Below are 55,565 nucleotides of genomic sequence, written 5' to 3'. Positions count from 1 at the left end.
TGCCACGATGTCGGCGCCTGCCATCACGCAGGCGCGCGCATGACGCAGCGTGGGCGTGATGTAGACGCCCTCGTGGCCTTCCTTCCAGATGCCGATGACAGGCACCTCAGTGCGGCCTTTGATGGCCGCGATATCGGACAGGCCCTGGCAGCGGATGCCGCCAGCGCCGCCCAGCTCGCACGCACGGGCCATCTGCGCCATGGTCTCGGGGTGGCGCAGCGGCTCGCCCATATACGCTTGGCAGCTGGCGATGACCTTGCCGCGCAATTGCTCGATAATGGGATCCATTTCCCCATCCTTTCACGATCTTAAACAAGCGGCGCCCGTAGCCGCGAATCCACGGCGTCGGGCGCTGCGATTTACCGAGGGAACTACTCCTGCGGATCTTCCATATCCAGGTGCTCCTGGGGGTTATGCAACTCGTCAGACGCTTCGATGTCCTCGACGTCGTCAAACTCGTCGAGCTCCTGCTGAGCCTCGACATCCTCCAAGTAGTCAAGCAGATCCTCTGCCGCGCCGATAAGCGGAGCGTGCCCGCCCAGCTCGGCAGCAAGGATAGGCAGACTACGCTGCGCCAGCGGGATTTGACGCTCGAAGCCCTCCTGCACCGCCGCACGCCACTTCGTGCCCGCCTTGGGCACCGAGCCGCCGATAACCACCATATCGGGATCGAGCAGGTTCGTGATGCCCGCGATGGCCTCGCCCAGGGCGATGCCCGCCGTCATGATCACCTTGTGCGCCGCAGGCTCGCCTTCAGCTGCACGGCGGGAGATCTCGGCGCCATCGATATGGTTGCCCGTGATCTCGGCATAGCGAGCCTCTATGCCGCTTCCCGACGCCACCAGCTCCAAATGACCGGCACCGCCGCACACGCACGGGATACCCACAGCCTGCGAGCAGGCGATATGCCCGATTTCTCCGGCGAAACCGTGGTTGCCGCGCACCAAGCGCCCATGGGCGATCACGGCGCCGCCGATGCCCGTGCCGGCGGCGATCATCATGCAGGTATCAGCCCCGCTGGCAGCGCCCCAGCGAGCCTCGCCGAGCGCATGGGCCTGCACGTCGTTAAGCACCGACACCGGCAGCTCGCAGGACTCCTGCAAGCGCTCCTTGATGGGCTGGCCGGTCCATCCGGGCATAATCTCGTTGGCATACGCGATACCGCCCGTGACCGCATCCACGCGCCCGGCGGTGGACACGCCGATGCCGAGCACCCGCTCTCGGCGCGAGCGCGCCTCGGCAAGCACCGTGTTCGCCACATCGCACACGGTGACGAGCACGGGGCCGCCCCCGCGCTGCGCCTGCGTGGGCACCTGAGTTTCAAACACGACTTCAGGGGCAGCGTCGATCTGCTCGTATCGCAGCAGCGCGCCGGCGATCTTCGTGCCGCCGATATCAAGCGCCGCAACGTATGCGGGATATTCCATGCACCCCACCCTTCCCTTTTCGAAAAGCACCTTATCACCTGGTGCCAACCATGGTACCGCAAACAAAAAAGCCGGCGCGGGTGGAACCTGCGCCGGCTTGCAAAAGCGAAGAAAAGCTACTTGCGGATGGGAGCGTCCGCGTCCATGAGGCCGGCCTTCTTGATGACCTCGACGATGGCCGCGACATCCTCGCCCTCGAGCGCCTGGACGGGCTCGCGCATCTGGTTCGTGTTGAACACGCCCATCTGCCACAAAGCCGTCTTGAACGCGCCCACACCGGCGCCGAAGCCGACGGTGGCCTTGACCACACGGGTCAGGAACATCAGGCGGGCAAGGTGATCCTGGATCTCCTTGACGCGGTTCCAGTCGCCGGCCTGAGCGGCCTTCCACTGCTCCACGTAGCTGTGCGGGTCGAGGTTGGCCAGGCCCGGCACGCTGCCGTCGGCGCCTGCCAGGTACGCGCCGTCGACGCACACCTCATGGCCGGTGAGCAGCTGCAGCGGATGACCGGCGTCCTCGTTTTCGAGCACCAGCCAGCGGAAGCTGACGTCGTCGCCGGAGGAGTCCTTCACACCCTGCAGCACGCCGTCCTTGCCCAGACGCACCAGCATGGTGGGGTCGAGCTTGGTGTGCACGCACACGGGCAGGTCGTAGGCGAACAGCGGCAGGTCGGTATGCTCGCGGATGGCGCGGAAGTGACGCTCAGTCTCCTTCGGGCCGCCCAGGGCGTAGAACGGGGCGGTAGCGACCAGCGCGTCGACGCCGAAGCCCTTGGCGCGCTTGGCCTGATCGACCACGCGCAGGGTTTCCATGTCGATGACGCCGGCAAGCACGGGCACGCGATGGTTCACGATGGCCACGGCCTCCTGCAGCACATGGTAACGCTGGGCGTCGGTGAGGAACGCAACCTCGCCCGAGGAGCCCAGGAAGAATAAGCCGTCGACGCCGGCGTCGATCATACGGTTGATGGAGCGCTCGAAGGCCTCCAGGTCAAGCTGCTTCTTCTCGGTCAGCGGGATGACCACCGGGGGGATTACGCCGTGGAACGGGGAATCGGTCATGATGAGTACCTTGCCTCTTTCTTTTTGTTGAGCAAACTTCAATGAGCATAGTATCGGGGTTCGCCGTTCGTCAACGCGCTGGCCAACGTTTCACAAACAAAGGATGGAATCCGCCTTACGGCGCGAACAGGCACCCGAACGGCGCAAAGCGCATCGCATCGGCGCAACCGGTCGACCTATCGCTACGCGATGGCCTTCCCTCGAAGCACCACGTGCTTGATGTTCAGGTCGCGGTCGAGCACCACGGCATCGGCCTGATAACCCGGGGCGATGGCGCCGAGCTTGCCGTCAAGGCCCAAGGCGCGGGCCGGATTGACCGTTGCAGCCTTCACGGCGCTGGTCAGCGGGATGCCCATGGTGCGCACCGCCGTGCGCATGCACGCCATCACGTCGGAAACGCTGCCGGCAAGGCTGCCGTTGGCGATGGTGGCGCGATTGCCCTTGACGAAGAACTGCTGGCCGCCCAGCTCGTATTCGCCATCACCGAGCCCGCAGGCGCGCAGGCTGTCGCTGATCAAGATCATGCGATCGTCGCCGAACAGAGCGAACGCCAGGCGCACCATAGCGGGATGGATATGCACGCCGTCGGCGATGATCTCGGCCGTTACGTCGTTACGCTCCGCACCGGCGGCAATAGGGCCGGGCTCTCGATGATGCAATGCGGGCATGGCATTGAACAGGTGCGTCATATGGCGCGCGCCGGCATCGAAGGCCGCGCACGCGTCATCATAGCTTGTGCACGTATGGGCTACGGAGACGCGCACGTCATGGGACATCTGGCGGATGAACTCCAGGTTGCCCGGCTGCTCGGGAGCCACGTCCACCAGCTTGATGAGGCCCATAGCCTGCTGCTGCAGGCGGCCGAACTCTTCGATGGAGGCGCTGCGTACGTACGCAGGATTCTGCGCGCCCACCTTGTCGGGGGCGATATAGGGACCTTCCATGTTGATGCCCACGATTCCGGCCTCCCCCGCTGCTGCTTCATGCGCGGCCACGCTGGCCACGATGGGAGCCAGGCGCTCTTCAGGAAGCGTCATGGTAGTCGGGCAGATGGAGGTCACGCCACGGCTTGCCTCGTATGCCGCGATGGCGGAGATGCCCTCATCGGACGCATCGCAGAAATCGTGGCCCATGGCACCGTGGAAGTGCACATCTATCAGGCCTGGAATCACATAGCATCCCGAAGCGTCCAGCGTATCGGCGGCGCCACCCGCGCCGCACGCTACGTCTCCCGATGCCTCGATGCTGGAGAAGGTCTGCCCCTCCACTACCACATCGCGTTCGCGGAAGCATTGACCGTCGAACACCTTGCCGTTTGCAATGCGCATACCCGCATGCTCCTTTCAAATATGGAAGGGCCTTCCGCATGCGCGGAAAGCCCTTCGAATGTGTTATCGATTATGGCACCGGTTCGCCTTACAGCAGCGAGCCGGCCTCGGCGTCCACCACGACGGTGACGTTAGGGTGCAGCTGCAGCACGGACGCGGGAACCTGCGGCGTGACGGGGCCGAAGAACGCGTCGCGCACAATCTGCGCCTTATCGACGCCACTGGCCACCACCAGGATGGCACGCGCCTTCATGATGGTGCCGATGCCCATGGTGTAGGCCTCGCGGGGAACCTGGTCGATGGACTCGAACAGACGGCTGTTGGCGTTGATGGTGCTCTCCGTCAGCTCGACCACATGGGTGCGCACGGGGAACTCGTCGCAGGGCTCGTTGAAGCCGATGTGACCGTTGTGGCCCAGACCCAGCAGCTGCAGGTCGATGCCGCCGGCTTCGCTGATGGCCTGCTCGTAAGACTCGCAAGCGGCCTGTGCATCAGGATTGGCGCCGTCGGGGACGCTCGTTGCCTCGGGGTCGATGTCGACATGGTCGAAGAGGTTCTTCTGCATGAAGTAGCGATAGCTCTGGTCATGCTCGGGGGACAGGCCACGGTACTCGTCCAGGTTGAACGTGGTGACCTGCTCGAAGCTGATACGGTCGGCCCGGAAGTCCTCCACCAGGTCCGCGTACAGCCCGATAGGCGTGGAGCCGGTTGCCAAGCCCAGCGTGGAAGCCGGGTCCACGATCAGCTGCGCGGCGATCAGATCAGCCGCGCGACGGCTCATATCCTCGTAGGTCTCCTCGATGAACAGTTGCATGTGATGCCCTTTCTTTCGCCGTTGAAATCGGTCGGGGTTGACAATAGAAGCTAGCGCGTGCGAAGGCCACCCACCGCACGCCGCCGCCTAGGTCCAGAACAGCACCGTCTCGATGATGTCCTGATACGACCAGGGGTAGATATCGGAGAACCATCCGGTTTCCGGGACGAAGCAGATAAGCGAGATATACAGCACCGAGATGCAGACGAGCGCCAGCAGCCCCTTCATGAGCAGCACCTGGGCCGTCGACCCGGGTCTAAGGTTCTCGTTGACGATAAACGCCAGAAGCACCGATGCCGCCAGGAACATGAAGCTGAAGTCCGCATAGTAGCGCTGCAGGATGCCCGCCATCTGCGCATCCATGAGCGCAACCACCACGCCGCCGAACAGCAAGGCGATGATGACGCCGGCGATAGTGCGCGTCGAGCGCTGCATGAAACGCAAGGCCAAGATACGGCGCGAGAACGGCAGGATCCACAGGATGGGAAGGCATGCCAACACGCCGCCGAACGTGACCTCCTTGATGGTCTGCCCCAAATACGTGGTCTCGAACGGAGCAGGCTGCAGGAACGGGAACACGCCGGTCATAGATGGCGGCTGCAGGAAGTACGCGAACAACGCCGGAGCCAGACGCCCGATGTTCCAACCGCGCTTGGTCATGTCATTGACCGTCAGGTTGTAGTTCGCGCCGAAATCGGTAAAGCTGCCGAAGCGCGCATGATTGTACAGCATCAACCCCACCGCCACCACAATGTACGGCGCCATCAAGCAAGCGAACTCGATCGCACCCTTGCGCGTGAGGATGGTTCGCTTCGTGATGTACTTGCGCCAGAACAGCGGGAATGCCACCAGCGACAGCACGATAAGCTGCGGACGGCATCCGACAACCAGGGCCATGCACAGGCTTCCGCCCAGATACCAACCGCAAGGACGCTTCGCCGCACGGCCGCGCATCCACAGATACAAGCCCCAAACCGAAAACGCCAGACCCATGGAAATGGGAAGCGAGTAGAACGTGGGGAACTTCAGCAGATACAAGATGCCGCAGCACATAACCAGCGGAATCTGCAGCAACAGGTACAAGCCAAGGCTGACGCGCTTGAAGTGATAGCGCGCGAACCTGTCGAGCAGAGCCGAGCAGCCCAGCACGAACATGATGACGGCTATGAGCACGCCGATGGCCGTCGGGAAATTCGACCCGGTCAGCAAATAGAACGGCAAGTAGAACACGAGCACGGGAACCACGCCGAAGTACACATAGTAATGCCCGTCGTGGTAGGCAACGTCGAAAAGGTACTCCTCGCCCGTTTCCTTCTGCAGCTCATCGCGGGCGCCCTTGTCGTAAGGGTCGTCCATTTCCTGAAGCCATTGCGGAGGGGTTTCCTCCAGGTACAACTGGCCATGGGCCATGGATTTGGCAAGCTCGGCGTACTGCTGAGCATTCTCACCGCCAACTTTAAATGTGTTGGCGATGCCGGTGCCATCCCAGGAGCCGGAATTGTACGTGCTGGTAGCGACGCCTACCAAGTTCGAGCCCATGAACAAATAGGAACTGAGCAGCACGATCTCGATTGCCACGGCGGTGATAAGCGCGGCTTTCGACTTACGGGGATTGCGAACGATGCCGATGCGGTAAATAGCAGACTTCGGACGGAAGATGAACGCAAGCGACAGAATGCCCAACGTTAGCAAGAAGCGCGTCTGGTTGAACAGGAACGGCTCTCGCGCGTTGATGGACACGTCCGAGAGCTTCACCGGGTAGTTGATATCCTCGCCGGTGATAGTGATCTTGAGATTGGACACCAACCCCGTGGTGTTCAGATTGATGTACTCGCTTTGATCGCACAGCGTATTGACGTCCACCTCGGGCACGCCAACTGTGTACTCAGTAGAATCGAAATACGTGCTATGAGCCTCGTCGGTGAACTGAATCTTCACCTTCAGCTGCTGGGCAGGTTGCCGGTAATCGAAGTTCAACCACACGTTGTGAACCTCAGAGTTGAGGTTCTTGAACTCGATGACGTGATTAACCTCGGTAACTCGATACTGGTTGTCAAGCGTCTTCGTAAGCGCCAAGCGATTGTTCAGGTTAGTAGTGTGGTACCCCGCCGTACGAAAGTAATTGAAGTTGAACACGAACGTTTCCAGCACCAAGGCCGCAAGCACCAACAACACGACGCTTTTCAAGACGTGCTTTACCGTAGCGCCATGCTTAAGCATAAGCTGCTGGTGCCAGTAGGATATGTTCTGTTTCATGGTAGGCATACGGCGAACCATTATACGGGATAAGCAAAGGGAGGGGTAGTTTCACCCCTCCCCTCTCAAGCAATATGCACGTTTTACGGCAGATGTTACAGACCAAGAGTCTGCTTCACATCAGCATACACAACGTCGACGTCGCGGTCGCCGTCGATGGACACGAGCAGGTCGCAGCCGCGATAGTAGTCGATCAGCGGAGCCGTGGACTTCTCGTAGACGTCGAGGCGGTTACGAACCGTGGCCTCGTTGTCGTCGTCGCGCTGATACATCTCACCACCGCATGCGGGGCATGCAGCGTCAGCGACGGAGCCGATGTGGCCGCATTCCTTGCACATACGACGAGAGGTCAGACGCTTGACGATAACCTCGAAGTCGACGTCGATGAGCAGAGCGGCATTCAGCGGGCGCTCCAGCTCGGCGAGCATGGTATCAAGAGCCACAGCCTGCGTGGTGGTACGCGGGAAACCGTCCAGGATGACGCCCTTCTCGGTGTCAGGCTGCTCGATGCGCTCCTTCATCAGATCGATGATCAGATCATCGGGAACCAGCTCGCCGGCGTCCATGAAGCCCTTGGCCTTAACGCCCAGGGGAGTCTGATTCTTAACGGCAGCGCGAAGGATGTCGCCCGTGGAGATATGGCACAGGCCGCAATCCTCGACCAGCTTGGCAGCCTGCGTGCCCTTACCGGCGCCCGGGGCGCCCAGCAACACGATGTTCATGGTGAAGCAATCCTTTCGAGATATGCAGATAATGCTTCTCCATCATAACAAAAAGGGAGGGCCCTAAGGCCCTCCCTATCGGTAACTGCAAGGTTTCCTTACTTGAAGAACCCCTCGTAGTTATGCATCTTCAACTGGCTTTCAACCTTGCTCATGGTATCGAGCGCAACGCCGATCATGATGAGGATGGAAGTACCGCCGAACGCCTGGATAAGCGTGTTGCCGGTGAAGTAGAAGATAATGGTCGGCACGACCGCGATGACCGCGATGAAGATGCCGCCCGGAAGCGTGACGCGATGCAGCACGTTCTTGATGTAAGTCACGGTAGCGGAACCGGGACGCACACCAGGAATGAAGCCGCCTTGCTTGCGCAGGTTGTCCGCCGTCTCCTCGGGATTGAACACCATGGAGGTGTAGAAATACGCAAAGAAGACGATGAGCGCGATGGTGAGGATCCAGTTCACCCAACCCGTGGAGATGGCATCGGCGAACGCCGTCAACCAACCCACATTGAACAGAGCAGCAAGCTGAGCCGGGAAGTAGATCAGGCAGCTTGCGAAGATAATCGGGATGACGCCCGCCGCATTCACCTTCAAGGGAATGTAGGTGGACTGACCGCCCATCATCTTACGACCCTGCACGCGCTTGGCGTAGTTCACCGGGATGCGACGCTGCGCACGCTCCACGAAGATGATCGCGGGAATGCACACGAGCACCACTGCCAGGATGAGCACCGTAATGGCAATGCCCATGCCGGTATCGGTGGTCAGGTTCACCGAAGAGAAGATGGCCGAAGGCACACGGCTGACGATGCTCACGAAGATGATGAGCGACATGCCGTTGCCGACACCGCGCTGCGTGATGAGCTCGCCCATCCACATGATGAACGCGGTTCCGGCCACCAACGTGAACACCACCAGGATGTCGGTGACGATCTCGGGGACCTCGGAAGAGAACACCACGCCGTACTGCGGGGACTTGAACAGCAGCAGGTAGCCGATGGCGTTGATCAGGCCAAGCGCCAGCGTCAGGTAACGCGTGACTTGGGTGATGCGACGCCTGCCGGTCTCGCCTTCCTTCGCCCAACGGCCCACCGCCGGGATAACGCCCTGCATCAGCTGCATGATGATGGATGCGGTGATGTAGGGCATGATGCCCAACGAAAATACCGAGAAGTTCGAAAGCGCGCCGCCGGTGAACAGGTCCAGCATGGTCATGGACACGCCCGAATCCTGGAACGAGTCAGCGAACTCGCGGAACGGGATGCCCGGAACCGGCACGTAGGAACCGAATCGATAGAGCGCAAGGATGCCCAGCGTGAACAAGATCTTCTTGCGCAGCTCGGGAACCTTGAACGCGTCGATGATAGAGCTTAGCAAGGCTCTTCGACCTTTCCGCCAGCTGCCTCGATCTTCGCCTTGGCGGAGGCAGAAACCTTATCGACCTTGACGGTCAGGGCCTTGGTGATGTCGCCATCGCCGAGAACCTTCACCAGGGCGTCCTCATGCTTGATGATGCCCTTGGCCTTCAGAGAAGCGCCATCGACGACGTCGCCGGCCTCGAACTTCTCCTCGAGACGGGAGACGTTCACGGGCAGGTACTCGACACGGTTGATGTTGCGGAAGCCGGGCAGCTTCGGCAGACGACGTGCCAGCGGGGTCTGGCCGCCCTCGAAGCCGGCGCCCTTGCCGCCACCGGAGCGGGACTTCTGGCCGTTCATACCGCGGCCGGCGGTCTTGCCCTGACCGGCAGCGTGGCCGCGGCCGACGCGCTTGCGGTTCTTACGAGAGCCCTCTGCGGGCTTGAGGTCCTTGAGTTCCATTCTTTTCTCCTTGCAGATAGCTTACCGGGCTCCCGCCCGGTGCTGGCAGCTCGCCGCCAGCAAACTTCCAATACAGCCGATTGGCGCGCCGGAAGCCGACACGCCAATCAATAATTATACCCTAGACGGGTAAGTATGCCAAGGTGGCGATTGGGAACTTTACAGCTCCTCCACCTTGATGAGATGCTTCACCTTGAAGATCATGCCACGGATGTTGGCATTGTCGACCTGATCGATGGAGCGGCCAATCTTGCCGAGACCCAGGGCCTTCAGCGTTGCAGCCTGATCCTTCTTGTAACCGATGGAGCTCTTCACCTGCGTAAGACGCAGCGTCTTCTTAGCGTCGGACATGGGTTACTCCTTCCAGCCGTAGATCTTGGCAACGGAAATGCCACGACGCTCGGCAACGGACTCGGGGGACTGCATTTCCTTCAGACCCTCGGCCGTGGCCTTGACGACGTTCATGACGTTGTCGGTGCCCAGAGACTTGCACAGGACGTTCTCCACACCGGACAGCTCCAGGACGGCACGAGCAGCGCCGCCGGCGATAACGCCGGTACCGGGAACAGCAGGCTTGATGAGGACGCGACCGGCACCGAACTCGCCGATGATCTCATGCGGCAGCGTCTTCTCGTCGGTCAGCGGCACGGAGAACATGTTCTTCTTTGCGTCCTCCACGCCCTTCTTGATGGCCGTAGGCACTTCCTGGGACTTGCCCATGCCGATGCCGACATGGCCGTTGCGGTCGCCCACGACCACCAGCGCGGTCAGACCGAAGCGGCGACCACCCTTGACGACCTTGGACACGCGGTTGATGTAAACGACGCGCTCTTCGAGCTCGGGAGCTGCGGCGTTCTCTTGCTTGTTGCGAGCCATAGACTAAACCCCTTCTAGAATTTCAGACCGGCTTCACGAGCAGCGTCGGCCAGAGCCTTGACGCGCCCATGGTACAGGTTGCCACCACGATCGAAAACGACTTCCGTGATGCCGCATTCCTGAGCCTTCTTGCCTGCGATCTCACCGAGAGCGGTAGCGCCCTCGACGTTAGCGCCATTCTTGCCCGTGGCCTTGAAATCAGGGCCCAGGGTGGAAACGCCGCACAGGGTCTTGCCCGCAACGTCGTCGACGAACTGCACGTAGATGTTGTTGTTGCTGCGCGTCACGCAAAGACGGGGACGCTCCGGCGTGCCGGAGATCTTACCGCGCACGCGACGATGGCGACGGGCCAGCGCAGCTTGCTTTTTCTGAAGCTTATTCATGGTAATCCCTTCGTTCAGTTACGCTTGCGCGCTTAGTCCTTGCCAGCCTTGCCGACCTTGCGGCGGACATGCTCGCCCTCATAGCGGATGCCCTTGCCCTTGTAAGGCTCAGGCTTGCGCCATGCGCGGACGTTAGCGGCCACCTGGCCGACCTGCTCCTTGCTGATGCCGGAGACGACGATCTCGGTCTGGCTGGGAACCTCGAACGTGATGTTCTCAGGGCACTCCATGAGCACGGGGTGCGAGAAGCCCAGCTGCATCTCCAGGTCCTTGCCCTTCAGCGCGGCACGATAGCCGACGCCGACCAGCTGCAGCTTCTTCTGGTAGCCGTTGGAAACGCCCTCGACCATGTTGTGGATGAGGGTGCGGGTAAGGCCGTGCAGGCTCCTGGCCTCACGGGAATCGTCGGGACGGGAGACGATGATCTCCTCGCCTTCCTGGCTGATGGTCATCATGGGGTTGAACTCGCGGGTGAGCTCGCCCTTGGGGCCCTTGACCGTCACGATGTGGCCGTCGATCTTCACGTCGACGCCGGCAGGAACGGTAACGGGCTGCTTGCCGATACGAGACATAAACCTATCCCTTCCTTTCCTACCAGATGTACGCGATAACCTCGCCGCCGATGCCCTTCTTGCGGGCGTCGCGGTCGGTCATCACGCCGTTGGACGTGGAGACGATTGCAGTGCCGAGGCCGCCCAGAACGCGGGGCAGCTCGTCCTTGCCGGCGTAGATGCGCAGACCCGGCTTGGAGATGCGGCGGATGCCGCGGATGGTCTTGGCCTTCTTCTCGCCGTACTTCAGCGTGATTTCGAGCGTGGCACGAGGCTCGCCTTCGACAACCTCGTAGCCGGCCACATAGCCCTCTTCCTGCATGATGCGGGCGATCTCGACCAGCTTCTTGCTGGAGGGCATGGAGACCGTAGCCTTGCCGGCAGAGTTAGCGTTACGCACGCGCGTAAGCATATCTGCGATAGGGTCAGTCATGGTCATAGTAAGTTTCTCCTTTGGTTCGTGATGAGCCGATCGGTTCGGTTCGGATAAGCGCCCTTAGCACCCCCGCCTGAACCGTGGCACACCCGTACGTACCTTGTGTTGGGGCCTACCAGGAAGCCTTGGTCACGCCGGGCAGCTCGCCTTTGTTGGCCAGCTCGCGCAGGCACACGCGGCACAGGCCGAACTTACGGTAGTAAGCGCGCGGACGCCCGCAACGCGTGCAGCGATTGTGCTGGCGCGTGGAGAACTTCGGCTCGCGCTCGCTCTTGGCGATCATCGATTTCTTTGCCATGCAAATCCTTCTTTCTTGTTTCCAAGCCCGCCTGGAAAGCGGGCTTTAAACTGCCTGCAGGATGGCCTGACCGGCCATCCTTACGGTCAAACAAAAGGGTTAGTCGCGGTCCTTGAACGGGAAGCCGAGCGCGGACAGCAGCGCGAAGGCGTTCTCGTTGTTGCCGGCGGTGGTGACGAACGTGATGTCCATACCACGGGTGCGGTCGACCTTATCGTACTCGATCTCGGGGAAGATCAGCTGCTCGGTGATGCCGAGCGTGTAGTTGCCGCGACCGTCGAAGCTGGTCGGGGAGATGCCGCGGAAGTCGCGGACGCGCGGCAGAGCAGCGGCCAGCAGACGATCCAGGAACTCCCACATGCGGTCGCCGCGCAGGGTGACCTTGCAGCCGATTGCCTGACCCTCGCGCACATGGAAGCCTGCGATGGACTTCTTGGCGCGGGTGATGCAAGGCTGCTGGCCGGTGATGATGCGCATGTCGTTCATGGCGGCATCAAGCAGCTTGTGGTCGGAGGCGGCGGCGCCGACACCCATGTTCACAACGATCTTCTCCAGACGCGGAACGTCGTTGATGTTGGCGATCTCCAGCTGGCTTTCCAGCTTAGCGACGATCTCGTTCTTGTACTTCTCTTTGAGACGAGGAGCAGTCATGCGATTTCCTTTCGATGAATTAAACGCAGGATTTCCGACCCTGCGTCCCTGGTCTTATATGGCCAGGGTCATATTCTAAACGCGGCCCGCGCAAAGGCGGGCCGCCTTCAACAAAACTATTTATCGATGTCCTTGCCGCACTTCTTGCAAACGCGGACCTTCTTGCCGGCCTCGTTCACGCGGTGGGACACGCGGGTGGGCTGCTTGCACTCGGGGCAGATGACCATGACGTTGGAGACATGGATGGGAGCCTCGACGGACATGATGCCGCCCTGCGGGTTCTGCTGAGTGGGGCGCATGGCCTTCTTGACCATGTTCACCTTCTCGACGACCACGCGCTGCTTGCTGGGGAGAGAACAAACGACCTGGCCCTCCTTGCCCTTGTCCTTGCCGGACAGAACGCGGACGGTGTCGCCCTTCTTGATGTTCATGCTGTTCATTGCGAATAACCCCCTTTACAGCGTCTCAGGTGCCAAGGACACGATCTTCATGTACTTCTTCTCGCGCAGCTCGCGGGCGACGGGCCCGAAGATACGCGTGCCGCGCGGCGCACCGTTGGCGTCGATCAGGACGGCGGCGTTCTGGTCGAACTTGATGTAGCTGCCGTCAGCGCGACGAACTTCCTTCTTCACGCGCACAACGACGCAGCGCACGACGTCACCCTTTTTGACAGCACCGTTGGGCATAGCCTCTTTGACGCTGCAGATGATCACGTCGCCCAGGCCCGCGTAACGGCGCTTGGAGCCGCCCAGGACCTTGATGCACTGCACCTTGCGAGCGCCGGAGTTGTCGGCGACCGCGAGCATGGTTTGCATCTGAATCATTGCTTCAACCTATCTTTCAATCGGTAATCTGATGGGATAAGAGGAAAGGGCTATTTCGCCTTTTCGTTGATCTCCACCAGACGCCAGCGCTTCATCTTGGACAGCGGACGGGTCTCCATGATGGTGACGGTATCGCCGACGCCAGCCTCGTTGTTCTCGTCATGCGCGTGGAACTTCTTGGTGGTCGTCATCATCTTCTTGTACACCGGATGCGGCTTGCGCTCGGCGACGGAGACGACGATCGTCTTGTCGTTAGCGGCGCTGACCACGACGCCCTGGCGGACCTTACGCGTATTACGCTCTTCGCTCATGTTATCAAACCTTCCTTTATGCGCTCAGCTCACGGGCGCGCATCTCGGTCTGGATGCGAGCGATGTCCTTCTTGACCTGCTTCACGCGTGCGGTGTTGTCAAGCTGGCTCGTTGCCATCTGGAAGCGCAGGTTGAAAAGCTCAGCGCGTGCTTCCTTGAGTTTGGCCTGCAGATCGTCGGCAGACAGCTCACGAATCTCTGCTGCTTTCATTTACTCCTGCCCTTCCGTTTCCTTGGTCACAATCTTGCACTTGATGGGCAACTTGTTGATTGCAAGGCGGAGCGCCTCTTTGGCCGTGGCCTCGTCGACGCCGTCGATCTCGAACATGATGCGACCGGGCTTGACGACCGCGACCCAGGCCTCGGGGTTGCCCTTACCGGAACCCATGCGGGTCTCAGCCGGCTTCTTGGTGATCGGCTTGTCCGGGAAGATGGTGATCCAGACCTTACCGCCACGCTTCATGCAACGGGTCATGGCGATACGAGCGGCCTCGATCTGACGGTTGGTGATCCAGTGGGCTTCCAGGGCCTGAATGCCCCAGGTGCCGTGGTTCAGACGGGTACCACCCTTTGCACGGCCCTTCATGGAACCGCGCTGCACCTTACGGTGCTTAACACGCTTAGGTACGAGCATTACTTGCGCCCCCTATCATTACGGTCGTTGCGGCGGGAACGGTTCGGGCGAGAGCTGCCCTCGAGCTGAGGCTGCGGAGCCTTCTGGCCCGGCAGGACCTCGCCGTGGTACACCCACACCTGAACGCCGATGGCGCCCATCTGCGTGCGGGCGGTGCAGAAACCGTAGTCAACCTTGGCACGCAGCGTGTGCAGCGGCACGCGACCCTCGCGGTACCACTCGCGGCGGCTCATCTCGGCACCGCCGAGACGACCGGCGCACTGGATGCGGATGCCCTTGGCACCGGACTTGCGGGCGGACTGCACGGCCTTGCGCATGGCGCGACGGAATGCGACGCGGCCCTCGAGCTGCTCGGCAACGGACTGGGCGATGAGGTTGGCGTCCAGCTCGGGGCGCTTGACCTCGACGACCTCGATGTTGACCGGGCCGTTGGCGACCTTCTCGAGCTTCTTGCGCAGAGCGTCGATCTCGGCGCCCTTCTTGCCGATCACGACACCCGGGCGAGCCGTGGTGACGATGACCTTGATCTTGTCGCCTGCGCGCTCGATCTCGACCTTGGAGACGGCGGCACGGGCCAGCTGCTTGTCCAGGAACTTCCTAATGGCCAAGTCGTTTGCCAGGTTCTGGGCGTAATCCTTGTCGGCGTACCAACGGCTGCGCCACTCTTCGGTGATACCGAGGCGGAACCCGGTAGGGCTTACCTTCTGACCCATAGACTTTATGCCTCCTCTCGCGGAGCGACGATGATGGTGATGTGGCAGGTGCGCTTGCGGATGCGCGAAGCGGAACCCTTAGCGCGGGGACGGATGCGCTTGAGCGTGGGGCCCTCATCGACGAAGGCGGTCTTCACGACCAGCGTCTCCGGACGCACATGATGCTGGTACTCAGCGTTTGCCACAGCGGAGTTCAGCGTCTTCTCGACAACCTCGGCGGCTGCGCGATTGGTGAACATCAAGATCTCACGGGCAGCCGGAACGGACTTGCCGCGGATCAGGTCGACGACGATGCGTGCCTTGCGGGGCGACATGCGCACGGTGCGTGCGATTGCTTTAGCTTCCATGATTCACCCCTTCTTATCGCTTCTTCTTGTCGGCTGCGTGACCCTTGAAGGTACGCGTGGGGGCGAACTCGCCCAGCTTGTGACCGACCATGGACTCGGTAACGTAAACCGGCACGTGCTTGCGACCGTCGTGCACCGCGATGGTGTGGCCCACCATTTCGGGGAAGATGGTGCTGGCACGGGACCAGGTCTTGATGACGTTCTTTTCGCCGGCCGCGTTCATCTTCTCGATGCGATCAAGAAGGCGAGGCTCAACGAAAGGACCCTTCTTCAAACTTCTGCTCACTATTACTCCTTAACGCTTAGCGCTACTTCTTGCGACGGCGAATGATCAGGCGGCTAGAGGCCTTCTTCGGGTTGCGCGTACGATGACCCTTGGTCGGAACGCCCCAGGGGCTGACAGGGTGACGGCCAGAAGTCTTGTTCTTGCCTTCGCCACCGCCGTGGGGATGGTCCACAGGGTTCATGACGGTACCGCGAACCGTCGGGCGGATGCCACGCCAACGATTACGGCCGGCCTTGCCGATCGTAATGTTGGAGTGCTCGGCGTTACCGACCTCGCCGATGGTGGCGCGGCAGGTGAGCAGCACGCGGCGCATTTCGGAGGAGGGCATGCGCAGGATGGCGTACTTGCCTTCCTTGCCCATCAGCTGGATGCTCGTGCCGGCGGAGCGGGCAAGCGCGGCGCCACGGCCGGGCTGCAGCTCGACAGCGTGGATGAGCGTACCGACGGGGATGCAGGACAGCGGCATGGCGTTGCCGGGCTTGATGTCCACATCGGTGCCGCTAACGATCATGTCGCCGACCTTCAGGCCCTTCGGGTGAAGGATGTAGCGCTTCTCGCCGTCAACGTAGTGCAGCAGAGCGATACGAGCGGAGCGGTTCGGGTCGTACTCGATGGTAGCGACCTTTGCAGGCACGCCGTCCTTGTTGCGCTTGAAGTCGATGATGCGGTAACGACGCTTCACGCCGCCGCCCTGGTGACGGACGGTGATGTGACCGTGGTTGTTGCGACCCGCCTTCTTGTTCAGCGGCGCAAGCAGGGACTTTTCCGGCTTGTCGCAGGTGATTTCGGCCTTGTCCGAAACCGTCTGGAAGCGACGACCGGGGCTAGTCGGCCTGTACTGTTTGACTCCCATTTCAAACCTTTCGATCTGGATTTCCGCTCGCATGCCTCACCATGCACCGGAGATCCTTCCTACAGATGTGGATATGGCGATTGCCCAAGCACGCTCGTTTGAGGCCGAACGCACCGACTCCGTCAATCCACGCGCCCGGGTGTATCCATAAGTCACCAGACGCAACTGGATATTATACGAGCCTGAATGTGCGGTTTCAAGAAAAACCTGCCTGAACGATTCGCGCCCACAACCTGCACACAAGCCAGGTTGCGGGCGCTTACCTATTGATATGGAGAGGGTCTTGCGGGCTTCCCTCTATCACGATTTCCGCGATGCTGCCGAGGCGTGCGCTAATCCAGATGGAACGCGCACGGCAGGTCGACGCTTACCGGCGAGTTATCGGCGTTGGTCTCCATGACGCTGGCCATGAAATCCCACCACTTCCGGCAGATCTCGGTCTCGGCCGATTCCGCGTAACGCTCGGGATCGTCGAGCTCGATGTAGCCGAAAAGGATGTTGGTCTCCTCATCGATGAAGATGCTGTAGTTGTGCCCGCCGTACTCGTGGAGCATGTCGGCCATCTCGGGCCACAGCTCGTTGTGGCGGCGTTCGTACTCCTCGGCAAACCCGGGATACAGCTTCATCTTGAAGCCGCTGATGGTGCGGCCTTCTGCGGTTTTACGTACGGTCATCGCCTTTTCCTTTCGTTATCGTTGCGGATATGGGCGCGCAGTCGCGCACGGACCCGGGATTGCCCGCCCCTTGTGCGCACCGTACGTACGTGCTGCGAAACGCAGTATGCCGGAGTTTGCGGCAGCGCCGGGATGGACGGAAGGCTTCGGGCCCTTCCCTGCCGATGCGTACGTGCTGCGAAACGCGCATGCCCGGGCGGCGCGCCCGGGCATGCAGCGAAAACGTTACTGCAGCTTGCCGTAACGCTCTTCCGTGATCTGGTCGAGCGTCTTGCCCTGCGTGTCCGGGCACCACACCACGCCGACCACGAGGGACACCACCAGCACCGCGCACATGATGAGCGCAGCCGGGAAGAACCCGGCGGGGTTGGTGGAGATGTCGCCCATGATGGCGCCGACGCCTACGAGCGACCAGATGCCGAGCGCCGCGCGCACCAGGAAGAACATGATGCCCTGCGCGCCGCCGCGATAGCGCGTCGGGAACAGCTCGGTTCCCCACAGCGCGTAAAAGCACTGCGCCGAGAAGCCCGCCGAAACGCCCCACAGGATGACGTAAGCCCACAGGCACCAGCCCATGGAATCGGTGGCGCCGTTGTTGAGCGCCGCGCCGAAGATGGCGATGCACACCCACGAGGCCAGCGCCAGCAGCGCCGAGACGCCGAACAGCACGCGATGCGGCACCTTATCGCCCAGCTTGGAGAACACCGCCAGCGAGCAGACGGCCACAAGCACCCATTGCACCACGCCGAGCAGGCTCTGCCCCACCGAATCCAGGTTGCCGGCAGCGGCATACAGATACGGCATGAACTGGCCGTTGGTGCCAGCCGCCAGGTTCCACGTCAGGTACACGGCCACCAGGAACACGATGGTCTTGACGTTGACGGGGTTCTTCAGCGCGTTGGCCATCATGCGGCCGAACGACTCGTGCTCGGTCGCGTCGCTCTGCTTCTCCGCCCAATCCTTGGACTCCTGCAGCTGGCGCTGCAGATTCCATGCGACAAGGGCCACCACGAGCAGCACCAGGAACAGGATGCGCGTGGACAGCAGGCCGTCGAAGGGACCGTAAGTTCCAGCGGGCAGCAACGTTTTACCGTCGGCCGCGAAACCAGGGAGCGCAAACGACAAGGCCAAGGACAGCAGGAAGATGATGGCCGGGCCGCAGCTCCATGCAAACTGGCTGATGCCGATGTTCGCGGCGCGCTTGGTCGAGGTGGACGTTTCGGAGATGTAGCTCCACGAAGCAGGGACGCCCGCTCCCACCGACAGGCCGGAGAGCACCACGCCCACCACCACCATGGGCAGGTTCATGGCGCACATGGCGATTGCCACGCCGATGGCGTATACCAGCAGGTTGTAGCGGTAGATGATGGTGCGGCCGTACTTGTCGGTCAGAAATCCGCCGATAAGCGCGCCGATAGCGGCGCCGAACGCGTTCGCGCCGATAGCGCCCAGAATAGAGGTCCACATCGAGCCGAAACCGAATGCGGCGGCCCACGCCGTCAGCGCCACCGACGACGCCACGATGCACCCGGAATCCAGGAAGTTCGTCAACGACACCGCGATGGTGCCCTTGCGCTCCTGAGACATTGCCATGATCGATTCGCCTTTCACTTGTTCCTATGGCCGGCAGCTGCGCTAGTCCAGGAAGCTTTCGTTGATGTCGAGTTTGAAATCGCGGGCGATGGCGCGCAGGCCGTCGTCGGTGATGGTGTTGCGGAACTCGTCGCTGCCGCCGTTGAGCATACGGGCCTCGGCGTAGATGGCCGCGGCCTTCTCGATGGTATGCATAAGGCCGAACGCCGTGTCGAAATCAGGGCCGGACACGAACAACCCATGCTGCGCCCAGATGGCTGCATCGTAGGTTTTCATGAGCTCGCAGGTGGCCTGCGCGATCTCGGAGCCGCCCGGAACCATCCACGGCACGACGCCTACGCCCTTCGGGAACACCACGATGCACTCGGTCATGGCCTTCCACAGGGCGCGCGTGATGGTGCGCGCATCAAGCGGCATGATGAACGACAGCGCGATGACGTTCTGCGGATGCGCATGGTAGATCACACGGCAGGCGCCATCGGTGGCGGCCACGCGGACGCTATGGTTCATGAAGTGCGTGGGGAACTCGCTGGTGGGAACGCCACCGTCCTTCAGGCCCCACACGATGCGCCATGCGTCGCCGGCGTCGTTGATCTCGACGATGCCCACGTTGGCCGCAGGGTCGAGCTGCACGTTGCGCATGTAGCGGCCCGAGCCCGTGGTGGCGAAAAACGCCCCGCGCAGGTTGTCGGCCTGCACGCCCATGGACACCCAGCTGGAGGGGTTGTCGTAGAAGAACGGGCGGCACGCGCCAACCTGCTCATCGGTCAGGCGATACGTCAGGTTACCGCCGTTGCGCTCGTGCCAGCCCTGGTCCCAGCCATCGGTGCACAGGCGCACGAACGCCTTCATAAACGGCTGCTGCTCCACGGCCACGCCCGAAACGGCGCCCTTGGCAACGGTGACGCCCTTGTCGAGCACGCCCTGCGCGGCTTGCGCGCCACGGCCCAGCACGTCCTGCGCGCTATCCAAAATACCCATGTTCCTACCTTTCCATCATGCGCCGGGAACTACGGCGCGGACCGGGCGGGCGCGAATGCGCGTTCCACACCCGCCACTTGCTTTCATTGAACGTGAAGGGCTGCCCGCCTACGCGCGGCCGGAGAGCACCTCGTCCTCATAGGCCTTGATGGGAGCCCACAGCCCGCCATCGGTCGGCACGCCCTCGCGACGGCAGTACTCATCCCACACGGCGCCGAACGGCATGGTCTTGAACTGCTCGGTGACGATCATCTTCTCGGAGAAGCGATACGTATCCTGCAGCTCCTTGAGGCGCTCGACGGGCTGCAGCAGCTCGAACAGCAGGCTCTTCTCCATGGCGCGGGTGCCGGTCGCCCAGGCGCCGATGCGGTTGATGGACGCGTCGAAGAAGTCGAGGCCGATGATGACCTTGTCCCAGCCGTCCGGGCAGCGCACGATCTCGCCGGCGATCTCCTTGATGTTGTCATCGAACAGCACCACGTGGTCGGAGTCCCAATGCATGGAGCGGGTGACGTGCAGCGGCACGTACGGGAAGAACAGCAGCAAGCTGGAGAGCTTGTCGGCGATGTTTTCCATGGGGTTGAAGTGGCCGGCGTCGATGAGCACCACGTGGTTGCCGCCCTTCTTCGCGGCATAGGACACGTAGAACTCCTGGTTGCCGGTGGTGAAGCCCTCGACGCCGATGCCGAAGACCTTCTGCTCCATGGCGTCGATCACGTGCGGCGTTTCGAAGGAGTAAATCTCGTCGAGCGCATCGCGCAGGCGCTCACGCATGCCGAAGCGATCTGCCGGGTAGTCCTTCAGGCCATCGGGGATCCAGAAGTTGTTGAGCACCATGTCGTCAAGCTCCTCGCCGATGCGCTCGGCGATCTTGCGGCACGCGATGCAGTGGCGGATCCAGAAGTCGCGCACATCCTTGTCCGGCGAGGAGACCGTCAGGCCCTCCTTGACCATGGGATGGCTGAACAACGTGGGGTTGAAGTCGATGCCGTAGCCGTGCTCCTTGGCCCATGCCACCCAGGGCTCGAAGTGCTTGTACTCGATCTGATCGCGGTCGACCCAAGGGTTCTCATCGGTGAAGATGGCGTAGCTTGCATGCAGGTTGATGCGCTTCTTGCCGGGAATGAGGCTGCACGCCTTCTCGAAGTCGGCCGTCAGCTCCTCGAAGGTGCGGGCGCGGCCCGGGTAGTTGCCCGTGGTCATGATGCCGCCGGAAGCCGCGTTGTCCTTCTGGTCGAAACCCATGACGTCGTCGCCTTGCCAGCAGTTGACGGAGATCGCCTTGCCGGCCAGCTTCGCCAGGACCGCCTCGGTGTCGATGCCCTCGGCGGCATATGCCTCGCGTGCCAGTTCGTAAGCTGTGCTCATGTGCGCTCCTATCTTGGATGAATTGCTATGTTCAAGCCGCGTTGCGGCGGTGAACCGATTCGGGTGCGCAGAGCCGACGCGCGGCGGGCCCTGCGCACACGGGTTATTCGGGCTGATATTCCACCACGTCGAACGAACGGCGGATGGCCTCTCGCGCCTCGTCGAGATCGGCGAAGACGCCATCGCCGATCATCTGCACCATAAGGTTGCCCAGGCTGGTGCCCTCGATGGGGCCGGCGAACACGGGGATGCCGCAGGCACGGGCCGTCAGCTCGTTGAGGTAGGTGTCCTGGCATCCCCCGCCGACGATGTTGATGGAGGTGTACGTGCGGCCGGTCAGCGCCGACAGCTCGTTGATGGAATCGGCGTAACAGCCCGTCAGGCTCTCGTACACGCAGCGCATCAGCTCGCCGACGGTGTCGGGAACGGGTTGGCCCGTCTCACGGCAGGCAGCCTTGATCTCCTCGATCATGGACGCGGGAGCCAGAAAGCGATCGTCGTTGACGTTGACGTGCGAGACAGGGGCATCGGGGTGCAGCTGCTGCTCGGCGCGCGCGGCATCAGCCAGCTCGCCGAAGCCGACCTCTTTCGCAGCGCGCTTGAGCTCGGCGCCCTTGCCGGCGACGTAGCTGACGCCGTTGAGCTCGCGGCGGATGGATTGGATCATCCACAGGCCCATGATGTTCTTCAGGAAGCGGAAGCGCTTCAAGTAGCCGCCCTCGTTCGTGAAGTTCTGATACCTGCTGGCATCGGAGGTGATGGGGCCCTCGTGCTCAACGCCGAGCAGGCTCCACGTGCCGCTTGAGAGGTAGACCGCCTGCGCGTCGCGCGCGGGCACCGCCAGAAACGCCGAACCCGTGTCGTGCGTGGCGGGCAGCATGACCTGGGCGTCGAAGCCCACGCGCTGCTGCACCTCGGGTGTAAGCCCGCCCACCACCGTGCCGGGCATGGCGATATCGCCGAACAGGCGCGCGGGGGCCTCGGCCGCCTCAAGCGCGAACGGGTCCCACGTGCAGGTGCGCGCGTTGACGAGGTTCGTGGTGGTGGCGTTGGTGTATTCGTTCACCATGCAGCCCGTGAGCAGGTAGTTCAGGTATTCGGGCACCATGAGGAAGCGATCGGCCGCCTCAAGCTCCTCGGGATGCTCGCGCGAGAGCGCCGCAAGCTGGTAAACCGTGTTGAACGCTTGGCGCTGGATGCCCGTGACGCGATAGAGCCTCTCCAGGCCGATGCCCGCATCGACATCGGCGGCGACATCGCTGGTGCGCGCGTCGCGATACGCCACCGCGTCGCCGACGAGCCGGCCCTGCGCATCGACCAAGACGAAGTCCACGCCCCAGGTGTCGATGCCGATCGTCTCGGGGATCTTACCGGCTTCGCGGCATTTCTCCAAGCCGATCAGGATGTTTTCCCAGATCATGTCGATATCCCAGCAATCGTGCCCGCGGCGGCGCACCTGCACGTTGTCGAAGCGGTGCACCTCCTCGAGCTCGATGACGCCGTTTCCGTTCACGCTACCGAGCACGTGGCGCCCGCTTGACGCCCCGATGTCGATGGCGAGGTAGTAACGCTGCTGCGGCATTACTTCCCTCCCTTTTGTTTGGTTGTATCGTTTTCCCGGATCTGCACCACGTACATGACGTTGGTGGCTGCGACGGACTCCGCGCCGTCAGGGCCCTTGGACACCACAGGGCTGGTAGAGCGATCGCCCGCGGTGAACACGGCGACGTCGCCCGGGCGCAGAAGGCCCTTCGACACCACGGCATCGCGCGCATTGTCCACGACGCTGCGCATATCGCCCTGCACATCGCCGAGCATGGGCACGACGCCCCAGTGGATTTGCTGCTGACGCATCACGCGCTCCGACGGCGTGACCGCGTAAATGGGAACGCGCGGGCGCAGATTGGACACCAAGCGCACCGTACGGCCCGACATGGTGGGTGCCACGATGCAGGCGGCGTTGACGGTTTCGGCGGTTTGCACGGCGGCAAGGCCCACGGCCAGAGCCACGCGCGCGGCGACGCGCGTGCGATCGGGGAAGCGCTCGTCGAACAGGTACGGCTCGCTTGCCTCGGCGACGCGGGCCATCATCTGCACGGCGGGAACCGGGTACTGGCCGCACGCCGTTTCGCCCGACAGCATGACCGCGTCGGTGCCGTCGTAGATGGCGTTGGCCACATCCCCCACCTCGGCACGCGTGGGACGAGGATTGCGGATCATGGAATCAAGCATCTGCGTTGCCGTGATAACGGGCTTCGACGCGCGGTTGCAGGCGCGGATGATCTCCTTCTGGATATGCGGCACCTTATATGCCGGAACCTCCACGCCCAAATCGCCGCGGGCGATCATGATGCCGTCGGACGCCTCTATGATCTCGTTGATGTTCTCAACGGCCTCGTGGCATTCGATTTTCGAGAGGAACATGATGTCGGAGCCGCCGTGTTCGTTCAAAAACGCGCGCATCTCGCGCACGCCCGCGGCATCGCGGATAAAAGACGCAGCGATGAAGTCGACACCTTGCTCGATACCGAACAGCAGGTCGGCGCGATCCTGGTCGGTCATGACCGGCAGAGGCAGCGATGTTCCGGGAAGGTTCATGGATTTGCGCTCGCCGAGCATGCCGGAGTTTTGCACGGTGCAATGGATGTCGCCGCCCTCGACGCTATCGACGGCAAGCTCGATGAGCCCGTCGTCGACCAGGATGACCGTGCCGGGAGAAACGACATCGGCCAGGCCCTTGCAGGTTTGGCTGACCACGCGATCGTTGCCTCCGACCGCCGCCTCGGTGAACGTGAACGAGTTGCCCGCCATAAGCTGCACCGGCTTATGGCCCGCCAGCTCGCCCGTGCGGATTTCCGGGCCCTTCGTGTCGAGCAAGATGGCGCAGGGGCTGTCCATTTCGCGACGGACCTTGCGCAAACGGTCCATGCGCGCACGCTGCTCATCATGCGAGCCGTGCGAGAAATTGAAGCGGGCGATATCCATACCCGCGTTGATCAGCCCTTTGAGCGTCGACTCGCTGTCGACGGACGGGCCAAGGGTGCATACAATCTTCGTTCGCTTTGCCATGCAGCCACCTTACCGTTGCGGTTTTCGTCTCACATAATGAAAAACTATACCGCTAAACGGCTGCGATTTATCGGCAATCGGAAAACCCCACTTTTGCGCTAGACTCATCGCAAAAATCTCCGCGAAAAAACAGCGGGCACCATGCGGAAACGCACGCCGAGACGAAAACGGACCCGCAGCATACCCGCTGCGGGTCCGTCCTTTTCGCGCGCGTTGCCCGGGTGCTAGACCTCCTTGACCCACAGGCCGTGGAGGTTGCAGTATTCGTACGCCTTCACCGGCGTATCGCCGGCGGCCAGAGCGAAGGTTGCCTCAGGGGCGTCCTGCGCGGTGAGCGGGGCGATCTGGTAGCCCTTCTCGGTGACGAGCACGATGAACGCGATCAGATGCTCAGGCGTCATGGGATGGGCGACCTCGCCCACCTTCACGTGAACCGTGGAGCCGTCGACGACGACCTGCGGCACGTGCTTCTCCTTGGCGCCATCGGTGTCGTTGGCGCGAAGCTCGACCATCTTCTCGCCGCAGCAGGACATGGGCACGCCCTGGTCGAACGGCTTGATAGCCACGTTGCCGCAATGCATGCACTTGAAGAATTTGACGTCCATGGTAAACCCCTCTCAGGTTTCAACGGCAACCCCCGTGGTGCCGTTGCTCTCAGTATAGATAGCGCCTTGCGAACGCGGAGGGCGCGTGGGTAGATGTTAGCCAACCCGTTACGCTCCCGCATCCCGTCTGTTGCGTACCTATATGTTACTGCTTTTGTATCATTTCTGGAAGCCCTTTTTGCGGTTTCTTAACGCGAACGGCATAAACAAGGGCGCATGCCCCCGCCACCATGAGCGGCACGCTGAGGACCTGGCCCATAGTCAGCCACCCTCCCCACAGGTAGCCGATTTGCGCATCGGGCTGGCGGACGAACTCGATAAGGAAGCGGAACAAGCCGTAGCCCACCAAGAACACGCCCAGAAACGTCCCCTGCGGACGCGGCGGTTGCTTGCGCGACAGGATGTACAACACGCAGAACAACACGACGCCCTCGAGCAGGGCCTCGTAGAGCTGCGAGGGATGACGCGGCATCACGCCCGCCGTACCGCCGAACACCACGCCCCAGGGCAAGCTGGTGGGCGCGCCCCACAACTCGCCGTTCACGAAGTTGGCGCAGCGGCCGAAAAACAAGCCGATGGGCGCCGCGATGCAGCCCATATCGGCAAGCGTGAGGTACGGGATGCCGGTGAAGCGCGCCGCGACGATGCCCGAGAGCAGCGCGCCGATAAGGCCCCCATGAAAGCTCATGCCGCCATGGCTGAACGCCAAGATCTCGGCGGGATGGGAGAAATAGTAGCCATCGCCATAGACAAGGACGTAACCTAGACGTCCTCCCAAGATCACGCCCACGATGGCGCACAGCACCACCGTGAACAGGCTGTCCGCATCCACCCGCACCTTCCAGCGCTTCGCCACCTGCCACAGCACGAGCGCCGCGCACACGAAACCTGCCACATAGGCGATGCCGTACCAGCGCACAACAAAAGGCCCGACGGCGAACGCCACCGGGTCGAGCATGCGATATATCTCGTTTAACATGGGAAAAGCTCCGTTCCATAGCAGTCGAACGGAGAAAAGGATACCTTAGTTCAAGCCCCCTGCGCCAACCTGTTGGGCGCTTGCCCTAACCTCTTCACGAAGCGCGCCGGGGATGGCGCGCAACAGCTGAACCTGCGCGCCGCACTTGGGGCAATCTAGGGTGAACAGGGCCGTTTCGGGGCCCAATACCATAATGGCGCGGTATCGCGCCATATCGAACGTGCCGCACCCGCAGCTAGGGCACGCGGCATACATGTTCACGGCCTCCACTGAAACGTCCTTAGAGCAAGAACCTGTTCGGATTGCCCTGACGGGTGGGGCCTTCGTCTACGCGATCCGCCGTGCTCGGCCCGTGCTCCAAAAAGAACTCGCAGAAGCGGCAGATCTCCTTGACCGCCGCGTCGAAATCGCGGCTGGGGTTGAGCAGTTTGCCGAAATCGGTGCACACCACGTGGGTGGGACGGAAGCAGGCGGCGAAGTGGCAATCTGCGGGGCACGGTTCGCCGGGAATGTTATGCGGGCAGCGGCCGTTCATCTCGGCATCTTCGTAGCAACCGCGCAACTCCCAACACTTCATGCCTTCCGCTTCCCTTCTCCGCCTGCTTACCTGATGTTTACCTGCTTACATGACCGCCGGCACCACGCGGGTGACGCCGGGCACGCGCTCCTTGAGGATGCGCTCGACGCCGTTTGCCAGCGTCATCTGGGACATGGGGCAGCCCTTGCAAGCGCCCTGCAGCTCGACGGTAACCACACCGTCCTCGTCGACGTCGATGAGCTTCACGTCGCCGCCGTCAGCCTGCAGGCTGGGTCGGATGAGCTCGAGCACTGCTGCAACATCGGTCTTCTCAACCATGGGGTTCTCCTTTGCCTTTCGGTCTTTTGTTCATCATGAGCGATTCTACCACAGCGCCCGATGGGGCCATCGGGCGTTTGGATGGGGTTACGATGATGGTTTCCAGTCTTTGCCGAGGATAACCAGCACATCGGTGCCGAACGAATAGGCGCCGGTGTTCTGCACCAAGCGACCCACCCCCATGGCATCGAGCACGGTCTGCGCGGCCGGCTGCGCGTCGCTGGTGTTGTAGATGACCAGCGTTTCGTTGTACACGGAGGTGTCGGTGTTACCCGTCTCCGAGACCTTGAAGCCCTTCGAAGTGAGCGTGGACTCCATGGAGGCCGCCGCACCCGTGATGCCGCCGCCGTTTTTGAGCGTGATGGTAAAGCTTCCGGGGTCGGTGGTGGCAGCCTGCGTCTGCTCGGCGGGTTCCTGCCCCGAATCGACGCGGTCCATCATCTCGGTCCATGAGGAGTTCGAAACCGCGAACACATCTTGGCCGTCGCTTTGCGTGACGTAGCCCGGCACGAGGGCGCCCGTGACGGAGTCGGCGCTCATGCCCTTGAGGCTCTCGGCCAAAGACAGCGCATCGCTTGAGCCCATGTCGGTGCCGAAGGCGCCCTGCAGCTGGTCGAGCAGGCCGACCAAGCTGGACTTGCCTCCCGACACCATGCGCAACGACACCGCCTCGAGCAGCTTGCGCTGATTTTCCGCCTGGGTTTGCCTTGGCGAGGAGAAGTTCGTGGCGCGCGCCAGCGTTAGAGCGCCTTCGCCGGTGAGGGTTTGAGCGCCTGCAGGCAAGTACACGCTGCCGGCATTGGGGTCGTCCACCTCTTCGGAAAGGTCCACATCCACGCCGCCGAGCGTGTCCACCAGCTGCACCAGGCCGGGCGCGTCGATCTTCACCACATGCGAGATCTTCACGTCGGCGAAGCTGGCAACGGCGCTGACCAGGCTGGCATCGCTCTCGCGCACGCTCGCCTGCCTGATGGGGTAATACTTGCCGTCCTTCAGCGACACCTGCACATCGGCGGGGATGCTGATGATACAGGCGTTCTTGCCCGAGGAATCGGTTCGCACCAGGGCTAGGGCATCGGGGCCCTCGGCGGAGTTCGGCATGCCCGGGGTATCGAGCTCGGCCACGACGAGCGTGTAGAACGGATCGCCGGACTTCACAGCAGTAAGCGCCTTGGCAGCATCGGAATCCTTGAGCGCCAGCTTGCCGTTAAGGTTTCCCATGAGGGTGAACGAGCCCACGCCGTAGGCCACAGCCGCCAACACGGCAACCACCGCCACGGCGATGCCTACGCGCTTCGCGAGCGTGCGGCGCTTGACCCCCGGCGAGAACTCGAGCCCTCGGGCATAACCGGTACGGCTTCGCGGGCCCTGGGCGCTGGGCATGACGTTGCTCACGTAGCCGCGCTGCGCGCGCTTCTGCCTACGCGGGCTGGAGAAACCCACCTGGTCGGCGTTCATATGCGCCGGGCGCACCCTGGGGACGTGCGATCCCAAGGTAGCGCTGCGCATGCGGCGCGAGGTGAGCTTGGAGTTGATCTGCGTGATGTCCTTGCGTTTCCTGACCATGACGCTCCCGTCCGGCTATTCGGCCGCGCCAACCTGGCGGCGCGACACGTTCGCGCCGAGCTGGGAGAGCTTGCCGCAGTAGTCCTCGTAGCCGCGGTCGATGTGCTTGATGTTGTGCACGCGGGTTTCGCCTTCGGCCACGATGCCCGCCAGCACCAACGCCGCGCCGGCACGCAGGTCGGTGGAGGACACGTCGGTACCCTGCAGGTCGTTGACGCCGCGCACGAGCGCATGATGGTCCTCGATGGTGATATCGGCGCCCATGCGCGCCAGCTCGCTGGCGAACATGAAGCGGTTCTCGAAGACGTTCTCGGTGACCATGGAGGTGCCGTGGGCCAAGCTGCACAGCAGCATGAACTGAGCCTGCAGGTCGGTGGGGAAACCCGGATGCGGAAGCGTTTGGATATCGGTGGGCTGCAGCGGTTGGTTGCGGCTGCAGGTGATCCAATCCTCCCCTGCCTCGACGCAGCAGCCCATGGCGCGCAGCTTCATGATGGCCATATGCAGGTACGACGGGTCGATGCCGCGCACCGTGACCGGGCCGCCCGTGAGCGCACCGCCCACCAAGAAGGTGCCGGCCTCGATGCGGTCGCCCACCGTGGTGTGCTCGCAGGGATGCAGGCTTTCAAGCGGCACGCCCTCCACCTGGATGATGGACGAACCGGCGCCGCTGACCTTGCCGCCCATGGCGTTGAGCATGTTCGCCAAATCGACGATCTCAGGCTCGCGCGCGGCGTTCTCGATGCAGGTGATGCCATGAGCGGTAACGGCGGCCATAAGGCAGTTCTCCGTGGCGCCGACGCTGGGGAACTCCAACGTGACATCGGCGCCGTGCAGGCCGTTGGGCGTGTAGGCGTTCAGGTACCCGTGGTCCACGGTGAACTCCACACCCAGGGCCTCAAGACCCACCAGGTGCATATCGATCTTGCGGGCACCGATCTGGCAGCCGCCGGGCATGGCCACGCGCGCTTGGCCGAAACGCGCCACCAGCGGGCCGAGCACGCTAATGGACGCGCGCATCTTCGACACCAGCTCGTAGGGTGTTTCATGGGACGTGACCTGAGCGGTGTCGATAACCATGGTGTGGCCGTCGCGCTCGACGGTGGCGCCGAGGCACTCGAGCACCTCCGACATGACGACGATATCGCTGATAAGGGGCACATTGTGCAGCGTTGAGGCGCCCTGGCCCAAAAGCGAGGCGGCGATGAGCTTCAAAGCCGAGTTCTTCGCGCCGGAAACCCTCACCTCGCCGGAAAGGACGTTGTTGCCCTCGACGACGATGATCTCTTTCTCAGACATGCAAACCCCCCTGGATGAACTAGATTGCGAAAGCCCATTATAAAGCGAAGGCCCGCGCAAGGCGGGCCTTCACGATGAAAGCAAACGTATCAACGCATTCGCGGACGCGCAGAAGCGATAATGGCCCGAGAAAGGAAAACGGGTCGCCCCGAGCCTTGCGTCCGCTACCGCTGCGGCATCGACGGCCGATGTCGCAGCATTAGAGCGGATACAAGGCGAAGGAGCGGCCCGCAGCGTTTGCGATTCGCTGGCTATGTGGCGAAAAGCGTGGGTTACGCGGTCTCGCCCAGAGCCCAGCGCACGAAACCGGTCACCTTGATGGTGCCGCCCAGGTTCTTGGCGCACTCGTCGGTGTACTGGTTGATGGACTGGTCGGGGTTCTTGACGAAGGCCTGCTCGGTCAGGCAGTTCTCCTTGTAGAACTTCTCCATGCGGCCGGTAGCAATCTTCTCCTGGATGGCCTCGGGCTTGCCGGACTCGGCAGCCTGAGCCTTGTAGATGCCCATCTCATGCTCGACGACCTCGGCCGGCACGGACTCGCGGTTGGCGGACACCGGGGAAGCGGCGGCAACCTGCATGGCAACGTCGCGGCCGTAAGCCTGGAAGCCCTCGGAAGCGGGGTCGATGCCCTCGACGTCGAAGGTCACCAGAACGCCGATCTTGCCGCCACCGTGGATGTAGGAGGCGATGCCGCCGGCGTTGACGGTGGTGGCACGGGGGAGCTGGATGTTCTCGCCCAGCACGTGGATGGCGTCGGTGAGGATGTCCTCGACGGGCTCGCCCTCGAAGGTGGAGGCGCGCAGGGCCTCGACGTCGGCGGCGTTGGCGGCCAGAGCGGCGCGACCCAGCTTCTCAGCGTAGGCCTTGAACTTCTCGTTCATGCCCACGAAGTCGGTCTCGCAGTTCAGCTCGACGACGGCAGCGGACTTGGCATTATCGGCCAGGACGGTCATGACGGTGCCCTCGTTGGTGGCGCGGCCGGCCTTCTTGGCGGCAGCGGCCAGACCGCGGGTGCGCAGCACGTCGACGGCCTTCTCCATGTCGCCATCGGCCTCGACGAGCGCCTTCTTGCACTCCATCATGCCGGCGTCGGTCATCTCGCGCAGTTCCTTGACCATGGAAGCGGTGATAGCAGCCACGTTGGATCCTTTCTATCCTTGTTGCGGCGGCGCCTGAGCTCCGCCGTTAATAACCTCGAACGCCGTCGGCCGCCCTACGGGGACCGACGGCGTGCAACACCAGGGGTTAGGCCCCGTGCTTATTCGGCAGCAGGAGCGGCAGCCTCGGCAGCCGGAGCAGCCTCGGCCTCGGCCGGAGCGGCCATTTCCTCAGCGGAAACGGGGGCGCCGGTGCCGGCGACGACGGCGTCGGCGATGAAGTCGGCCAGGAGCTTGACGGAGCGGATGGCGTCGTCGTTGGCCGGGATGCCGTACTCGACGTCATCGGGATCGCAGTTGGTGTCGAGCGTGCCCACCACGGGGATGTTCAGACGATGAGCCTCGCGGATGGCAATCTCCTCGCGGTTGGTGTCGATCACGAAGATGGCGTCGGGGACGCGCTTCATGTTGCGGATGCCGTTGAGGTTGAGCTGCAGCTTGGACAGCTCCTTGCGCAGCAGAATCTGCTCCTTCTTCGGCAGCAGCGCCATACGGCCGTCGGCTTCCATGGCCTCCAGCTCCTCCATGCGGGTGACGCGGGAACGGATGGTCACGAAGTTGGTGAGCATGCCGCCGAGCCAACGGGCGTTGACGTAAGGCATGCCGCAACGGTTGGCGGCGTCGGCGACGGCCTCCTGGGCCTGCTTCTTCGTGCCAACGAACAGGACGGAGCCGCCGTTCTTGGCGACGTTGGAGACGAAGGTGTAAGCCTGGTCCATGCCCACGAGGGACTGCTTGAGGTCCAGGATGTAGATGTCACCGCGGGCGCCGAAGATGAACGGCTTCATCTTGGGGTTCCAACGACGCTTCTGGTGACCGAAGTGCGCGCCTGCATCGAGCAGGGTCTGGATGCTGATCTTAGCCATGACACTCTCCATTCGTTAGTCCTCTGCGTGCGGTCATCCCCTTTCACCCGCAACCGATTTCGGCCACTAGCGGGAAGGGTCGCACACGCATGTGTGATAAAACAGCCCTCGGATTATAACAACGCCCCCGGGCGTTTGCAACGGGGGCGTCGATGTTCGTCCATGTTTTCACGAAATGCCGACGGGTAAGCTCGCTGGCCCTGGGCACGCAACCGCCCGTCGGCTTGCGCCCATAGGCCCTCGACGGGCCTATGCGTCGTAGCGCTTCCCGTTGCGCATGGACAGCGCGACGGTGGAGGCGTTGTGCAGAAGCGAGGAGACCTGCGGGGAGATGATGCCGCCGATGCCGGCCGCCAACAACGTCGAGTTGATGACCATGACCTCCTTGAAGCTGCCGTTCAGGCGGCCCATCAGGCCCTCGCTCATACGGCGCAGCGCCACGATGGAGCCGAGCTGGCCGCCCGTGAGCGTGATGTCGGCCACCTCCTTGGCCACCGCGGTGCCCTGCCCCATGGCGATGCCCACGTCGGCAAGCGCCAGCGCCGGGGCGTCGTTGACGCCGTCGCCGACCATGACCACGTGCGCGCCTTCCGCCTTGAGCTTCTCGACGAAGGCGTACTTGTCCTCGGGAAGCAGGTTCGCGTGGAACTCGGAGACGCCGGCGCGCGCGGCGATGCGCGCCGCGGTGCGTTCGTTGTCGCCCGTGAGCATGATGACGCGCGAAAGCCCCAGGCGGCGAAGCTCGGCGACGGCCTCGGGAACGCCGGCCTTGAGCGGGTCCTGCACGCCGATGACGCCCATGAGCTTGCCGTCCACGGCAAGGTAGAGCGGCGAGAGGCCCTCGGTCTGCCGCGCGATGAGCTCTTTCTGCGCCTCGGAGATCTCGACCTGCTCGTCCTCCACGACGAAGTGCTCCGAGCCGATGACCACGCGCTTGCCGGCAAGCGAGCTTGCTATGCCGTGCGCCACGATGTACTCCACCTCGGCGTGGCGCTCGCGGTGCTCCAAGCCCTTCTCGGCGGCAGCGCGCACGACCGCGCGGGCCACCGGGTGCGGGAAGTGCTCCTCCAGGCATGCGGCGAAGCGAAGCACCTCGTCATCATCCCACCCGTCAAGGGAAAGCACGCGCGCCACCTGCGGGGCGGCCTCGGTCAGCGTGCCCGTCTTATCGAACACGATGACGTCGGACTGCGCCATGGACTCGAAGTGCTGAGAGCCCTTCACGGTGAAGCCCGCCTGGGCAGACTGGCTCATGGCCGACAGCACGGCAATGGAGCCGGTGAGCTTGAGCGCGCAGGAGTAGTCGACCATAAGGGCCGCCGACGTCTTCACCAGGCTGCGCGTGGTAAGCGCCACGATGCCCGCCAGCAGGAAGTTCCACGGCACGATGCGGTCGGCAAGGCGCTCCATGCGCGACTGCGTGCGGGACTTGTAGGATTCGGTCTGCTCGACCAGGTTGATGATGGTGCGCAGCTTCGTCTGGCCCTCGTTCGCCTTCACCTCGACGATGATCTCGCCGTCCTCCACCGCCGTGCCGGCGAACACGTCGTCGCCGACGGTGCGCTCGACGGCCAGCGGCTCGCCGGTGAGCGCCGCCTGGTTGACCATGGCGCACCCGCGCACCACCGTGCCGTCAACGCACACGGGCATGCCGGTGCGTACGGCGATGAGCTGACCTGCGCGCAAGGAGCTGGAGGGAACCTGCACCTCGGTGTCGCCTTCCACCAGCTGGGCGGTCTCGGGCAGGTCGAGCAGCGCGTTGATGAGCGCGCCCTCCGAGCGGCTGCGCGTGTACTCCTCAAGCGTCTCGCCAACGTTGAGCAGAAGCATGGTGAGCCCCGCCGTGCGCGGATCGCGCTTCGCGAACGAGATGCCGATCGCCGCCGCATCGAGCACGGGCACGTCCAACCGGCCCGCCGCCAGCGACTTCAGGCCGGCGAACAAGAACTTGCGGTAGCTGAAAACCGTCCAGGCTGCCGCCAGGGGTGCGGGCAGGAACCAACGGCGCATGAAATGGAAGCCCACGAGCGACGCCAGGTCCATGAGCAGGGAATGCGAACGCGGGGCAAGCTCAAGGCCGCACCCCTGCTTGGCCTTGGCGATGGCCGCCGCATCGATGCCCGCCAGATGCTCGAGCACGCGTGCGCGGCCGCCGGGTGCGGCGTTATAGGTCAGGGCAACGCTGCCGATGCGCGGATAGACGGTTGACTTCGCGATGTCGGGGCATGCACCCAGCACGCGATACAGCGCATCTAAGTCCGCTGGCGGGACAGGGCCCGCCAGCTTCACGCGCAAACGGCCCGGAAGCTCATTTGCGATCTGATATTTCATAGCGACGTCTTCGCGCTATTCGCCGTCGACCGCGGACTGCTCGGTCTTAGCAGACTCGTTGATGTAGCTTGCCTCGGCCACGATGTCATCGACCTGGGCCTTTGCCTGCTCGACAACGTCCTGATAGGCGGCCTTGGCCTGCAGGCCCTTGGCGACGCCCTGCACGTAGCATTTCTTCGCCGTGGAGCTGCTCAGCGCCTTCAAGCCCAGCGTGCCCAGAGCGAAACCGCCGGCGAGCATCCAACCATCGCGCTTTTTAAACTTCATGTTCTGCGTCCTTTCTTGTGCTGGTCGTCGCCGTACGTCAAGCGATGTTCGACCCCAATAACTTCTACTGCGTTCGAAACAGTATGACGCAGGTGACATATTGTCAATCAATGGCAACTTTATTTCTCGAAATCCCCGCTTGCCGTCATGCGGGGTTATTGCGGATGGCGGATGACGTGGGCATTTCCGCAGGGCGAAGCACGCTATCATGGTGCAAGCACAACTTCGAACCATTTGGAGCACCGTATGAACTTCAACAACGTAACCTTCGAGCGCTCGTTCGGCATCTCGTCGCAGCTGCCGCCCTCGACGCTTCCGGAAGTGGCGTTCGCCGGCCGCTCGAACGTGGGCAAGTCGTCCATGCTCAACGCCCTGTTCGGCCGCAAAAGCCTGGCGAAGGTCTCTCAGAAGCCTGGCAAGACGTCCACCATCAACTTCTTCGCCACCGAAGGCGCCCGCTTCGTCGACCTGCCCGGCTACGGCTACGCGCGCGTGGCGAAATCCGAGAAAGGCCGCTGGGCGGAGCTGATCGAGGGCTATTTCAACCAGGACCGCAACTTCGCGCTGGTGGTCAGCCTGGTTGACATCCGTCATGAGGCCCAGCAGCTCGACCTTAACATGATCAACTTCCTCATGGAGGCGGGGCTTCCGTTCGCCGTGGTGCTCACGAAGGCCGATAAGCTCTCCCGCAACCAGCAGAACAAGCAGGTGTCCGTGCTGCGACGCCAGCTCGCCCTGCCCGAGGACGTTCCCATGCTGGTGACGTCCAGCGAGAAGCGCGAGGGATTCGACGCCTTGCGCAAGCTCATCACGCAGGCCTGCGAGGGCTAACGCGGTATCGCGAAAGCGCGGGCGCGCGCCGACCGGGGTTGCATGCCCCGCTGCCCATGAGGCCGAATGCCCCCTGGGCATGATCGGGTCGGCGCCCTTTCGCCAGCCCCGGCTCCAAGCAGCCATTTCTGCCGAGCCAACACCCCTGCAAACGCGAACGAGCCCCAAGCTGGTGGAACAGCTTGGGGCTCGTTGTTTACTGCAGATATTTCGGCGCCGCCAGTTTACATGCTGGTCGATGTGCCGCTGAAGCGGGAAGCGCTACCAGGGACGCACGATGATCATGTCGGACTGCACGGAGCTAACGCACACCGTCTGGCCAAAGGTTGGGGCATGGATCATCTGCCCGCCGCCGATGTAGATGCCGCAATGCGACCAGCTGGTGCAGATGTCGCCAGGTTGCGGGTCGGAGACCTGGGACATGCCCATGAACGTGTACGTGGTGCCGTAGCGCGAATAGCTGCCGGTCAGCGCATAGCTGACCAGACCGGAACAGTCAAAGCTGTCAGGGCCGACGCCGCCCCACTCGTACGGCGCGCCAATGCAGCTGTATGCACGGTCGACGATGGCATTGCCCGTAGAGGCGTTGTAAGACGGAGCCCAGCTGCTGGAGCTGCTGGAACCGCCCGAGTTGTCGGTATTACCCGAATTGCCGTTATCGGTCCAACCGGTGTTGCCGGAGTCGCCGGAGTTGTCGGTCCACGTGTTGCCGCCACCGTTATCGGCAGCGCCGCCGTTACCGCCATTGCCGCCGGCATTTGCGTTGTTGTTCGTGGCGCCGGCGATGCCCATACGCTGGGTAGCCTGAGCAGCGGACTGGTCGACGGTCTGCTGGGCGGTTGCGGCAGCAGCGGCCGCCTGTGCGGCACGCTCTTCCTCCACCAGCGTTGCCACCTCGGCCGAAAGACCGTCATAGGTCTGCTGCATGGAGTTAACGGTGGCCTGAGCCTCGTCCTGGATCTGCTTAGCCTCGGATGCCTTGGCAGCGGCGGTGCGGGACTGCTCGTCAAACGTGGCCTTCTGCTCCTGAGCCTCGGTGCGCAAATCCTTGTTGCGCTGCACGAGCTCGGCATCGTTATCGTTGACCTTGTTCAGCAGGTCCCAGTTCGTGGCGAACTCGCTGAACGAGGTGGAGCCGAGCAGCAAGTCCAAAAACGAGCTGGCGCCCGTGCGGTACATGCTTTGCGCGCGATCGCCCAAGCGGGACTGCACATCGGCGATCTCGACGTTGATCTGGTCGATGCGCTCCTGAGCCTGATCGGCGGACTGCTGAGCCTGAGCCTGCTCCTCGAGCGCCTGGCCGTAGTCAGCCGATGCCTGATCGAGCTGGTACTGCATGGAGTTGAGCGAGGCCAGGACCGCCTGGGCCTCGGCCTGCTTGGAAGATGAATCAGGGGTGGCGAATGCCAGCTGCGGGACCATAAGGCCGCAGGACAGGACGCAAGCCATCGCTCCACCGGCGATGCGGCGGCGCAGCTTCATTTCCTGTTGCATGCACGAACCTCCTTCTCGGTTGCAAAATCGCTTACGCCACTGTATCACCCTGGCGACAAGCGCGGTACCTTTTGCACTGAACGGGCATACGCCCAGGTGAGGCTACCTGCATATATGGAGAACGGGCAGGTGGGGCGAAACCGGGGTTTCCGCCCCGGCCCGCTCCGCCTGCCCGTCCTTGGCAGCGCCTTGCGCCGCTATCTAGCCGCGGAAGCCCGCGTCCTCCTTATGGCGCGACGGGTCGTCGGCCGCAGAGGTTGCCAGCGCATCGCAGCGCTCGTTCTCGGCATGGCCGGCATGGCCCTTGACCCAAACGAACTCCACGTCGTGGGGCTCCTTCGCCTTGAGCATGCGCTTCCACAGATCGGAGTTCTTCACCGGCTGCTTCTGCGAGTTCTTCCACCCGCGCTTGAGCCAGCCATCCACCCAGTGCTGGTTGAACGCGTTCACCAGATACTGGGAATCGGAGTACAGCGTCACGTGGCACGGGCGTTTGAGGGCCTCGAGGGCCACGATGGCGCCGAGCAGTTCCATGCGGTTGTTCGTGGTGCAGCGATACCCTTGCGAGAACTCCCGCTCGTGCACCCCGCCCTTGCTGTCGATGAAACGCAGGATGCTGCCGTACCCGCCCGGCCCGGGGTTGCCCCGCGAGGCGCCGTCGGAATACAAATCAACGTGCATATGCAAACCAATCTTTCCGCACCCATGAAAAGACCGGCCAGCCGCGTTGCCGCAGCTGGCCAGCCTGATGGGATGCCGTGCTTTGAAACCCTACTTGAACTGCGAGGGATGCTTCGAGAAGAAGTCGAAGCGCGGGGGAAGCTCGCGGATGCGATGGCGTCCGTCCTCGAGCTCGGCGCCGTGGCACAGCTCGTCCATGCCCTCGAAATCGAAGTTCCAGCTGAAGAAGTCGTCGAACTCGAAGCTGAGGTAATCGGCGATCTTCTCGCAGCCCTTCGGCACCACGGGGTGCATGAGCAGCGTGGATACGCGAAGCAGGTAGAAGCAGTCCACGAGCACCTGACGGCGCAGCTGCTCGTCGCCTTCCTTCTCGGCGGTGCGGATGTTGTCCGTCCAGTACTTGTTCGCCCAGCGGATGAACGTGTCCATGATGGACATGACCGTGTGCAGCTCCGCCTTGTGCATGGTCTTATCGTACTCGTTCATGCAGGCATGCGCACGCTCGCGCACCTCAGGCGACACCTCGCCAAGCGGCATCCAGCCTTCGAAGTTCTTCTGCGCCTCGTAGAAGCAGCTGCGGGCCAGGCGGTTGAACACGTTGGTGAGCAGCGTGCCCTCCTTGAGGACCGGGTCCGCCACGCGCGGGTCGTTGCGCTTCGCCTCGTCGGGATCGAAGGGCTTGGGCTTGAAGCCCACAGACTTCTGATCCAGGCCAAGCGCCAGGAAGTGCGCGCGCAGCTGCTCGACGGTGTAGTGCTCCAGCAGCTCGTCGGCCGTCGGCGGCTTGACCGAGCCCGACGACGAGGCCTTCTTGTTGCCCAGCAGGATGTGATGGTTGGCGATAAGGCTGGTCTGACGCAGGGGCGCATCCGTCTCGCCGGGCGCGAGGATATCGCCCGGGCGCAGCGCCTCGATGAGCGCCGGCTGGGCAACGCCGTAGAAGTACAGGTTGTCCTGGCCGATGAACTGGTAGACCTGCGCGTCCTCCGAGCACCAGAAATCGCGCCAGCTGCCGCGCGGCAGGCCCATCTTGTCGTTGACGGCCATGGTGAAGCTCATGGGAGCCCACAGGCTTTCGGGCCAGCACCACACCGTCAGGCCCTCGAGCCCGTCGATGACCGGCGCCTTCACGCCCCACTCGATGTTGCCGGTGATGCGGAAGGGAACGAGCGCCTTGCCCGTGCGGAAGCGGATGCCCGCCGCGGCGAGCACATCGCGCGCCGCATCGCGGTCGTCGATGGTGTCGAACTCGATTTCGAAGGACTGCTTGCCCTTCTCGGCCTCATGGTACTGATGATGCGCGAGCTTGTCGGCGATCTGAAGATACTGGTCGTACAGCTCGTTTTTGATGTAGACCACCGGCGGGGCCAAGAACTCCTTGATAGTCTGCGGCACGATGGGGCGCACCTCGGGGTCGGCCTCAAGGGCCTCCACGTGCTTTTTCAGGAAGGCGTTGAACGCCGGCAGGTCGAAGTACCAGTTCTCCACCGGGCGCATCTCGGGCGTGACGCCGGTGAGCGAGGACTTCGGCGCGATAAGGTCCTCAGGCGCGTAGCTGTGGCCCAGGTCGCACTCGTCGGCATAGGCATGCTCGGACTTGCAGCCCTGCACGGGGCAATGGCCCTGCACCTGGCGGCCGTTCAGGAACGTGCCGGCCTCGGGGTCGTAGAACTGCAGCGTCGCGCGCTTCTGCAGCCAGCCGTTCTCATACAGCTTCTTGATGAACGCCTCGCTGATGAGCTGGTGGACCTCGCCGGAATGCCCGATGTTGGATCCTTCGTAGATATCAAGGCTGATGTCATAGGAATCCAGCGTGTCTTTCTGGCGGTTGTGGTTGCGCAGCACGTAATCCTCGATGGTGCCGTCGAACTGCCCGGCCTCCACCAGCTTGCGGTAGCCCTCGTTGATGGGCGAGCCGAAGCAGTCCGTGCCGCTGATGAAGCGGACGTTCTCCGCGCCGATGCGGTCACGCAGGAAGCGCGCGAAGCAGTCGGCGGGCACGAACACGCCGGCGATATGCCCGAAATGCAGCGGCTTGTTGCCGTAGGGCATGCCGGCCGTGACCACCGCGCGCTTGGGCCAGGCAACCGTTTCGTTATTGTCATGCATTGTCGCCATCTATATATGTCTCCCCTAGAACTCCAGGTTTGCGTTTGCGTTCCCGTTGTTGTGCTGGGCCTTTTTCGCCGTGCGCATGAGGAACTCGTCGTTGTCGTCGGTGCGCTTCAAGGATTTGATGAGCATGTCCATGGCGCGCTCGGTGTTGTTCGTGTTCGCAAGGATGCGGCGAACCGCCCAGATGAGCGGGGCCTTCTGCGGATCGAGCAGCAGGTCCTCCTTGCGCGTTCCCGATGCCACCGGGTCGATGGCCGGGAAGATGCGGCGATCTGCCAGGTTGCGGTCGAGCTTGAGCTCCATGTTGCCCGTGCCCTTGAACTCCTCGAAGATGACCTCGTCCATCTTCGAACCCGTTTCCACCAGGGCCGAGGCGAGGATGGTCAGGCTGCCGCCGCCCTCGATGTTTCGAGCCGCGCCCAGGAACTTCTTCGGCGGGTACAGGGCCGTGGAATCCACGCCGCCGGACAGGATGCGCCCGGATGCGGGCTGCGCCAGGTTGTAGGCGCGCGCCAGGCGCGTGAGGCTGTCGAGCAGCACCACGACGTCCTTGCCGTCCTCCACCAGGCGCTTTGCGCGCTCGATGACCAGCTCGGAAACCTGGATGTGGTTTTCGGTGGGCATATCGAAAGTGGAGGAGATGACCTCGCCCTTGATGGAGCGCTGCATGTCCGTGACTTCCTCGGGGCGCTCGTCGACCAAAAGGCACATGAGGTGCACCTCGGGGTTGTTGGCGCTGATGGCTGCGGCGATGTCCTTCAAGATGGTGGTCTTGCCGGCCTTCGGCGGGCTGACGATCAGGCCGCGCTGGCCCTTGCCGATGGGACTGACCAGGTCGATGACGCGAGCCGTGATGGTGGTCTGGCCATGCTCCATGGTCAGGCACTCGTCGGGATAGACCGGCGTGAGATCGCCGAAGCGCACGCGGCGTCCCAGCTCCTCGACGGGCTTGCCGTTGACGGTGGCCACCTTCTGCACGGCGGCGTACTTCTCGTTGGGACGCGCCGGGCGCGTGGTGCCGGTGAGCTTGTCGCCCTTGCGCAGGCCGTTGCGGCGGATGGTGGAAAGCCCCACGTAGCAGTCCTGCTCGCTGGGCAGGTAGCCGTTGGTGCGCAGGAAGCCGTAGCCATCCTGCATGATGTCGAGGATGCCCTCGACCTCCACGAAGCCCTCCGCCTTCAGGGACGCGTCGTACACGGCGTCGATGAGCTCGGCCTTCTTCAGGCCCGCCACGTCGACGTCGAGCTCGGCGGCCTTCGCGCGCAGCTCGGCCACCTTGAGCTTGGCCAGGTCCTCTTTGTTGACGCTCGGGACGACCTCGCGGTTGTTGTTGCGCTGATGGCGCTGGTGACGGTCATTGCGGTCGTTGCCGTTCTTGCGGCCGTTGCGATCGCCGCGGTCGTTGCGCTGGTGGCGGTCGGCACCGGCGTTGCCAAAGCTGCGGCCCTCGGTGCGCTCGGCGCCTTCGCGGGCATCGGATTTGCCGCGGCCCTCATGCTGCTCGGAGCGGCCCTCGCGGTTGGCGCCCTGGGCGCGCACCGATTTGCGCGGGGTGCGCGCGGCGCGTGCCGCGCGGCCCGGGGCCATATCCTTGGCGGGTGCCTGCTGGTCGGAGCCGGCTGCTTCGGCGGGAGCCTGCACGGCTTCGACGGTTTCTGCGACTTCGGGAGCCTGCTGCTTGCCGGATGCGTCCTGCGCAGGGACCGCCTGAGCGGCGACGGGCGCAGTGGCGATCTTCTTGTGCGAACGGCCCGGACGGCGCCTTGCCGGCGTGCCGGTTACCGCCTCGACGGGCTGGGCGGCCTCGGCGGCCTGCGCCTTGGATGCGGCGGCCTCGGGCTCGGCAGGAGCCTCCTTCGCCTTTTTCGCCTTCGCCGCGGAAGCGGCCTTCGCAGCAGGGGCGGATTCGGCCTTCTGGGCGGGCGCGGCCTTCTTACGAGGACGGCCCGGACGGCGCTTGGCCGGCGTTTTCGGGGCGCTATCAGCCCCATCGGCCGGGGCATCGGACGCGGCGTCGGGGGAAGCCTCGGAAGAGGCCTTGCCAGACGAGGCGGCGCTTTTGCGCGGACGGCCCGGGCGGCGCTTGGGAGCAGCCGGCGCCGCATCGGCCGCGGGGGCGCCCTGCTGCGGCGCCTCCGCTACATTCTGCTCGTCGCTCATGCGTTAGCTACCTTCTCCCAGTCCTTCATGAAGGAGTCCAGGCCACGGTCGGTGAGCGGATGCTGCACCATCTTCTTCAGCACGCCGAACGGGACGGTGGCGATGTCGGCGCCCATGAGCGCGCACTGCGTAACATGGTTGGCGCTGCGCACGGAGGCGGCGATGATCTCGACCTGCTCGCCGTTGGCGGTGTTGGCCGTGAAGTCGTAGTTGTTGATGGCGGTGACGATGTTGCCGACCTGCTCGAGGCCGTCCTCGGAGATGTCATCGAAACGGCCGATGAACGGGCTGATGTAGCGGGCGCCGGCGCGTGCGGCCAGCAGCGCCTGCGGCACGCTGAAGCACAGCGTCATGTTCACCGGGATGCCCTCGGCGGCCAGCGTGTGGGTGGCGGCCAGGCCCTCGACCATGGTGGGGATCTTCACCACGATGTTAGGGGCGATCTCGGCCAGCTTGCGACCGTCGGCGACGATCTCGTCGCGCGTCATGGCGACGGACTCGGCGGAAACCGGGCAGTCCGGGCCGACGATGTCGCAGATGCGCTTCATGTGGTTATGGAAGTCATCCAGCTTGCCGCCGATCTTGGCGTACAGCGACGGGTTGGTGGTGACGCCTGCCAGCGCGCCCCAGCTAGCAGCCTCTTCGATTTCGGCTAGATCTGCCGTGTCCAGAAAGAACTTCACCCTTATTCCTCCTTATATATGGGTTGTTGCCCGCTTTGCGCATAGAAAGAGCGTTGATGGGAAGCGGGAACTTGATGATGGGAAGGGTTTCCTTCGAGAAAATAAAGCTAGGGGCAGAATAGCGCAGGCGCCGGGTGCGCGCAAGCAAGTCGCCACGGATAACCACCCGAAGCGCATGACCGGGCGCAAAGGGGCGCAAAACGCGCGAAAGCCGGGATGACCCGGCCTCCAGGCTTTCTCGTATTCCGTTTTCCGCGGTGCGCCATGGCGGCGAAAGCGCCTACGGATAACCGCGCGTGAGCGAGTTGGGCACCGTTTTCCCGCGAGAGCGATGGCGGCCGAACGCCTACTCGAGCTCGGCCAGCGTGCGGAAGAAGCAGCTGGTGGCGCCGGTGTGGCACGCGGGGCCCGCCGGATGCACGAGGGCCAGAAGCGTATCGGCATCGCAATCATATCGAAGCTCGACGATCTTCTGCGTGTTGCCGCTGGTGGCGCCCTTGTGCCACAGCTCCTGTCGGCTGCGGCTCCAAAACACCGTCTCGCCGCGCTCGAGCGTCAGCACCAGGCTTTCGGCGTTCATCCACGCCATCATGAGCACCTCGCGCGTTTCCACGTCCTGCACGATGCACGGGATCAGCCCATCGGCGTTGTATTTCAGCTCGGGAATCTCGGTTTGCATGGATGGTCCTTTCTACAGGCGCACGGGGATGCCTTGGCTGCGCATGTATTCCTTGACCTGGGTTACCGTGAACTCGCCGAAGTGGAAGACGCTGGCGGCCAGCACCGCGTCGGCCTCGCCGTCGATGATGCCCTCGGCGAAGTGCTCGAGCTTGCCCACGCCGCCGCTGGCGATGACGGGGATGTCCACCGCGCGCGCCACCGCGCGGGTGAACGCGCAGTCGAAACCGTCCTTGCTGCCGTCGCGGTCCATGCTGGTCAGCAAGATCTCGCCCGCGCCGCGACGCGCCGCCTCGACCGCCCATTCCACGGCGTCGATGCCGGTTGCGGTGCGGCCGCCGTGCACGTAGACCTCCCACTTGTTGGGGTTGCCGGCCACCTGCTTCGCGTCGATGGCGCACAGGATGGCCTGCGTGCCGAACGCCGCGGCGGCGTCGGAGATGAGCTGCGGGTTGTCCACCGCCGCGCTGTTGACCGACACCTTGTCGGCGCCGGCGGCGATCATGCGGCGGATGTCGGCGACGCTGCGGAAACCGCCGCCCACGCAGTACGGCAGATGCAGCTGCGCGCTGGCGCGGCTTGCAAGGTCCACCGTGGTCTCGCGCTTGTCGCTGGTGGCGGTGATATCAAGGAAGATCACCTCGTCGGCGCGCTGCTCGTCGTAGCGCTGCGCCAGCTCGATGGGGTCGCCCGCATCGCGCAGGTTCACGAAGTTGACCCCCTTCACCACACGGCCGTCCTTCACGTCCATGCAGGGGATCACGCGTTTTGCCAACATATATCTGCTCCTCAACGGCTCGGGGAAAGGGAAATCGACGGGAAGGCTCCGGCGGGCGCGGCGCAAGGCCGGGCAGCTTCACGCGCAGCGCCCGGCTTCACCGCGAAACGGACGATGCTCGGCGCCTTTAGGGCATTAGGGTCGCGCTGCCGTCAAGTTGGCGCAAAGGGCGACGCCTTCGGCGACGTCGAGCGTGCCCTCGTACACGGCGCGACCGGTGATGACGCCCTCGATGCTTTCCGCCACCGGCGCCAGGCGCTCGATGTCGGCGAGGCTAGCCACGCCGCCGCTGGCGATGACGGGGTTGCCGAACGCGTTCGCCATGTCGACGTAAGCCTGCACGTCGATGCCGGTCTGCATACCGTCGCGCGCGATGTCGGTGTAGACGATGTGCTTGAACCCGGCGGCGCCCATCGCGCGCGCCAGGTCGGCGGCGGCCACGCCCGAGCCCTCGATCCAACCCGAAACGGCCACTTCCCCGCCCTTCGCGTCGATGCCGGCGGTCAGGCGGTCGCCGCCCACCGCGGCGATGGCCGCGTGCGCGAGCTCGGGGTCGTTCACGAGCGCGGTGCCCAGCACCATGCGCGCCGCCCCGGCATCGGCCAAGCGTTTCAGCGTCTCCAGGCTGCGGATGCCGCCGCCGATCTCGACGGAAAGCGACGTCTCGCGCACGATGCGCTCAACGATGGCGATGTTCTCCGGGACGCCGCTGCGCGCGCCGTCCAGGTCGACCACGTGCACCCATTGGGCACCGGCCTGCTCGAAGACGCGCGCCTGCGCCACGGGGTCGTCGTTGTACACGGTCACTTGGTTGTAATCGCCTTTCGCCAGGCGAACGGCCTTGCCACCCAGGATATCGATTGCGGGAAGCAGGTACATGGCGACCTCCTAACCTTGCAAGGCGGGCGACGCCGCCTTGACGATCTCGACGAAGTTGCGCAGCACGGCCGCGCCGGCGTCCGAGCTTTTCTCGGGGTGGAACTGCACGCCGAACGCGTTGCCCTTCTGCACGGCGCACGGGAACGTCACGCTGTGCGTGGTGTGCGCGATGGCGAACGGCCCGTCAGGCGCGATGTAGCTGTGGGTGAAGTAGAAGTACGTGCCCGAGGGGATGCCCGCGAACAGCGGGTTCTCGGGAGCTCCCGCGGGGAAATCGACGGTGTTCCAGCCCACGTGCGGGACCTTGTACGCGCGGCCCTCGGCATCCTGGCGCGGCATGCGGTCCACGCACCCGGGCAGCACGCCCAGGCCGCGCGGGTTGCCGTCGGCGCCGGCGCCTTCCGCGCCTTCCTCGAACAGCAGATGCTCGCCCAGGCAGATGCCCAGAAACGGCACCCCCTCCGCGATGCGGCGGCGAATGACCTCGGTCTGGCCGAGCTCGTCCATGGTGGCCGCGGCATCGGCGAACGCGCCCACGCCCGGCAAGACGATGGCGTCGGCGGCGACTATTTCAGCGGCATCGTCGGTGATGCGGGCATGGGCTCCGGCGGCGCGCAGGCCGCGCTCGACGGATTGCAGGTTGCCCTTCTTGTAGTCAACAACAGCGATCATAGGCGCCTCTTACATCTCGCAGGTCCAATAAAAGTCAGTGAAGGCGGTGTGCGCCCGAACGAAGCTTGAACGGGAGGGGCGGAGGGGCGCGCCGCAGCCGCCCGCGACGTCGAGCGGCCCGGCCGCCGTCAGGCAGGCGCCGCCAGGCTTATAGCATCCCCTTCGTGGACGGCAACGCGTCGCCCATGCGAGGGTCGGGCTCGCAGGCCTGGCGCATGGCGCGCGCCACCGCCTTGAACATGCCCTCGATGACGTGGTGCGTGTTCTCGCCGGCAAGCTGGCGGATGTGCAGCGTGACGCCGGCGTTGGCGGCGAAGGCGATGAAGAACTCCTTCGCCAGCGTGGCGTCGAAGGCGCCCACCATCACCGCAGGCACATCGGCGTCCCAGTACAGCTGGCCGCGCCCCGAGATGTCCACAGCCGCCATGATGAGGGCCTCGTCCATGGGCATGGCGATGTCGCCGAAGCGGCGGATGCCGCGCTTGTCGCCGAGCGCCTGCGCGAACGCCTGCCCCATGACGATGCCCGTATCCTCCACCGAGTGATGGCCGTCCACCTCAAGGTCGCCCTTGCAGCGCACCTGCAGGTCGAACAGGCCGTGGCGCCCGAACGCGGTGAGCATGTGGTCGAAAAACCCGATGCCCGTCTCCACGTCCGTTTTGCCCGTGCCGTCAAGGCCGACGGACAGGTCGATATCGGTTTCCTTCGTGGTGCGCGCGATGCGCGCAACGCGTTCGCTCATTGCTGTTCGCCTTTCTCTCGTCGTGTGCGCGGCGATTCCGGACAGATAACGCTACGTCCCCAAAGTGTCCGGGCGGGCGGCGTAGCGTCCCCGAGGCGCCCGGTCCTTACTTCGGCAGGATCTCCCGAAGCGCGGCTAGGAACTCGTCGTTCTCCTCGGGGCTGCCGATGGAGACCCGCAGGCAATCCTGCAGCATGGGCGCACGGCTGAAGTCGCGCACGAGGATGCCGCGGTCGTAGAGCTGCTGCCACACCTCCCCCGCGCCTTCTGCGCGGAACAAGATGTAGTTGGCGTTCGAGGGGTACGCCGTGATGCCCGGCATCTGCGAAAGCTCGCGGAACACGCGCCCGCGCTCCGAGACGATCTGCATGATGCCGCGCTCGAACTTCGCGCGGTTGCGGAACACCACGCGCGCGATGGCTTGCGACACCGCATCCACCGAGTACGGCTGGCGCACCTTCAAGAACTCGCGGATGACCTCGGGGTTTCCCAGCAGGTAGCCCACGCGCACGCCGGCAAGCGAGAACGCCTTGGAGAACGTGCGCAGGATGACCAGGTTCTTATGCTGCGCCAGGTAGGGGCGCACCGTGCCGCGCGAGAACTCGAAATACGCCTCGTCGACCATCACGAGCGCGTCGGTGGCGTCGAGCAGGCGCAGGATGAAACGCTCATCGGCCAAATCGCCCGTAGGGTTGTTCGGGCTGGTGACGATGACGTAATCGATGTCGCCGCGCGCCACGCGGGACAGCACCGCCTCCTCGTCGATGGTGTAATCGGCGAGGCGCGGGATGTCGACCACCTCGGTGTTGGTGAGCTCGGCGTTGTTGCGGTACACCGAGAACGTGGGCGGCATGTTGAGGAACTTGCGCCCCGGCCCGCCCCAGGCAAGCGCTATGTCGAACAGCAGCTCGTCGCCGCCGTTGCCCACGAGCACGCAATCGCGGTCAAGGCCGTTGGCCTCGGCGATCATGTCGCGCAGCTCGTTGGCCAAGGGGTCGGGATAGCGGTTGAAGGCCACCTTGTTGATTTCGCGCTTGATCTCGTTGCGGACCTCGGTCTCCACGTCGCAAGGGTTCTCGTTGGCCGACAGGTACGCGCGCGCCGGGAGGTACTTCGGGTCGTAGGGCGTGATGTCGGCAAGCTGCGGGGCGGATGCTCGGACGCTATTCATCGGCACCGTCCAAACCATAGATGTCGCCGGTCTCCACCAGGGCCTTACGCAGCTCGACGCTGCGGGCATGCGCCCACAGGCCCTCGTGACGGGCGATGGCGATGACGGCGTCTGCGTCGTTTGCCAGCGACTTCGCGGAATACTGGATGACACTGGAGTGCTTGACGAACTCGTCGGTGGAAAGCGGCGAGGCATAGCGCGCGGTGCCGCCGGTGGGAAGCGTGTGGTTGGGGCCGGCAACGTAGTCGCCCACGGCCTCGGGGGTCCACTCGCCCACGAAGATGGCGCCGGCGTTGCGGATGGCGCCGAGCTGCTCGAACGCGCCGTCGAAGTGCAGCTCCAGGTGCTCGGGGGCGATGACGTTGACGGACTGGATGGCCTGCTCCATGGAGTCGCAGATGACCACAAGGCCCTGATCGGCCAGCGAGGCGGTGGTGATCTCGGCGCGCGTGGAAGCCTTCATGTGGCCCTCGATGGCGGCTTCGACTTTGTCGGCGTAGCCCTCGTCGAACGTGACCAGATAGCAGCTTGCCAGCGGGTCGTGCTCGGCCTGGGCCATGAGGTCGATGGCCACCATGGCGGGATCGGCGGTCTCATCGGCCACGACGCACACCTCGGAGGGGCCGGCGATCATATCGATTCCCACGTCGCCGGAGACGATCTTCTTCGCAGCCGCCACGAACGCGTTGCCCGGGCCCGTGATCTTGCAGACCGGATCGATGGTCTCGGTGCCGTAGGCCAGCGCCGCCACGGCCTGCGCGCCGCCTACCGTGTAGATCTCGGTGACGCCGGACAGGCGGCAGGCCTCGAGCACCACCGGGTCGATGCTGCCGTCCTTGGTGGGCGGCGTGACGCACACGATGCGCTCAACGCCGGCGACCGCGGCGGGCAGAGCGTTCATGAGCACCGTGGACGGGTACAGCGCGCGGCCGCCGGGCACGTAGATGCCAACGCTTTCAAGCGGGGTGACCTTCGCACCGACCAGGGCGCCGTCCTCGCGCACGGAGAACCAGCTCTGCTTGACCTGGCGCTCGTGGAACTCGCGGATCTGCTTGGCGGCCTTCTTGAGCGCCTCCTCGGTTTTGGGATCGACCTTCGCCGCGGCGGCCTCGATCGCCTCGGCCGGCACGCGGAAGTCCTCGATGGCAACGCCGTCGAAGCGCTCGGTCAGCTCGCGCAGGGCCGCATCGCCCTGTTCGCGAACCTGCTCGATGATGTTCGTTGCCGCCTCCATGGCGCGGGCGTTGAACGCGCCCGTGCGCTTGAGGTGCTTGTTGGAGAATTGCTCGCCTTTGTTCAGGATGACGCGACGCATGTTGTCCTTCTTTCCATGTACACGCCGGATGACCCCTCCGGCCTCTTTCATGATGATACCTTGTCGCGGCCGCGCCTGCGAGCAGGCGCCTCTGCGGCCTTGACGTTGCGGCGCCCGACCCCTGGGCGCCTGCGGGCGCGAAGCCCTGACCAGCTGTTATTCTGTTGCGGGCTCGGGCGACTGCACGCCGCCGGCGATGACCGTCGCCTCCCACTTGCCCGCCGCGGCGCCGGCGCGCATGGCGTCGGCCAGCTCCACGATGCGCGCATCGGTGCGCAGCGAGGTGCCGTTGGCGAAGAATCGGGCCGTCGACGACAGCACATCCTCCACGATGACCAGGTTGTTCTCACGCAACGTGGTGCCCGTGGCCGTGATGTCGACGATGCGCTCGGCCAATCCAGTCAATGGTGCCAGCTCAATGTTTCCGTGCAGTTTCACGATCTCGACTTGGGTGCCGGTTTTCGCGTAATGGGCGCGCGTGATGTTGGGATACTTCGTGGCGATGCGGATGGAGCCCAGGCGACGGTAGTGCTCGGCGGTCTGATCGGCGGCGCCAGCGGGCTCGGCCACCACGAAGCGGCAGGAGCCGAACTTCAGGTCGGCAAGCTCAACCACCTCGGGCTGCGCCTCGAGCAGCGAGTCCTCGCCGCAGATGCCGCAATCGGCCGCGCCGAGCTCCACGAACGCCGGGGCGTCGGAGGGGCGCACGATGATGTACTCCACGCCCGGGTTGCGGATAATGAGCTGACGACCGGGGTTATCGAGCCCCGTGACGTCCAGGCCGCATGCCGCCAGGCACGCGATGGAATCGGCGTTGAGCGAGCCTTTCGGCACGGCGATGCGCAGCGGGCGCTGGCCGGTGCCGGATGCGGCGCGCTCATCGGCGGCCGCGGCAGCAGCCATGGCGCGCTCGAGGAAGAACGCGAAGCCGGCGGCGGGACGGCTTTCGCCATATGCCCCGATGGTGTTGTCGTAGCGGCCGCCGCTGCCCAGCGGGCTTCCCAGCCCCGGCGCGTAGGCTTCGAACACGATGCCGGTGTAGTAGTCGAAGCTGCTCATGACGGAGAAGTCGACCTGGATGCTGTCCGCCAGGCCCGCGGCCTCCAGCAGGTCGAACGCCTGCTCCAGGCCGTCAAGGCCCGTCTCGCAGCCCAGCGGGGCCACCAGCTCGCGCACCTCGGCGATGACGGCGCGCCCGCCGCGGATGCGGGCGAGCTTGCCGATGGCCTGGGCGAACACCGGCGGAACGCCCTGCGCGCCCTCGCCTGAGGTCAGCTCGTCGAGCGTGACGAAGTTCGACGTGTGGTACGCATCGAGCACCGCCTGGCGCCATTGCGGTGCGGCACCGCAGCTTGCGAGCAGCGCGCGCAGCACCGACACCGATGCGAGCGCGATCTTGAAGTCGGCAACGCCGGCGAGCTTGAGCGATTCGGCCAGCAGGCCCACCACCTCGGCGTCTGCCGCCGCGCCCGCCTGGCCGATGAGCTCGACGCCCATCTGCGTGGTCTCGCGCGGCTCGGCGCGCGTCTGGCCCTCGGCCTCGCGGAACACCCGCTGCATGTAGCGGAAGCGGAACGGCCCGGGCTGGCCCGCCAGGCGCGTGGCGCACATGCGGGCGATCTGCAGCGTGACGTCGGGACGCATGGCCAGAAGGTCGCCGCGCGCGTCGAAGAGCTTGAACGGGGTGCCCGGCAGCCTGCCGCCGGCCTGCAGCACGTCCATCACCTCGAGCGTGGGCGTTTCCACCGGAAGATAGCCTTTGGCCGCCATGTTGGCCTGCACCGCTTGGGCCGCCTGCTCGCGCAGCACCGCCTCGTCGGTGAGCACGTCGCGGAAACCCGAAGGCGTCACGAAGTTCATCTGATCCATCCTGCCTTTCATCGTGCGGTTGCGGGCATCGGCCCGTGGTCATTTGCAGATGAGGGAACGGGCGCGAGCGCGGGGCGCTTCCGCAGCATCATTCCCAAGTGCTGTCCGATACTTTAGCACAGTAGAGTGATAAAGCAAGAAACTTGGCCGATTTTTTGCAGAAGCGGGCGAAAGATCCGGAGAACTCCCCTTTTCGGGCACGAAACGTCATAATCGTCCCTATTCGCAACGCGGGATAAGCACGCCGCGGGCGAAGCAAGCAAGAATGTCTTCACAGAAAGCGCCGCTATGCCGAACCTGTTCGCAGACCATACCGTCGTCCTTGCCGGCTACGGCTTCAGCGTCGACGGGCCCTACCTTACGATCAACGACCTTGACGAGGGCACGGTCGGCTACGTGCCCGTGCTCGGGCGCACGTTCTCGCTGCGCCGGCTGCCGCGCCGGCGCTGCATCGGCCGGATCGACCTTCGAACGCACGAGCGGAGCACGTGCCCGCTGAACGCGGAGCTGCTGCCCGACGGCAAGGAGGACATGTGCCCGGCATGCATCGAGGCGACCGGCTTCAACCCCTCGTTTTACTTCAGCAGCTACATCTCGCCGCAACAGCGCGAGTACAACCAAACGCCGCATTACGTGTACCTGGCGTACTTCGCGCCGGGCTATGTGAAGGCGGGTATCTCGAGCGAAACGCGCGGCATCGAGCGCCTGCTCGAGCAAGGCGCCCGCGCGGCGCGCGTGGTCGGGCGCTTCACCTGCGCCGATGACGCTCGCGCGCTTGAAGCGGCGCTGTGCGCGCAGGACGGCGTGGCCGAGACCATGCGCGCATCGCTCAAGGCGAAGCTGCTGGCCGACGCGCCATACAGCTTCGAGGAGGCTTGCCACGAGCTGCGCACGGCGGCCGACAGGCTCGAAGACGTCGACGCGGTGGCACAGGCCGGTTTCTCGCCCGAGGACGCGCTCGACCTTTCGCCGTACTACTTCGGCGGGCCGTCCCCCGACGCGCACACCATGCAGCTGCCCGAAGGCGAAGGCTTCGCGAACGTGTGCGGCGGCGTGTGCGCGGGCATGGTCGGCGCAAACCTGGTGTTTTGGCAGGACGGGACGAACTTCATCGCGCCGATCAAGGATTGGGAATCCCACGAGATCGAGTTTTTGGACGACGAGATCGCCTGCGAATACGCCAGCGAGCCCCAGCAGATCTCGCTGTTCTAGCGCACCCCGCCTGCGCCCGGCAAACACAAGAAGCGCCGCCCGGATTTCCGGGCGGCGCTTCGTTTGCGAACCTATGTCATGCGAAAAGGACAACGCGAACAGCTCCGTTCGCGTGCGCCGCCTTAGCGGCCGAGCACGCGCCAGCAGCCGCCGGCTTTACGCTTCGTTTACGTCGGCGTCCACAGCCTCTTCGAAGTACTCCTTCACAGGGCCGGCGCCGAAGTCCTTCACCTCGTCGAGATGCCAGCAGTCGGTCTGCGGCATGCCCGGAACGTTGTCGGCCACGAACACCGGGTCCTTGCCGGCGGCGCGCTGCTCGGAGTAGTCCTTCAGCGCGGCAAGCGCCCACTTGCCCAAAAGCAGGATGGCGATGAGGTTCATCATGGCCATAAGGCCCATGAAGATGTCGGCCAGGTTCCAAGCCAGATCGAAGCTGTTCACCGCACCGTAGAAGATGACCGCCAGGCACGCCAGACGGAAGATGATCAGCGCCGCCTTGGAGTCGTTCTTGATGAAGCGGAAGTTGCTCTCGGCGTAGAAGTAGTTGCCGATGAGGCTGGAGTAGGCGAACATGAAGATGGCGAACGTGATGAAGTGGATGCCCATGGGGCCCACGGAGTTGTTCACGGCCATTTGCACGAGCGGCATGCCGTTGAGGCCCTCGGCCGCAGCGGGATCCTGCACGTAGAACACCAGGACCATCATGGCCGAGCAGGTGCAGATGACGAGCGTGTCGATATAGACCGACAGGCTTTGCACGAGGCCCTGCTTGACCGGATGGGAAACGCTGGCGGTAGCGGCGGCGTTAGGAGCCGAACCCATGCCGGCCTCGTTGGAGTACAGGCCGCGCTTGATGCCGAGCATGACCACCGAGCCGGCGAAGCCGCCGAAGATGGACTGGAAGTCGAAGGCGCTTTCGAACATCAGGCCGAACACGGCGGGCAGCCAGGTGATGTTGGCGATGGTGGTCCACAGCGCGATGGCGATGTAGGCGATGGCCATGACCGGCACGATGATGGACGTGATCACGCTGATGCGCTTCGAGCCGCCGAAGATGACGCCGGCGGTGAACACCACCAAGCCCAGACCGGCCGCCACGGCGACGCCGTTGGTGGCGTAGTCGGGGATGTAGTACTCAAGCGCGCTGCATGCGTTGAACGCCTGTAGGCCGTTGAAGCCAAACGCGAAGCACAGGATGAGCAGCACGCTGAACAGCACGCCGAGCTTACGGCTGCCGAGCGCCTGATGGATATAGTAGGCCGGGCCGCCGCGGAACTCGCCGTCGGTGCCGCGCACCTTCCAGATCTGGGCGAGCGTGGACTCGACGAAGGCCGACGCCGCGCCCACCAGGGCCATGAGCCACATCCAGAACACGGCGCCCGGGCCGCCCGTGGCGATGGCCGTTGCCACGCCGGCGATGTTGCCCGTGCCCACGCGGCTTGCCGTGGAGACCATGAGTGCCTGGAACGACGAGATGGAGCGCTCGCCCTGCACGTGCTTCTTCTCGGTCAGCTGCTTGAACATGTCCTTGATGAAGCGGATCTGCACGCCTTTGGTGCGGATGGTGAAGTACACGCCCACTGCGACCAGCAGGATGAGCAGGATGTACGTGTACATGAAGCCGTCGATCTCGCCTGTGACATCGACGAGCCATGCGTTGAAATCCATGATGGCTTTCCCCTTTCCCCGATACGAAACTGATTCCCTGGATTTGTGCAAACGCACAAGAATTCACGGAAACATCACTATACCTTATTTTGAAACAAATTGGTAACGTTCGCGGTTCCCGTGCCTATTCCCTAGCGTTTGTGTTCCTCGTTGTGCTTTTTCACCTTGTCCGGCTTGTGACCGCTCAAAGGGCTATCATGGTCACTTACCGAATACTGGGCAACGATGCGTAAGGGGCGCACATGCTTTCAGAACGATTTCTCACGAATCTTGTCAAGGGGATGACCAAACGCCATCTCGACCTACAACCCACCGACGAGCACTTCTTTCCCGACCCAAAGCCCGACACCAAGTACATGCTGTACCTTCATGTGCCGTTCTGCCAGGTCCTATGCCCGTATTGCAGCTTCAACCGCTACGTGTTCCACGATAACATCGCCCGCACGTACTTCAAGAACCTGCGCCGCGAGATGATGATGCTCAAGGAGCGCGGCTGGGACTTCGAGACGCTGTACTTCGGCGGCGGCACCCCCACCATCCTGCTCGACGAGCTGTGCGAGACCATCGACCTTGCCCGCGACAACTTCCACATCAAGGAAGTGGGCGTGGAAACGAACCCGAACCACCTTGCCGAGCCGTGGCTCTCCGAGATGAAGGGCCGCGTGCAGCGCCTGTCCGTAGGTGTGCAGAGCTTCAACAACGACCTGCTCAAGCAGATGGACCGCTATAAGAAATACGGCAGCGGCGAGGAGATCTTCGAGCGCATCGGGCAGGCCGCGTCCTACTTCGACAGCGTGAACGTGGACATGATCTTCAACTTCCCCAGCCAAACGGAGGACATCCTGCTCGACGACCTGGAGAAGATCGTTGCCTGCGGGGCGCGTCAAACCACGTTCAGCCCGCTGTACGTCTCAAGCGCCACCACCCGCAAGATGGAGAAGTCGCTGGGCAAGATGGACTATAACCGCGAGTTCCGCTACTACCAGATCCTCGACGAGGTGCTGTGCGGCGGCGAGCACCCCTTCTTCAGCCGCGACACCATCTGGACGTTCAACCGCTTGAACCAGCAGGGCGCCCACGACCATAACCTGTACGCCGAGGAGCTGCAGGTTGCCTACAACGAGTACCCCGGCATCGGCAGCGGCTCGATCACGCACCTCAACGGTGCGCTGTACGTGAACACGTTCAGCCTGAAGGAGTACAACGAGGCCATCGAAGCCGGCCACATGTCCATCATGGGCAAGTGCGTCATGAGCAAGCGCGACCTGGCCCGTTACTATTTCCTTCTGCACCTCTACCAGCTGCGCTTGGACAAGAACGACTTCAAGAAGCAGTTCGGCTGCAGCATCGAGCGCCTGCTGCCGGCGGAGATGGCGTTCTACCGCGCGCATCGCGCGTTCGCCACCGACAACCGCGATGAGCTGACGCTGACCACTATGGGGCGCTATCTGACGCTCATCCTGTACCGCCAGTTCCTCTCGGGCATGAACAATCTGCGCGACCAGGCACGCGATGCGCTTGACGGCGAGGAGCACAACCTGCTGTTCGGCGACGAGACGAACTGCAGCGCCTGCCTGGAATAGCCTGGGCTTCGCAGCGTTTTCATGGGCGACATCGCACAAGATGCCGCCTTTTTTTCGCGTTGGAACTCCCGTTTGCCCACAAAACCCAGCGCGTTCACCTAGGAAATGCGCCAAATCGCGGAAAGTGTCCCCTTGCAGCGCGCGGAAGGCGCTCCTATACTTCCCAACTAAGATATCTGTTCAGGGCGAGGTGAAATCCCTCACTGGCGGTGACGTTCCACGCTGCACGAAGCAGCAGGGCGAAGTCCGCGACCCTGACAGGTTGCAAGCAGGCGGCCCCGTGGCCGCAGCGTCGCAGCCCGTCAGGCTGATCTGGTGAGAATCCAGGACCAACGGTTACAGTCCGGATGGAAGAACAGGAGCACGAGAGCACGCGGCCCCCGGTCGGTGCCTGCTGCGGCATTCCGCAGCACCAAGGATGCATGGCAGCGCTTCGGCGCCTGTCGCGCGTCCCCATTCGTCGCTTATCAACGCCCGCAGATTCCCTGCGGGCGTTTTTTCATGCCTGGACCCCGCAGGGCGGCCGCAAGAGAAAGGGCACCCTATGGCAGGCATACCCGAACAACGATGCGAGGCGAACGCGGACGCCGAAGCGCAGGGGGCCGTACCGGCGGCGCTCGGCGCCGACGATGCCCGCTTCATGCGCCGCGCCATCGAGCTGGCCTGGCGCGGTTGGGGCTGGACGAACCCGAACCCGCTGGTGGGCTGCGTGCTCGTGCGCGATGGCCGCATCATCGGCGAGGGCTGGCACGAGAAGTGCGGGCAGGCGCACGCCGAGCGCAACGCGCTTGCCGACTGCGCGCGCCGAGCCGCCGATGGCGCCGCGGATG

At 63.7% G+C, this 55,565-nt stretch carries 60 protein-coding genes and 1 riboswitch (1 of these 61 only partly in view); of the genes, 4 read left to right on the top strand and 56 right to left on the bottom strand.

Annotation, left to right across the window (positions count from 1 at the left end):
- The 42 genes from SFHG_RS02385 to SFHG_RS02180 form a co-directional block, all read right to left on the bottom strand.
- Positions 1–288, bottom strand: partial view of an N-acetylmannosamine-6-phosphate 2-epimerase gene (locus SFHG_RS02385; RefSeq protein WP_042432932.1) — the beginning only. The gene continues 393 nt to the left of window position 1, outside the view; the window shows 288 of its 681 coding nt (coding positions 1–288); the start codon lies at positions 286–288; the stop codon falls past the left edge of the window.
- An 83-nt stretch (positions 289–371) separates the two neighbouring features.
- A complete protein-coding gene (locus tag SFHG_RS02380) occupies positions 372–1,427 on the bottom strand; it encodes an ROK family protein (protein WP_081468885.1) in 1,056 nt (351 codons plus the stop codon).
- Positions 1,428–1,543: 116 nt separating this feature from the next.
- Entirely contained in the window at positions 1,544–2,488 is a 945-nt protein-coding gene (locus SFHG_RS02375; RefSeq protein WP_042432929.1) for a dihydrodipicolinate synthase family protein, read from the bottom strand.
- A gap of 182 nt (positions 2,489–2,670) precedes the next feature.
- Positions 2,671–3,816, bottom strand: coding sequence for an N-acetylglucosamine-6-phosphate deacetylase (gene nagA / locus SFHG_RS02370; RefSeq protein WP_042432926.1), 1,146 nt, complete (start codon positions 3,814–3,816; stop codon positions 2,671–2,673).
- Between the two features lie 88 nt (positions 3,817–3,904).
- Positions 3,905–4,630 carry a glucosamine-6-phosphate deaminase gene (nagB, locus tag SFHG_RS02365; protein WP_042432922.1) on the bottom strand — a complete coding sequence of 242 codons (726 nt, stop codon included), beginning with the start codon at positions 4,628–4,630 and terminating at the stop codon, positions 3,905–3,907.
- Between the two features lie 87 nt (positions 4,631–4,717).
- Positions 4,718–6,895, bottom strand: a complete 2,178-nt coding sequence (locus tag SFHG_RS02360; protein WP_042433637.1) for a hypothetical protein — start codon at positions 6,893–6,895, stop codon at positions 4,718–4,720.
- An 86-nt stretch (positions 6,896–6,981) separates the two neighbouring features.
- Positions 6,982–7,608 (bottom strand): adenylate kinase, encoded by a 627-nt coding sequence (locus tag SFHG_RS02355; RefSeq protein WP_042432919.1) that lies wholly within the window; start codon positions 7,606–7,608, stop codon positions 6,982–6,984.
- A gap of 98 nt (positions 7,609–7,706) precedes the next feature.
- Entirely contained in the window at positions 7,707–8,987 is a 1,281-nt protein-coding gene (secY, locus tag SFHG_RS02350) for a preprotein translocase subunit SecY (RefSeq protein ID WP_042432916.1), read from the bottom strand.
- Positions 8,981–9,430 carry a 50S ribosomal protein L15 gene (gene rplO, locus SFHG_RS02345; RefSeq protein WP_042432913.1) on the bottom strand — a complete coding sequence of 150 codons (450 nt, stop codon included), beginning with the start codon at positions 9,428–9,430 and terminating at the stop codon, positions 8,981–8,983. Before rplO ends, secY begins: the two co-directional genes overlap by 7 nt.
- 159 nt (positions 9,431–9,589) lie before the next feature.
- The gene (gene rpmD / locus SFHG_RS02340; protein WP_042432910.1) at positions 9,590–9,781 is read right to left on the bottom strand and encodes a 50S ribosomal protein L30; all 192 of its coding nucleotides are present in this window, start codon (positions 9,779–9,781) and stop codon (positions 9,590–9,592) included.
- A 3-nt stretch (positions 9,782–9,784) separates the two neighbouring features.
- Positions 9,785–10,306 carry a 30S ribosomal protein S5 gene (gene rpsE / locus SFHG_RS02335; RefSeq protein ID WP_042432906.1) on the bottom strand — a complete coding sequence of 174 codons (522 nt, stop codon included), beginning with the start codon at positions 10,304–10,306 and terminating at the stop codon, positions 9,785–9,787.
- Between the two features lie 14 nt (positions 10,307–10,320).
- On the bottom strand, positions 10,321–10,689 hold the full coding sequence (gene rplR / locus SFHG_RS02330) for a 50S ribosomal protein L18 (protein ID WP_042432903.1): 369 nt from the start codon (positions 10,687–10,689) through the stop codon (positions 10,321–10,323).
- 32 nt (positions 10,690–10,721) lie between these two features.
- Positions 10,722–11,261, bottom strand: a complete 540-nt coding sequence (rplF, locus tag SFHG_RS02325) for a 50S ribosomal protein L6 (RefSeq protein WP_042432900.1) — start codon at positions 11,259–11,261, stop codon at positions 10,722–10,724.
- A gap of 19 nt (positions 11,262–11,280) precedes the next feature.
- Positions 11,281–11,679: a 30S ribosomal protein S8 gene (gene rpsH / locus SFHG_RS02320; RefSeq protein WP_042432896.1), complete on the bottom strand. Its 399-nt coding sequence runs from the start codon at positions 11,677–11,679 to the stop codon at positions 11,281–11,283.
- Positions 11,680–11,788: 109 nt separating this feature from the next.
- Positions 11,789–11,974 (bottom strand): type Z 30S ribosomal protein S14, encoded by a 186-nt coding sequence (locus tag SFHG_RS02315; RefSeq protein ID WP_042432893.1) that lies wholly within the window; start codon positions 11,972–11,974, stop codon positions 11,789–11,791.
- A 99-nt stretch (positions 11,975–12,073) separates the two neighbouring features.
- Positions 12,074–12,625, bottom strand: coding sequence for a 50S ribosomal protein L5 (gene rplE, locus SFHG_RS02310; protein WP_042432889.1), 552 nt, complete (start codon positions 12,623–12,625; stop codon positions 12,074–12,076).
- 116 nt (positions 12,626–12,741) lie between these two features.
- Positions 12,742–13,065: a 50S ribosomal protein L24 gene (gene rplX / locus SFHG_RS02305; RefSeq protein WP_042432887.1), complete on the bottom strand. Its 324-nt coding sequence runs from the start codon at positions 13,063–13,065 to the stop codon at positions 12,742–12,744.
- 15 nt (positions 13,066–13,080) lie between these two features.
- Complete coding sequence (gene rplN, locus SFHG_RS02300) at positions 13,081–13,449, bottom strand: 50S ribosomal protein L14 (protein WP_042432884.1); 369 nt, start codon at positions 13,447–13,449, stop codon at positions 13,081–13,083.
- A 50-nt stretch (positions 13,450–13,499) separates the two neighbouring features.
- A complete protein-coding gene (gene rpsQ / locus SFHG_RS02295) occupies positions 13,500–13,760 on the bottom strand; it encodes a 30S ribosomal protein S17 (RefSeq protein ID WP_042432881.1) in 261 nt (86 codons plus the stop codon).
- A 16-nt stretch (positions 13,761–13,776) separates the two neighbouring features.
- On the bottom strand, positions 13,777–13,971 hold the full coding sequence (rpmC, locus tag SFHG_RS02290; protein ID WP_009306348.1) for a 50S ribosomal protein L29: 195 nt from the start codon (positions 13,969–13,971) through the stop codon (positions 13,777–13,779).
- Positions 13,972–14,394, bottom strand: a complete 423-nt coding sequence (gene rplP, locus SFHG_RS02285; RefSeq protein ID WP_042432877.1) for a 50S ribosomal protein L16 — start codon at positions 14,392–14,394, stop codon at positions 13,972–13,974.
- On the bottom strand, positions 14,394–15,107 hold the full coding sequence (gene rpsC / locus SFHG_RS02280; protein WP_042432875.1) for a 30S ribosomal protein S3: 714 nt from the start codon (positions 15,105–15,107) through the stop codon (positions 14,394–14,396). The genes rplP and rpsC overlap by 1 nt, the downstream gene beginning before the upstream one ends.
- A 5-nt stretch (positions 15,108–15,112) precedes the next feature.
- Entirely contained in the window at positions 15,113–15,454 is a 342-nt protein-coding gene (gene rplV / locus SFHG_RS02275; RefSeq protein WP_042432872.1) for a 50S ribosomal protein L22, read from the bottom strand.
- A 13-nt stretch (positions 15,455–15,467) separates the two neighbouring features.
- Positions 15,468–15,740 (bottom strand): 30S ribosomal protein S19, encoded by a 273-nt coding sequence (rpsS, locus tag SFHG_RS02270; protein ID WP_042432869.1) that lies wholly within the window; start codon positions 15,738–15,740, stop codon positions 15,468–15,470.
- A 22-nt stretch (positions 15,741–15,762) separates the two neighbouring features.
- The gene (gene rplB, locus SFHG_RS02265) at positions 15,763–16,593 is read right to left on the bottom strand and encodes a 50S ribosomal protein L2 (protein ID WP_042433633.1); all 831 of its coding nucleotides are present in this window, start codon (positions 16,591–16,593) and stop codon (positions 15,763–15,765) included.
- Between the two features lie 332 nt (positions 16,594–16,925).
- Positions 16,926–17,267: an L-rhamnose mutarotase gene (gene rhaM / locus SFHG_RS02260; RefSeq protein WP_042432867.1), complete on the bottom strand. Its 342-nt coding sequence runs from the start codon at positions 17,265–17,267 to the stop codon at positions 16,926–16,928.
- Between the two features lie 225 nt (positions 17,268–17,492).
- Entirely contained in the window at positions 17,493–18,860 is a 1,368-nt protein-coding gene (locus SFHG_RS02255; protein ID WP_052297784.1) for an MFS transporter, read from the bottom strand.
- Between the two features lie 42 nt (positions 18,861–18,902).
- Complete coding sequence (rhaD, locus tag SFHG_RS02250) at positions 18,903–19,841, bottom strand: rhamnulose-1-phosphate aldolase (protein WP_081468884.1); 939 nt, start codon at positions 19,839–19,841, stop codon at positions 18,903–18,905.
- A 108-nt stretch (positions 19,842–19,949) separates the two neighbouring features.
- Complete coding sequence (locus SFHG_RS02245; RefSeq protein ID WP_042432864.1) at positions 19,950–21,209, bottom strand: L-rhamnose isomerase; 1,260 nt, start codon at positions 21,207–21,209, stop codon at positions 19,950–19,952.
- 103 nt (positions 21,210–21,312) lie between these two features.
- Positions 21,313–22,791 (bottom strand): rhamnulokinase, encoded by a 1,479-nt coding sequence (rhaB, locus tag SFHG_RS02240; protein WP_042432861.1) that lies wholly within the window; start codon positions 22,789–22,791, stop codon positions 21,313–21,315.
- A complete protein-coding gene (pyk, locus tag SFHG_RS02235) occupies positions 22,791–24,278 on the bottom strand; it encodes a pyruvate kinase (RefSeq protein WP_042432858.1) in 1,488 nt (495 codons plus the stop codon). Before pyk ends, rhaB begins: the two co-directional genes overlap by 1 nt.
- A 224-nt stretch (positions 24,279–24,502) precedes the next feature.
- Positions 24,503–24,883 carry a desulfoferrodoxin family protein gene (locus SFHG_RS02230; RefSeq protein ID WP_042432855.1) on the bottom strand — a complete coding sequence of 127 codons (381 nt, stop codon included), beginning with the start codon at positions 24,881–24,883 and terminating at the stop codon, positions 24,503–24,505.
- A gap of 145 nt (positions 24,884–25,028) precedes the next feature.
- Entirely contained in the window at positions 25,029–25,862 is an 834-nt protein-coding gene (gene lgt / locus SFHG_RS02225) for a prolipoprotein diacylglyceryl transferase (RefSeq protein ID WP_042432852.1), read from the bottom strand.
- 45 nt (positions 25,863–25,907) lie between these two features.
- Positions 25,908–26,132 carry a hypothetical protein gene (locus SFHG_RS02220; RefSeq protein WP_202898042.1) on the bottom strand — a complete coding sequence of 75 codons (225 nt, stop codon included), beginning with the start codon at positions 26,130–26,132 and terminating at the stop codon, positions 25,908–25,910.
- 10 nt (positions 26,133–26,142) lie between these two features.
- The gene (locus SFHG_RS02215; protein ID WP_042432850.1) at positions 26,143–26,439 is read right to left on the bottom strand and encodes a hypothetical protein; all 297 of its coding nucleotides are present in this window, start codon (positions 26,437–26,439) and stop codon (positions 26,143–26,145) included.
- 45 nt (positions 26,440–26,484) lie between these two features.
- Positions 26,485–26,718, bottom strand: coding sequence for a NifU family protein (locus tag SFHG_RS02210; RefSeq protein WP_042432847.1), 234 nt, complete (start codon positions 26,716–26,718; stop codon positions 26,485–26,487).
- Between the two features lie 87 nt (positions 26,719–26,805).
- Positions 26,806–28,284 (bottom strand): LCP family protein, encoded by a 1,479-nt coding sequence (locus SFHG_RS02205; protein ID WP_042432845.1) that lies wholly within the window; start codon positions 28,282–28,284, stop codon positions 26,806–26,808.
- A 15-nt stretch (positions 28,285–28,299) separates the two neighbouring features.
- Positions 28,300–29,583 carry a UDP-N-acetylglucosamine 1-carboxyvinyltransferase gene (gene murA / locus SFHG_RS02200; protein WP_042432844.1) on the bottom strand — a complete coding sequence of 428 codons (1,284 nt, stop codon included), beginning with the start codon at positions 29,581–29,583 and terminating at the stop codon, positions 28,300–28,302.
- A gap of 272 nt (positions 29,584–29,855) precedes the next feature.
- Positions 29,856–30,722 (bottom strand): translation elongation factor Ts, encoded by an 867-nt coding sequence (gene tsf / locus SFHG_RS02195; protein ID WP_042432842.1) that lies wholly within the window; start codon positions 30,720–30,722, stop codon positions 29,856–29,858.
- Between the two features lie 119 nt (positions 30,723–30,841).
- Positions 30,842–31,606, bottom strand: a complete 765-nt coding sequence (gene rpsB / locus SFHG_RS02190; protein ID WP_042432840.1) for a 30S ribosomal protein S2 — start codon at positions 31,604–31,606, stop codon at positions 30,842–30,844.
- Between the two features lie 249 nt (positions 31,607–31,855).
- Positions 31,856–33,937 carry a heavy metal translocating P-type ATPase gene (locus SFHG_RS02185; protein WP_042432836.1) on the bottom strand — a complete coding sequence of 694 codons (2,082 nt, stop codon included), beginning with the start codon at positions 33,935–33,937 and terminating at the stop codon, positions 31,856–31,858.
- 15 nt (positions 33,938–33,952) lie between these two features.
- Positions 33,953–34,204: a DUF6110 family protein gene (locus tag SFHG_RS02180; RefSeq protein ID WP_042432833.1), complete on the bottom strand. Its 252-nt coding sequence runs from the start codon at positions 34,202–34,204 to the stop codon at positions 33,953–33,955.
- A 246-nt stretch (positions 34,205–34,450) separates the two neighbouring features.
- On the opposite strand from SFHG_RS02180, the gene yihA reads away from it, so the two are divergent.
- Positions 34,451–35,035, top strand: a complete 585-nt coding sequence (gene yihA, locus SFHG_RS02175; RefSeq protein ID WP_042432830.1) for a ribosome biogenesis GTP-binding protein YihA/YsxC — start codon at positions 34,451–34,453, stop codon at positions 35,033–35,035.
- A gap of 261 nt (positions 35,036–35,296) precedes the next feature.
- On the opposite strand, the gene SFHG_RS02170 is transcribed toward yihA, so the two are convergent.
- The 13 genes from SFHG_RS02170 to hisZ form a co-directional block, all read right to left on the bottom strand.
- Positions 35,297–36,529, bottom strand: a complete 1,233-nt coding sequence (locus SFHG_RS02170; protein WP_042432827.1) for a coiled-coil domain-containing protein — start codon at positions 36,527–36,529, stop codon at positions 35,297–35,299.
- Positions 36,530–36,730: 201 nt separating this feature from the next.
- Complete coding sequence (gene rnhA, locus SFHG_RS02165) at positions 36,731–37,210, bottom strand: ribonuclease HI (protein WP_042432824.1); 480 nt, start codon at positions 37,208–37,210, stop codon at positions 36,731–36,733.
- Positions 37,211–37,300: 90 nt separating this feature from the next.
- On the bottom strand, positions 37,301–39,328 hold the full coding sequence (locus SFHG_RS02160; RefSeq protein ID WP_042432822.1) for a methionine--tRNA ligase: 2,028 nt from the start codon (positions 39,326–39,328) through the stop codon (positions 37,301–37,303).
- Between the two features lie 15 nt (positions 39,329–39,343).
- Entirely contained in the window at positions 39,344–41,485 is a 2,142-nt protein-coding gene (rho, locus tag SFHG_RS02155; RefSeq protein ID WP_187364753.1) for a transcription termination factor Rho, read from the bottom strand.
- On the bottom strand, positions 41,482–42,168 hold the full coding sequence (gene fsa, locus SFHG_RS02150) for a fructose-6-phosphate aldolase (protein WP_042432819.1): 687 nt from the start codon (positions 42,166–42,168) through the stop codon (positions 41,482–41,484). The genes rho and fsa overlap by 4 nt, the downstream gene beginning before the upstream one ends.
- Before the next feature lie 346 nt (positions 42,169–42,514).
- Positions 42,515–42,847 (bottom strand): phosphoribosyl-AMP cyclohydrolase, encoded by a 333-nt coding sequence (gene hisI / locus SFHG_RS02145; RefSeq protein ID WP_042432817.1) that lies wholly within the window; start codon positions 42,845–42,847, stop codon positions 42,515–42,517.
- A gap of 12 nt (positions 42,848–42,859) precedes the next feature.
- A complete protein-coding gene (gene hisF, locus SFHG_RS02140; protein WP_042432814.1) occupies positions 42,860–43,624 on the bottom strand; it encodes an imidazole glycerol phosphate synthase subunit HisF in 765 nt (254 codons plus the stop codon).
- 135 nt (positions 43,625–43,759) lie between these two features.
- On the bottom strand, positions 43,760–44,503 hold the full coding sequence (gene hisA, locus SFHG_RS02135; RefSeq protein ID WP_042432811.1) for a 1-(5-phosphoribosyl)-5-[(5-phosphoribosylamino)methylideneamino]imidazole-4-carboxamide isomerase: 744 nt from the start codon (positions 44,501–44,503) through the stop codon (positions 43,760–43,762).
- A gap of 9 nt (positions 44,504–44,512) precedes the next feature.
- Positions 44,513–45,175 (bottom strand): imidazole glycerol phosphate synthase subunit HisH, encoded by a 663-nt coding sequence (gene hisH / locus SFHG_RS02130; RefSeq protein WP_042432809.1) that lies wholly within the window; start codon positions 45,173–45,175, stop codon positions 44,513–44,515.
- 148 nt (positions 45,176–45,323) lie between these two features.
- Positions 45,324–45,917 (bottom strand): imidazoleglycerol-phosphate dehydratase HisB, encoded by a 594-nt coding sequence (gene hisB / locus SFHG_RS02125; protein ID WP_042432807.1) that lies wholly within the window; start codon positions 45,915–45,917, stop codon positions 45,324–45,326.
- A gap of 106 nt (positions 45,918–46,023) precedes the next feature.
- On the bottom strand, positions 46,024–47,088 hold the full coding sequence (hisC, locus tag SFHG_RS02120) for a histidinol-phosphate transaminase (RefSeq protein ID WP_042432806.1): 1,065 nt from the start codon (positions 47,086–47,088) through the stop codon (positions 46,024–46,026).
- Entirely contained in the window at positions 47,081–48,454 is a 1,374-nt protein-coding gene (hisD, locus tag SFHG_RS02115) for a histidinol dehydrogenase (protein ID WP_238318245.1), read from the bottom strand. Before hisD ends, hisC begins: the two co-directional genes overlap by 8 nt.
- A gap of 105 nt (positions 48,455–48,559) precedes the next feature.
- Complete coding sequence (hisZ, locus tag SFHG_RS02110; RefSeq protein ID WP_238318244.1) at positions 48,560–50,272, bottom strand: ATP phosphoribosyltransferase regulatory subunit; 1,713 nt, start codon at positions 50,270–50,272, stop codon at positions 48,560–48,562.
- A 288-nt stretch (positions 50,273–50,560) separates the two neighbouring features.
- Here hisZ and SFHG_RS02105 point away from each other — a divergent pair, with 288 nt between their 5' ends.
- A complete protein-coding gene (locus tag SFHG_RS02105; protein ID WP_042432797.1) occupies positions 50,561–51,484 on the top strand; it encodes a DUF2797 domain-containing protein in 924 nt (307 codons plus the stop codon).
- A 156-nt stretch (positions 51,485–51,640) separates the two neighbouring features.
- Here the strand turns inward: SFHG_RS02105 and SFHG_RS02100 are convergent, their stop codons facing one another.
- Positions 51,641–53,152, bottom strand: a complete 1,512-nt coding sequence (locus tag SFHG_RS02100; RefSeq protein ID WP_042432795.1) for an alanine/glycine:cation symporter family protein — start codon at positions 53,150–53,152, stop codon at positions 51,641–51,643.
- Positions 53,153–53,394: 242 nt separating this feature from the next.
- On the opposite strand from SFHG_RS02100, the gene SFHG_RS02095 reads away from it, so the two are divergent.
- Together SFHG_RS02095 and SFHG_RS02090 are read left to right on the top strand one after the other, a co-directional pair.
- A complete protein-coding gene (locus SFHG_RS02095) occupies positions 53,395–54,735 on the top strand; it encodes a coproporphyrinogen III oxidase family protein (RefSeq protein WP_042432791.1) in 1,341 nt (446 codons plus the stop codon).
- A 172-nt stretch (positions 54,736–54,907) separates the two neighbouring features.
- A riboswitch (FMN riboswitch) is annotated at positions 54,908–55,098 on the top strand.
- Between the two features lie 181 nt (positions 55,099–55,279).
- On the top strand, positions 55,280–55,565 hold a 286-nt coding region (locus tag SFHG_RS02090; protein WP_042432787.1), incomplete at its 3' end, for a cytidine/deoxycytidylate deaminase family protein.

The sequence above is a fragment of the Senegalimassilia anaerobia JC110 genome (genome assembly GCF_000236865.1).
In the GTDB taxonomy this organism is placed as follows: domain Bacteria; phylum Actinomycetota; class Coriobacteriia; order Coriobacteriales; family Eggerthellaceae; genus Senegalimassilia; species Senegalimassilia anaerobia.
The sequence above is the reverse complement of the archived record's forward strand: the minus strand, read 5'-3'. Positions and strand labels throughout refer to the sequence as shown.

Excerpts from the sequence above, each read along its gene's own strand:
- yihA (WP_042432830.1), top strand. The coding sequence starts at position 34,451 with ATGAACTTCAACAACGTAACCTTCGAGCGCTCGTTCGGCATCTCGTCG.
- SFHG_RS02215 (WP_042432850.1), bottom strand. The coding sequence starts at position 26,439 with ATGAAGTGTTGGGAGTTGCGCGGTTGCTACGAAGATGCCGAGATGAAC.
- SFHG_RS02185 (WP_042432836.1), bottom strand. The coding sequence starts at position 33,937 with ATGAAATATCAGATCGCAAATGAGCTTCCGGGCCGTTTGCGCGTGAAG.
- hisZ (WP_238318244.1), bottom strand. The coding sequence starts at position 50,272 with ATGGATCAGATGAACTTCGTGACGCCTTCGGGTTTCCGCGACGTGCTC.
- SFHG_RS02095 (WP_042432791.1), top strand. The coding sequence starts at position 53,395 with ATGCTTTCAGAACGATTTCTCACGAATCTTGTCAAGGGGATGACCAAA.
- rplE (WP_042432889.1), bottom strand. The coding sequence starts at position 12,625 with ATGACTGCTCCTCGTCTCAAAGAGAAGTACAAGAACGAGATCGTCGCT.
- SFHG_RS02180 (WP_042432833.1), bottom strand. The coding sequence starts at position 34,204 with ATGAAGTTTAAAAAGCGCGATGGTTGGATGCTCGCCGGCGGTTTCGCT.
- lgt (WP_042432852.1), bottom strand. The coding sequence starts at position 25,862 with ATGTTAAACGAGATATATCGCATGCTCGACCCGGTGGCGTTCGCCGTC.
- rplB (WP_042433633.1), bottom strand. The coding sequence starts at position 16,593 with ATGGGAGTCAAACAGTACAGGCCGACTAGCCCCGGTCGTCGCTTCCAG.
- rpsE (WP_042432906.1), bottom strand. The coding sequence starts at position 10,306 with ATGGCTCGCAACAAGCAAGAGAACGCCGCAGCTCCCGAGCTCGAAGAG.
- rhaB (WP_042432861.1), bottom strand. The coding sequence starts at position 22,791 with ATGCCGCAGCAGCGTTACTACCTCGCCATCGACATCGGGGCGTCAAGC.
- nagA (WP_042432926.1), bottom strand. The coding sequence starts at position 3,816 with ATGCGCATTGCAAACGGCAAGGTGTTCGACGGTCAATGCTTCCGCGAA.
- nagB (WP_042432922.1), bottom strand. The coding sequence starts at position 4,630 with ATGCAACTGTTCATCGAGGAGACCTACGAGGATATGAGCCGTCGCGCG.
- rhaM (WP_042432867.1), bottom strand. The coding sequence starts at position 17,267 with ATGACCGTACGTAAAACCGCAGAAGGCCGCACCATCAGCGGCTTCAAG.
- rpsC (WP_042432875.1), bottom strand. The coding sequence starts at position 15,107 with ATGGGTCAGAAGGTAAGCCCTACCGGGTTCCGCCTCGGTATCACCGAA.
- SFHG_RS02380 (WP_081468885.1), bottom strand. The coding sequence starts at position 1,427 with ATGGAATATCCCGCATACGTTGCGGCGCTTGATATCGGCGGCACGAAG.
- rplN (WP_042432884.1), bottom strand. The coding sequence starts at position 13,449 with ATGATTCAGATGCAAACCATGCTCGCGGTCGCCGACAACTCCGGCGCT.
- SFHG_RS02355 (WP_042432919.1), bottom strand. The coding sequence starts at position 7,608 with ATGAACATCGTGTTGCTGGGCGCCCCGGGCGCCGGTAAGGGCACGCAG.
- SFHG_RS02360 (WP_042433637.1), bottom strand. The coding sequence starts at position 6,895 with ATGCCTACCATGAAACAGAACATATCCTACTGGCACCAGCAGCTTATG.
- hisC (WP_042432806.1), bottom strand. The coding sequence starts at position 47,088 with ATGAATAGCGTCCGAGCATCCGCCCCGCAGCTTGCCGACATCACGCCC.
- rplX (WP_042432887.1), bottom strand. The coding sequence starts at position 13,065 with ATGAACAGCATGAACATCAAGAAGGGCGACACCGTCCGCGTTCTGTCC.
- SFHG_RS02205 (WP_042432845.1), bottom strand. The coding sequence starts at position 28,284 with ATGGTCAGGAAACGCAAGGACATCACGCAGATCAACTCCAAGCTCACC.
- SFHG_RS02100 (WP_042432795.1), bottom strand. The coding sequence starts at position 53,152 with ATGGATTTCAACGCATGGCTCGTCGATGTCACAGGCGAGATCGACGGC.
- SFHG_RS02105 (WP_042432797.1), top strand. The coding sequence starts at position 50,561 with ATGCCGAACCTGTTCGCAGACCATACCGTCGTCCTTGCCGGCTACGGC.
- SFHG_RS02210 (WP_042432847.1), bottom strand. The coding sequence starts at position 26,718 with ATGGTTGAGAAGACCGATGTTGCAGCAGTGCTCGAGCTCATCCGACCC.
- rpsH (WP_042432896.1), bottom strand. The coding sequence starts at position 11,679 with ATGACCATGACTGACCCTATCGCAGATATGCTTACGCGCGTGCGTAAC.
- SFHG_RS02170 (WP_042432827.1), bottom strand. The coding sequence starts at position 36,529 with ATGCAACAGGAAATGAAGCTGCGCCGCCGCATCGCCGGTGGAGCGATG.
- rpmD (WP_042432910.1), bottom strand. The coding sequence starts at position 9,781 with ATGTCCGACGCTAAGAAGACGCTGCGTCTTACGCAGGTGAAGAGCTCC.
- murA (WP_042432844.1), bottom strand. The coding sequence starts at position 29,583 with ATGTCTGAGAAAGAGATCATCGTCGTCGAGGGCAACAACGTCCTTTCC.
- hisD (WP_238318245.1), bottom strand. The coding sequence starts at position 48,454 with ATGAAAGAGGCCGGAGGGGTCATCCGGCGTGTACATGGAAAGAAGGAC.
- SFHG_RS02255 (WP_052297784.1), bottom strand. The coding sequence starts at position 18,860 with ATGGCAATGTCTCAGGAGCGCAAGGGCACCATCGCGGTGTCGTTGACG.
- hisI (WP_042432817.1), bottom strand. The coding sequence starts at position 42,847 with ATGCAAACCGAGATTCCCGAGCTGAAATACAACGCCGATGGGCTGATC.
- rplR (WP_042432903.1), bottom strand. The coding sequence starts at position 10,689 with ATGAATAAGCTTCAGAAAAAGCAAGCTGCGCTGGCCCGTCGCCATCGT.
- SFHG_RS02375 (WP_042432929.1), bottom strand. The coding sequence starts at position 2,488 with ATGACCGATTCCCCGTTCCACGGCGTAATCCCCCCGGTGGTCATCCCG.
- rpsQ (WP_042432881.1), bottom strand. The coding sequence starts at position 13,760 with ATGAGCGAAGAGCGTAATACGCGTAAGGTCCGCCAGGGCGTCGTGGTC.
- rplV (WP_042432872.1), bottom strand. The coding sequence starts at position 15,454 with ATGGAAGCTAAAGCAATCGCACGCACCGTGCGCATGTCGCCCCGCAAG.
- rho (WP_187364753.1), bottom strand. The coding sequence starts at position 41,485 with ATGAGCGACGAGCAGAATGTAGCGGAGGCGCCGCAGCAGGGCGCCCCC.
- hisB (WP_042432807.1), bottom strand. The coding sequence starts at position 45,917 with ATGAGCGAACGCGTTGCGCGCATCGCGCGCACCACGAAGGAAACCGAT.
- hisH (WP_042432809.1), bottom strand. The coding sequence starts at position 45,175 with ATGATCGCTGTTGTTGACTACAAGAAGGGCAACCTGCAATCCGTCGAG.
- SFHG_RS02315 (WP_042432893.1), bottom strand. The coding sequence starts at position 11,974 with ATGGCAAAGAAATCGATGATCGCCAAGAGCGAGCGCGAGCCGAAGTTC.
- hisF (WP_042432814.1), bottom strand. The coding sequence starts at position 43,624 with ATGTTGGCAAAACGCGTGATCCCCTGCATGGACGTGAAGGACGGCCGT.
- hisA (WP_042432811.1), bottom strand. The coding sequence starts at position 44,503 with ATGTACCTGCTTCCCGCAATCGATATCCTGGGTGGCAAGGCCGTTCGC.
- rhaD (WP_081468884.1), bottom strand. The coding sequence starts at position 19,841 with ATGGGTATTTTGGATAGCGCGCAGGACGTGCTGGGCCGTGGCGCGCAA.
- SFHG_RS02245 (WP_042432864.1), bottom strand. The coding sequence starts at position 21,209 with ATGAGCACAGCTTACGAACTGGCACGCGAGGCATATGCCGCCGAGGGC.
- rplP (WP_042432877.1), bottom strand. The coding sequence starts at position 14,394 with ATGCTCGTACCTAAGCGTGTTAAGCACCGTAAGGTGCAGCGCGGTTCC.
- rpsB (WP_042432840.1), bottom strand. The coding sequence starts at position 31,606 with ATGGCTAAGATCAGCATCCAGACCCTGCTCGATGCAGGCGCGCACTTC.
- pyk (WP_042432858.1), bottom strand. The coding sequence starts at position 24,278 with ATGGCAAAGCGAACGAAGATTGTATGCACCCTTGGCCCGTCCGTCGAC.
- SFHG_RS02230 (WP_042432855.1), bottom strand. The coding sequence starts at position 24,883 with ATGGACGTCAAATTCTTCAAGTGCATGCATTGCGGCAACGTGGCTATC.
- SFHG_RS02160 (WP_042432822.1), bottom strand. The coding sequence starts at position 39,328 with ATGGCGACAATGCATGACAATAACGAAACGGTTGCCTGGCCCAAGCGC.
- rpmC (WP_009306348.1), bottom strand. The coding sequence starts at position 13,971 with ATGAAAGCAGCAGAGATTCGTGAGCTGTCTGCCGACGATCTGCAGGCC.
- rplO (WP_042432913.1), bottom strand. The coding sequence starts at position 9,430 with ATGGAACTCAAGGACCTCAAGCCCGCAGAGGGCTCTCGTAAGAACCGC.
- rnhA (WP_042432824.1), bottom strand. The coding sequence starts at position 37,210 with ATGCACGTTGATTTGTATTCCGACGGCGCCTCGCGGGGCAACCCCGGG.
- rplF (WP_042432900.1), bottom strand. The coding sequence starts at position 11,261 with ATGTCTCGTATCGGCAAGCAGCCCGTTACCGTTCCTGCCGGCGTCGAC.